Source organism: Lentzea sp. NPDC004782 (assembly GCF_040609115.1).
Lineage (GTDB): Bacteria > Actinomycetota > Actinomycetes > Mycobacteriales > Pseudonocardiaceae > Lentzea.
The window spans coordinates 57672-98616 of sequence record NZ_JBEXJN010000034.1 but is presented as its reverse complement, the minus strand read 5'-3'; the positions used below and the strand labels follow the sequence as shown (position 1 = coordinate 98616).

Genomic DNA, 40945 nt, shown 5'->3' with positions numbered 1-40945 from the left:
ACGGCCGCGATCGAGATGCCCGGCGTCAGAGTGATCTCGTCCTCGGCCGCCTGCAACGCGATCATCACGCCACCCGGCGGCAACGCCTGCATGAGCCGCGCACGTTCACGCACGAGCCTCGCGGCATCCTCCAGGCTGAACACACCCGCGACGTGCGCGGCCGCGATCTCACCGATCGAGTGGCCGGCGACGTGGTCGGGCTTGACGCCGAACGACTCCACGAGGCGGTGGAGGGCGACCTGCAGGGCGAAGATCGCGGGCTGCGCGTTGCCGGTCTGGTTGAGGGCTTCGGCGTCGTCGCCCCACATGACCGCTCGCACGTCCAGGTGCTGAGCGACCTCGTCGAACGCCTCGCGGAACACCGGGAACCGGGCGTACAGCTCGCGCCCCATGCCGAGCCACTGCGAACCCTGCCCGGTGAACAGCATCGCGAGCTGCTTCTCGGTGGCGGTGCCGCGGGCGATCTCGGCGCCGTCGAGGACCACCGCGCGGTGGTCGAACAGGGTGCGCAACGACAGCGAGTACCCGACGTCCTTCGGATCGGCCGACACGTCCGCCAGCTGCGCGATCTGCCCGCTGAGCGCCGCCTCGGACTTCGCGGACACCAGCCACGGAATCGATTCCGACTGGGGGCCCCGGGGGGAGACCGAGGTCCCCACTCCAATCGTCGCACGCGGGTCCGACGATCCCGGGCCGGCAAGATCGACATTGGCGGAGTTGTCCACAGGCGCCGAGTTGTCCACAGATTTCGGCGAGCCCGGTCGCCCGGAGTCAGCGCTCGATACGCTGGAAATCGGGGGGATCCCCGACGGCGCCTCCAAGATCAGGTGTGAGTTGGTGCCGGAGACGCCGAACGACGAGATGCCGACGCGGCGCGGGCGGTCCACCGCGGGCCACGGGGTGTCGGAGGTCAGCAGGGAGACCACGCCGGCCGACCAGTCGACGTGGGAGGACGGCTCGGTGACGTGCAGGGTGCGCGGCAGGACGCCGTGCCGCATCGCCTGCACGGCCTTGATCACCGAGGCGACGCCCGCCGCGGCCTGCGTGTGGCCGATGTTCGACTTGACCGAGCCGATGTAGAGCGGGACCGAGCGGTTCTGGCCGTAGGTCGCGATCAGGGCGGCCGCCTCGATCGGGTCGCCCAGGGTGGTGCCGGTGCCGTGTGCCTCCACCGCGTCGACATCGGCGGGTGACAGGCCCGCGGAGGCCAGGGCCGCGCGGATCACGCGTTGCTGCGAAGGGCCGTTCGGGGCGGTGAGGCCGTTCGAGGCACCGTCCTGGTTCACGGCCGAACCGCGCAGCACGCCCAGCACGTGGTGGCCGTGGGCCACCGCGTCGGAAAGGCGTTCCAGCACCAGCATGCCCGCGCCCTCGGACCAGCCGACACCGTCGGCCGAGTCGGAGAACGCCTTGCAGCGGCCGTCCGCGGCGAGACCGCGCTGCAGGGTGAACTCGACGAAGGCGTGCGGGGTGGCCATGATCGTCACGCCGCCGGCCAGCGCCAGCGAGCATTCGCCGCCGCGCAGGGCCTGCATGGCCAGGTGCATGGCCACCGACGACGAAGAGCAGGCGGTGTCGACGGAGACCGCGGGGCCCTCGAAACCGAACGTGTAGGACAGGCGGCCCGACAGCACGGACGCGATGAGGCCGGTGGAGGCGTGCCCGTCGCCGTCCACCGACACCAGGTCCGCGTAGTCCTGGCCGTTCGTGCCGACGAACACACCCGTGGAGGACCCGCGCAGCGCGGCGGGGTCGAGGCCCGCGCGTTCCAGGGCCTCCCAGGTGAGCTCCAGCATCATGCGCTGCTGCGGGTCCATGCCCAGCGCCTCGCGCGGCGAGATGCCGAAGAAGTCGGCGTCGAACGAGGCCAGGTCGGTCAGGAACCCGCCCTCCTGGGCCAGGGAGGTCGAGCGCAACGACGCGAGATCCCAGCCGCGGTCGGCCGGGAACGGGGAGACCACGTCCCGGCCCGAGGACACGACGTCCCACAGCTGCTCGGGAGTGGTCACCCCGCCGGGGAAGCGGCACGACATGCCCACGATCGCGATGGGCTCGCTGTGCTTGTGCTCCAGCTCGAGGACGCGTTCACGAGCCCGGCGCAACTCGACCGTGACTCGCCTCAGGTAGTCGGCAACCTTGTCCTGCTGCTCTTCCTGCACTGGTCCGTCCTCATTTCGTGCGGGCAAACAACTGCTTCTACGAGAGGTCGAGCAACTCGTCGTCGATGATGTTCAGGAGGTCCTCGACGGAGGCGGTGCGGAGATCGTCGTCCGAAGTGGACATCGGCTTCTTCAAGCGCGCGAGCACCTTCTCCAGGCGCTCGCGGATCGCGTCGTGGTCGGACTCCGCGGTCGTGGCGAGCGACGCCTCGAACCGGGCGAGCTCGGCGAGGACGGAGCCGTCGACCGCGCAGGACAGGCCGGCGAGCAGGTGCTCGGCCACCAGGCGCGGCGTCGGGTAGTCGAAGACGAGCGCCGACGGCACCGGCAGGCCCGTCGCGGCCTTGAGGCGGTCGCGCATCTCCACGGCGGTCAGCGAGTCGAAACCCTGGTCGCGGAACGCCTTCTCCGGGTGGATCGACTCGACGCCCGGGTGGCCCAGCACCGCCGCGGCCTCGGACCGCACCAGGTCCAGCAGCACGCGTGACCGGTCGGCCTCGGACAGGCCCGCGAGCTTCTCCTGCAACGCCACCTCGGCCCCGGCCACGTCCTCGTCGACGGAGAGAGCCGCGACGGCCTCGGGGATCGACGAGAACAACGGCGACGGCCGCGACGCGGTGAAACCGGGCGCGAACCGGGCCCAGTCGGTGTTCGTCACGGTCAGCACCGTCTCGCCGTCCGACACCGCCTGCACCAACGCCGTCAGCGCCAGCTCCGGGTCCATCGGCAGCACACCGTGGCGGCGCAGCTGGTCGTAGGCCTCCGGATCGGTCGCCATGCCCGCCTCGGCCCACGCGCCCCACTGCACGGACGTCGCCACCAGGCCCTGACCGCGGCGGAACTGCGCCAGGCCGTCCAGGTAGGCGTTCGCGGCCGAGTAGGCGGGCTGACCACCACTGCCCCACGCCGCCGCACCCGACGAGAACAGCACGAACGCGTCGAGGTTCCCGGTCAGCTCGTGCAGGTTCCGTGCCGCCACCATCTTGGGGCGCAACAACTCCCCGAGCTGATCGGCCGACAGCGACGACAAGGGCGCGTCACCGGAGTCGATGCCCGCGCAGTGCACCACCGCGGTCAGGTCCGGGAAGCGGCCCAAAAGCTCTTCCAGGGCAGCACGATCGGCGACGTCGCACGCCTCGACCGAGACCTCGGCACCGAAACCTTCCAGCTGTGCCACCAGGTGCTCGACACCAGGCGTCAACGCGCCCCGGCGCGAGGTCAGGACGATGTGGGAGGCACCACGAGCGGCCACGGAACGCGCCACGAACCCGCCCAGCGCACCCGTGCCGCCGGTGATCAGGACCGTGCCCGACGGCGCCCAGTCCTCACCGTGCTCACCGCGCGGCGCGGGCACCAGCCGGCGGGCGAACACCCCGTTGCCGCGCACCGCGATCTGGTCCTCGCCCAGGGAGTTCACCAACGCCGCCTGCAGGCCCTGCGCGATCTGGGTGTCCACACCGCCCGGCAGGTCGATCAACCCACCCCACCGGCGCGGCAGCTCCAGCGCGGCCACCCGGCCCAGGCCCCACAGCGCCGCCTGCACCGGCGACGTCACGATGTCACCGTGACCGGTCGACACGGCACCGCGCGTCACCGTCCACAACGGAGCGTCAATTCCGGCCCGCAGCAGCTCCAGAGTGCCCGCCAGCGCGAACGGCACGTCACCCGAGTCGTCCGCGGCACCGAGCAACGACACCACACCCGTGAACTCGCGCCCGGCCAGCGAGCCGGCCTTGTCCAGCGGCACCGCGACCCCGCCGAGGATCTCCACGACGTCCCGGGTCCAGGTGTCCTGCTCCCCCGGCGGCACCACGACCAGCCACGACCCGGAGAACGCGCCGGACAGCGACAGCCGGTGCCACGACTCCCGGTACCGCCAGGAGTCCACAACGGACTGCGCGCGCTGCCGGGTCCGCCACGACGACAACGCCGGCACGACGGCGGCGGCGATCTCGGGGTCGAGATCCAGCACCGACGCCAGCTCGTCGTTCTCCACCAGCTGCCAGAACGCCGCGTCCAGCGGATCGGCCTTGCCGACCGCGACCTCGGGCTCCGGCCAGAACCGGGAGCGCTGGAACGCGTAGGTGGGCAGGTCGACGCGCACGGCACCGGTGCCCTCGAACAACCGCGACCAGTCGACCGGCACACCGGTGACGTGCAGGCGCGCCAGCGCCGACACCACCGAGGCCTCCTCCGGCCGTTCGCGGCGCAGCACCGGCACGACAGCGGTGTCCAGCGGCACCGCGCCGGTCTCGGTCATCTCCGCCACGAGCGCCGACAGCACGCCGTCCGGGCCGAGCTCCAGGAACGCCGACACGCCCTGACGGCCCAGCGCCCGCACGCCGTCGGAGAACCGCACGGCCTCGCGCACGTGCCGCACCCAGTACTCCGGCGAGGTCAGCTGCTCGCGCACGGCGAGCTGCCCGGTCACGTTCGACACGACCGGGATCTGCGGCTCGGAGAACGACAGGCTCTCGGCGACCGCGCGGAACTCGTCCAGCATCGGGTTCATCAAGGGCGAGTGAAACGCATGGCTCACCGTGAGACGCTTAGTCTTGCGGTCCGGGAGCCGGTTGACGATCACGGCCACCGCGTCGTCGGTGCCCGCGACCACGACCGAACGCGGGCCGTTCACCGCCGCGATGGAAGCGTCAGGCCCCAGCAGCGGCAGCACTTCCTCCTCGGTCGCCTGCACCGCCACCATCGCGCCGCCGGGAGGCAAGGCCTGCATCAGCCGGGACCGCGCGTCCACGAGCCGGCACGCGTCCTCCAAGGAGAAGACCCCGGCGACGTGCGCGGCGACGATCTCGCCGATCGAGTGCCCGCCCACGAAGTCCGGCCGCACCCCGAACGACCGGGCCAGCCGGAACAACGCCACCTCGACCGCGAACAACGCCGGCTGCGTGTAGCGGGTCGCGTTCAGCGCATCGGCGTCGTGACCCCACATCACGTCCCGCAACGAGGGGTCCAGGTGCTCCAGCGCCGCGTCGAACGCCGACGCGAACACCGGAAAACGCTCGTACAGCTCCCGTCCCATGCCGAGCCGCTGCGACCCCTGTCCCGAGAACAGCACCGCCAGCGGCCGCTCCGACGCGACCCCGCGCGCGATCTCGGCCCCGTCGACGACCACCGCGCGGTGCTCCAGCTGCGTCCGCGTCGTCACCAGCGACGCCGCCACGTCGAGCGCGGGCGCCTGCACCGACCGCAACCGCTCCAGCTGCGCGTCCAGGGCCGCAGAAGTCTTCGCCGACACCACCCACGGCACGACCGACAGCACCGTCGACGGTTCTTCCGGCGTCACCTCGACCTCGGGCGCCTCCTCCAGGATCACGTGCGCGTTCGTGCCGGACACACCGAATCCCGACACCGCCGCGCGCCGTTCCCGCGACACCGCGGGCCACGGCTGCTCCGACGTCAGCAGCTCGACCCGCCCGGTCCCCCACTCCACGTGCGAGGACGGCGTCGTCACGTGCAACGTCCGCGGCAGCACGCCGTGGCGCAACGCCATCACCATCTTGATCACGCCCGCGACCCCGGCGGCGGCCTGCGTGTGCCCGAGGTTCGACTTCACCGACCCCAGCCACAGCGGCACGTCCCGGTCCTGGCCGTAGGTCGCGAGCAACGCCTGCGCCTCGATCGGGTCACCCAGCGTGGTGCCGGTGCCGTGCGCCTCCACCACGTCGACGTCCGAAGTGGACAAACCGGCCGACGCAAGCGCTTGCCGGATCACCCGCTGCTGCGACGGGCCGTTCGGCGCGGTCAGCCCGTTCGACGCGCCGTCCTGGTTGATCGCCGAACCGCGCAGCACCGCGAGCACCGTGTGACCGTTGCGGCGGGCGTCGGAAAGCCGCTCCAGCACGACCAGACCGGCGCCTTCCGACCAGCCGGTGCCGTCCGCGGAGTCGGAGAAGGCCTTGCACCGCCCGTCCGCGGAAAGCCCGCCCTGGCGGGAGAACTCCACGAACGTCTGCGGTGTCGACATGATCGTCACACCGCCCGCCAGCGCGATCGACGACTCGCCCGACCGCAGCGACTGCGCGGCCCAGTGCAACGCGACCAGCGACGACGAGCAGGCGGTGTCGACGGTGACGGCCGGGCCCTGCAGTCCCAGGGTGTAGGCGACGCGACCGGACACCACGCTGCCCGCGGTCCCGGTCGTCCAGTACCCCTCGGTGCCGGCCGGCGCGTCCAGCAGCCCGGCGCCGTAGTCGTGGTACATCACGCCCGCGAACACGCCACCGTTGGTGCCGCGCAACGAGACCGGGTCGATGCCCGCCCGTTCGAGAGCCTCCCACGACACCTCCAGCAGCAACCGCTGCTGCGGGTCCATCGCCAGCGCCTCGCGCGGTGAGATCCCGAAGAACTCGGCGTCGAAGTCCGCGGCGTCGTGCAGGAAACCACCCGAGCGCGTGTGCGAGGCACCGTCGAACAGCTTCTCCAGGTCCCAGTTGCGGTCCGCCGGGAACGCCGACACGACGTCCGAGCCCGACATCACCAGCCGCCACAGGTCCTCCGGCGAGGCCACCCCGCCGGGGTACCGGCAGGCCATGCCGATGATCGCGATCGGCTCGTCCGGCAACGGCCGCGCGACCTCGGAGACCACGGCCGCGCGCTCGCCCAGCAGCTCCGCCCGCAGATGCCGGGCCAGCACGACCGGCGTCGGGTAGTCGAACGCGATCGGCGCCGACAGGTGCAGGCCGGTCGCCGCGGTCAGGCGGTTGCGCAGGTCGACGGCGGTCACGGAGGTCAGGCCGAGCTCGCGGAACGTCTTCTTCGACTCGGCCCGCTCGGCACCGGTCAGGCCGAGCACGCCCGCGACCTCGGTGCGCACCAGGTTGAGCAGGAAGATGTCCTGCTCCTCCGCCGACATCGCCACCAGCCGCTGCCGCAACGCGGACAGGTCGCGCTCGTCCGGCGTGGCCAGCCGCGCGGACACGTCGATCAGGCCGCGCAGCAACGCCGGCACCTCGGTCGAGGACGTCTGCTCCCGCAGCGCGGCACTGTTGATCCGCATGATCACGGCCTGCGCCAGGCCCGCCGAGGTCGCCACGTCGAACATCGCGGTGAACTCCTGCGCCGACAGCTCACCCACCCGCGACGCCGTCGTCGGCGCGTCCGTCGAGCCCACCGCGAGGAACGTCGCGGCCAGCTCCCGCTTGCGGCGGTAGCGGGCCAGCGCGTCCAGGAACGAGTTCGCCGCCGCCTGCTCTCCCGATCCGACCAGGCCCAACGCACCCGCGACGGTGCAGAGCATGACGAACGCCGTGACGTCCCCGCTCTTGGTGAGCTGGTGCAGGTTCACCGCGCCGTCCACAACGGACCGGAACACGTCGGCGCGGCGCACGGCCGGCTTCGCCGGGTGCTCGCCCTCGCTGTGGATGACCGCGGTGACCGGTCGCTTCAGCTTGCCCAGCACCTCGGCCAGCGCCGCCCGGTCGGCCACGTCGCACGCCGCCACGGCCACGCGCGCGCCCAGCTCGGACAGCTCGGACTCCAGCCGCGCGGTCGCCTCGTCGGCCCGGCCGCGCGGACTGATCAGCAGCAGGTGCCGTGCGCCGTACGCGGCAACGAGATGCCTGGTCAGCGCGGCACCCATCGTGCCGTCCGCGCCGGTCACGACGACCGTGCGCCTGGGGTCGATGCGCAGCACCTCGTCGCTGTCGACCGACGCCGAAACGCGCTTCAGGCGAGGCATCAACGCGATGCCGGACCGGATCGCGAGCTGCGGCTCGTCGGCGGCGACCGCCAGCGGCAGCACGCCGGTGGAAGAAGGCAGGTCGTCGATGTCGATCAACGTGAACCGGTTCGGGAACTCGACCTGCAACGACCGCAGCAACCCCCACACCGGCGCGTGCACGAGGTCGCGCACGTCCTCGACCCCCGCCGCCACCGCGCCGCGGGTCAGCACGACCAGCCGCGAGTGCGCGAACCAGTCGTCGTTCACCCACGTCCGCAGCACGCCGCCGACCTTGCGCAAAGCCTCCTGCGCCGCCGTGGTCAGCTTGCCGCCGGTGTCCATGTCGTCCGGGCAGCACAACACCGCCACGTCCGGCGGCGGCTCACCCTCCACAACGGACACGTGCAACGCGGCGGCATCGGCGTAGGTGGCGACGTGCACACCGGCCGACGCGAGGGAAGCGGTCAGCCCGAACATGTCCGGGCCGACGACCGCCCAGCGCTTCGCCAGTTCGAGCGAGGTCGTGCGCACGGACGGCATCGGCGCCCAGTCCATGCGCAGCAACGACTCGTGCTGCCCGCCGCTCGCGGCCCGCAACCGGGCCGGGCGGTCGAGCAGCACGTGCCGCGTGATCTTCCCGGACGTCGTGCGCGGGATGTGGTCGATCTCGTACAGCTCCTCGGGCACCTTGAAGTTCGACAACTGCTCGCGGCAGGCGTCGTACAGGCGCACCGGATCCAGGCCCTGCTTGCCGGGCACGACGAACGCGATCGGCACCTCGCCGAGGATGTCGTGCGGCTTGCCGACCACGGCGGCGTCGGCGACGCCGGGAACGCGCAGCAGCACCTCCTCCACCTCGCCGGGGTGGATGTTCTCGCCGCCGCGGATGATCAGCTCCTTCACGCGGCCGGTGATCGTCAGGTACCCGTACAGGTCGCGCCGCGCCAGGTCTCCGGTGCGGTACCAGCCGTTCGGCATCGCCTGCGCCGTGGCCTCCGGCTGGTTGTGGTAGCCCACCATCAGGCTCGGGCCGCGCACCCACACCTCGCCCTCGGCCTCCGCGTCGACGTCGATCCCGGTCTCGGGGTCGACCAGCCGCACCGAGAGTCCCGGCACCGGCAGGCCGCACGAACCCGGAATCCTCGTGCCGTGCGCCCAGTTCACCGCGATCAGGCCGCACGTCTCGGTGCTGCCGTAGCCGTCGAGCAGCGCGACCCCGAACAGCGCCTCGAACTCCACGCGCAACGCCGGCGGGCACGGCGAGCCCGCGGTGAGGCACCGGGTCAGCGCGCTCGACGACACCTGCCGCGTGCGGGCGGCTTCCAGCAGATGGTGGTACATGGCGGGAACACCGCACATGAACGTGTAGTCGTCGCTTGCCAGCGCGGTCAGCACCTCGTCCGCCGCGAACCCGTCCAGAATCCGGGCCGTGGCACCGACCGCCGTGACACCGACGACGCACAGCACGTGTGCGAGGGAGTGGTGCAACGGCAAGGGCCACAGCACCTTGTCGTCGTGGCTCAACCCGATCACCGGGGCGTAACAGGCCGCGACCGACCACAGGCAGGCGCGCTGGGTCGACAGCACGCCCTTCGGTTTGCCGGTGGTGCCGGAGGTGTAGAGCATGAACGCCACGTCGTCGAGGCCCTGGTCGTCCCGCGCGGGAACAGCGGGGTCGCGCGACGTCAGATCCTGGTACGAGACAACAGAACCGCCGCGCGGCAGCGGTTCGTCGCCGCTCACGACGACCTTCAGATAAGGACGGCCGGGCAGCAGCTTGCGGACCTGCTCCAGGTGCGCGGAGTCGGTGATCACGACGCGGGCGCCGCTGTCGTCGAGCACGTAGGCGAGCTCGGCGTCGGCGGAGTGCGGGTTGAACGGCACCGCGACCGCGTTCGCGCGCGTGACACCGAGGTAGCTTTCGATGATGTCGACGCTGTTGCCCAGGAAGATCAGCGCCCGGTCACCCGGCTGCAGCCGCAGACCGGCGAGGTGCCCGCCGAGCCGCCAGGTGCGCCGCTCCAGTTCCGCGTACGTGACCGCGCGCCGCGAGTCCGCGAACGCGACCTTCTCCGGCGCGTTCGCGGCGTGGTATCGCAGCAGGTCGGACAACGGCCGGATCAGTTCGGTTCGAAACATCCCGACGGCGCTCCCTATTTACTGGCGACGTGGCTTGCACCTCGAGCGATGCTAGCCTCGGCCTCACGGGGCCAGTAAGTAGGAAATCCCCTAGCACCCCCCTAGGACCCCCCTATCATCCCGCCCGGAAGTGCTTTCCCCGGCGGAGCCGTTTTGCCGGGCACGCCCAGTGGCTAATCTTTGGTCACCGGCCCGGAAGAAAGCCCGGACAACAAGATCCGAAGAATCACCGGGTTTCACTCCGCCACCTGTTTTACCTACTCCTCGGAGGGGCATTTCAATGACTCAGGCCCAGCAGACGGTGAACCTTCCCAGCTCCGCGTTCATCGGCCTGACCGAAGTCAACGACGCAGCGGCCACCGGAAACGTTCTCGGCGTCATCAACTACACCACCGAGTGCACCGCCCCGCGTGTCGAGAATGGCCTTCTGACCCTCGACCTGCACATGGCCGCCGACGACGGTGAGGCGTTCGCGGAGGTGTGGACGACCGACCGCCCGGTCGAGACCGGCGAGCACCACGGCGTCGTTTACGCCCACGACGGCGAGTACCTGCTCGTCGCCGGCCGCATCGCCCCGACCGGCCGCTACACCGAGGACACCCGCGCCGCCTACGTCGCGGCGCTGGACCTCATGGACACGCTCGGTTACAAGAACTGCTTCCGCATGTGGAACTTCATCAACGACATCAACGCCGACAACGCCGAGGGCCTGGAGATCTACCGGGACTTCTGCAAGGGCCGCGCGGAGGCGTTCGAGCTCTTCTGCTTCGGCGACAAAGAGGTGCCGAGCGCGACCGGAATCGGCTCGCTGGGCGGCGGGATCGCCTTCTACTTCCTCGCCTCCCGCTCCGCCGCGCTCACGTCGGTGGAGAACTCCAAGCAGATGGCCGCCTACCACTACCCGAGGCAGTACGGCCCGCGCCCGCCCAAGTTCGCGCGCGCCACCTACCTCGCCGCCACGCACACCGACCGCAGGTCAGGACAGATCTACGTGGCCGGGACGGCCAGCATCCGCGGGCACGAGACCCTGCACGCCGGCGACATCGCGGCACAGGTGAAGTTGTCACTGGACAACATCGAGCACCTCATTTCCGACGAGAACCTGGCGGACTACGAGATCACGCAGGGCAATTCCCTGCTGGACCTCGACAACATCAAGGTCTACGTCCGGCACCGCTGCGACATCCCGCTCGTGCGCGCGATGTGCGAGGAGCGTTTCTCCCCGAACGCCCGCGTCCAGTACCTGAACGTCGACGTCTGCCGCGCCGATCTCCTCGTGGAGATCGAGGGCATCGTCGCCTGAAACGTCCGGCCGAACCAGAACCAGGAGTGAGCACAATGCCTCAGACGGTGAAGCTGACGGAGTTCACGTACACCCGGACCACCGCCCCGTGGATGACGTTGCCGGCGACGCAGCAACCCCACTGGCACCACCACCCGGAGTACGACCTGATCGAGGCCGAGCTCTCCGGCGCACTCCCCCTGGTCGCGCATTCCGAAATTCGCGAGGCGAAGCGCGCGCTCGGTCTCGCCGCGCTCGGCGAGGCGCGCGTGCTGCAGCTCGGCGACTGCGCGGAGTCCTTTTCCGACGCCGACCCGCTGACAACTTCCCGAAAGGTGCGCAACATCCAGCGCATCGCCGCCCGCATGGCGGAACGCTCGGGTCAGCAGGTGGCACGTTTCGGACGGATGGCGGGCCAGTACGCGAAACCTCGTTCGAGCAACTTCGAAACGGTCGGCGGAGTCGACCTGCCGTCGTTCCGGGGTGAGCTGGTCAATTCGTTCGAAGCCGACACCGCGGCCCGTCGACATGACCCCGAACGAATGCTGATGGCCTACGACGCGTCGTCCGCGGTTATCCGAGAAGTGCGCGCCCATTGGGCGGGAACCGCCGAGGAACTGGACGGTGGCCCGTGGGTCGCTCACGAGGCATTGGTGCTGGATTACGAGAACGCGCTCATCCGCACCGACGAGCGCACCGGAGAGCAGTTCCTCACCTCGACGCACTTCCCGTGGATCGGCGAGCGCACCCGCCAGCTCGACCACGCGCACGTCAGCATGTTCGCCTCGATCGCGAACCCGATCGGCTGCAAGATCGGCCCGACCGCGGACCCGGAGACCGTCGTGCGGCTGTGCCAGCTGCTCGACCCGCACCACACGCCCGGCCGGTTGACGCTGATCGTCCGCATGGGACACGAGGACATCCACGTCGCGCTCGCACCGATCGTGCGCGCCGTGCAGCGCGCCGGCCACCCGGTCGTCTGGGTCTCCGACCCCATGCACGGCAACACGGTGACGACCGGAACTGGGCGAAAGACTCGACTTGTCTCTCATATCATCGAGGAGGCCACGGCGTTCCGGCACATCCTCGAGACCGAGGGCGCACACGCGGCGGGCTTGCACCTGGAAGCGGCCGCGACCGACGTGACGGAGTGCGTCGGTGGCTCCGTGCCCGACGAGAAGGCTCTCTCCGAGCGCTACGAGACCCTTTGCGACCCGCGGCTGAACCCCGACCAGGCGCTCAGGGTGATCGACGCGTTCTTCTGACCCAGACGGGGAAACAGATGACGTCACCGCAGCCGGCCGACCGGGCCGCCGCCGAGACCGCCGCTGATGTCGCGGTCGTCGGTTGCGGCCCGGTCGGCCTCGTTCTGTCCATCCTCCTCGCGCACAAGGGATGGCGGGTCGTCATCCTGGAGAAGTACCGCGGCCAGTACCCGTTCCCGCGCGTGGTCGCGTTCGACGGCGAGACCGCGCGGTCGTTCGCCTCGGCCGGCATCGGCGCCGACCTCATGGAGCTCGGCGAACCGCTGGGGCAGTACATGTTCCAGAACGCCGAGGGCCGCGAGCTGTTCAGCTTCGAGGCCCCCTACGAGCCCGGCCGGGACGGCTGGCCGATCGCGACCGTGATGCACCAGCCCACGTTCGAACGGGCGCTGCGCGACCACGTGGCCACGTTGCCGAACATCACGACCTTGTTCGGGCACAAGGTGGAGGCGATCGAGGACAACGGCTCGTTCGTCTCGATCACCGCTCCCGGACCGGACTTCGAGGGCCCGGTGACCGCGAAGTGGGTCGTCGGCTGCGACGGCGCGAACAGCTTCGTCCGCGACGTCATGGGCACGCGCATGATCGACCTGAACTTCAAGCACGACTGGCTGCTGGTCGACGTCGTCTTCCACGAGAAGCGCGCGTTCCGCCCCAACGACGTGCAGGTGTGCGACCCGGCCAGGCCCACCACGATCGTCGCGTCCGGCCGCGGGCACCGACGGTGGGAGTTCATGCGCCTGCCCGGCGAGTCGATCGAGGAGCTGTCCACCGTGGAGCGCATGTGGGAGCTGCTCAAGCCCTACGACGTCACGCCGGACAACGCCGACCTGACCCGCAACATCGTCTACACCTTCCAGGCCGCCATGGCCGACAAGTGGCGCGACGGACGGCTGTTGCTGGCCGGTGACTCCGCGCACCTGATGCCGCCGTTCGCCGGGCAGGGCATGTGCTCGGGCATCCGGGACGCGGCGAACCTGGCGTGGAAGCTCGACCTCGTGCTCCGCGACGTCGCCTCCGACGAGCTGCTGGACGCCTACCAGGCCGAGCGGGCGTTGCAGGTGCGGCACACGATCGAGATGTCCATCGAGGTCGGCAAGATCGTGTCGGAGCTGGACCCGGTCGCGGCCGCCCGCCGGGACGCGTTCCTGATCGCGATGCGGTCCAAGCCGGAGGGCGTCGACCTCGCGCCGTCCGCGTACGCGCTGGAGGATGGCATCGTCCGGCGGAGCACGGACGGGGTCTCGCTGCCGGACGGAGAGCTGTCGCCGCAGGGCGTGGTGGCGCGCGGGACTGTCCGCGACCGGTTCGACGAGGTCGCCGGGCGGGGGTGGCAGCTGATCACCACGCTCGACCCGTACGAGGCGCTGGGTGAGGACGAGCTCGAGTTCCTCAAGAAGCTCGGCGCGCAGCTGGTGCGCGTGATGCCGGCCGGGATCCCGCCGAAGATCGCCCGAGCGCACGAGGTCGTGGACGTGGAGCGGGTGTACCTGCCGTGGCTGGCCGGGCACCGGAAGGTGGCGGCGCTGGTGCGGCCGGACTACTACGTGTTCGGGTTCGCCAAGGACCGGGCGGACCTGCCGGAGCTGGTGAAGGAGCTCAAGGAGCAGCTGCCGTTGCTCTGACCGCCGAGCTGACGCAGGGGTCCCCCGGCCAGGGGGACCCCTGCTTCTATTCTCGCAGAGAGGTCTGACAGTCCTCGTTCTCGCAGCTCAGGCCGTGCTCGGCAGGTACGAGTGCAGGTCCGCGGGCAGGTCCTTGCGGTACTTCACGTTCAGCTTCCGGTACACCCTGGTGAGGTGCTGCTCGATCGTCGACGGCGTGATGTACAGCTTCGACGCGATCTCCCGGTTCGTGTACCCCACCGCCGCCAGCGCCGCGACCCGTCGTTCGGCGTCGGTCAGCGTGGCGATCGGGTCGACCGGCTTCTCCTCCGCCGGAGCGTCCTCGGCGTCGGCTTTGCCACGCGACGGCAGCAGTTCCTCGCACAGTTCCGCCGCGTCGCACACGTTCGCGACGTGCCACGCCCGGCGGGCCACCGTCCACGCGCGACGGTGCTCCCGCAACGCCTGGTGCGCCTTGGAGAGATCGGCCAGCGCTCGGGCCAGCTCGTACTGGTCGCCGAACTCCTCCAGGACCGCCACGGCGTCCTGGAGCAGCTGCGGCCGGTTGTGCGGCTGGTTCGTGGCGGCCAGCAACCGCAACGCCACCCCGCGCGTGCGCGACGCCTCCGGTCCCAGCCGGGCCAGCTGCTCGTTGATCAGCCGCTTCGCCTCGTCCCGGTTCGCGCCGTGCAGCAGCCAGGCCTCCGCGGCCGAGGTCCGCCACGGCACCAGCCCCGGCTGGTCGACACCCCACGACGTCATCAGCTCGCCGCACGACAGGAAGTCCGCCAGCGCCGCGTAGTGCCGTGAGGTGGCCAGGTAGTGGTGCCCGCGCGCGTACAGGTAGTGCAGGCCGTACCGGGACTGGAACATCGCCTCGGGCACCGGCTGCTCCAGCAACGCCGCCGCTTCCTCGTGCCGTCCCATCTTCGTGGCGGCGTTGATCAGCACGCCCAGCGGCAGGCCCAGCGCCACGCCCCACCCGCCGGCGGGCATGACGTCCAGCGCGTTCTGCGCGTGCTCGAACGAGCTCGTCAGGTCACCGCGCCGCAACGACACCTCGGCGCGCACGCTGGAGAAGAACGCCCGTGCCACCGCGAGGTTCTTGACCCGTGTCTCCTCCAGCAGCCGGTCGCACCACCGCGCCGCCACGTCGAGCCGGTCCGCGTACACCAGTGCCTGCAACGCGAGCATCGCCGACTCCGGGCCCCACGACCCGCTGTCGGACGGCCGCGCGGCCTGCAGCACGTGCTCGGCGTCCGTGGCGGAAGCGTCGTTCGCCCCGTACGTCAGCACGTTCGCCAGGGCGGTGACGGCCTTGAGCATCGGGCCGGAGGTGAGGCTCACCGTGCGGGACTTCGCCGGTTCGGACTGGGGACGCCGCGCGAGCGTCGGGTGCGAGCAGGCCAGCCACAGCTCCATGGCGCGCAGGGCGCTGCTCGGCGTCGTGGCGCGCCGGACCCGTTCCAGCGCCTCGGTGGCCTCGTCGACCTGGCAGTTCCACAGCATCGGCTGCACCAGCGAGGTCACGTCGCGGTCCGACAGCTGCCCGGCGCGCATGGCCGGCACCACCACGCCCAGTCGTCGTCCGGCGGCGGACGGGTTGACCCGCCACTCCACCCGGACGAGCTTCGCCGCGATCGCCGCCCTGCCGTGCACCTCGACGCACGCCCGGTGCGCCAGTTCCAGGTACCGCAACGCCGTGTCGATCTGCTCGTCGCGCAGCGCGTGCTCGGCGGCCTCCTCGAAGACCGGCACCATCCACGGGTTCTCGGAGTGGTCGGCCATCACCAGGTACGGCGCCACCTCTGTCGCGGGCGCGCCTTCGTCGTGCAGCAGCAAAGCCGCGCCCAGGTACATCTCCTTGCGGTCCTGAGTGGACAGGTCGTCCAGGACGGCACCGCGCGCGGCCGGGTCGCGGAACCACCCGTCGTGCAGCAGGCCCGCCTCGTTCATCACGTCCAGAGCGGAGTCGACGGCCTCGGCGTCCACGCGGGCCAAGCGCCCCAACGACTCGCGGCTCGCGTTCTCGCCCGTCACGGCCAGTGCCCGCGCGACCGGCAGCACGTGGTTCTCGCACCGGTGCAGGCAGCTGACCAGCGCTCGCCGGTAGCTGGGCCCGACGACGAGGCCGCCGTCGTCGCGCGGCTTGCACAACCGCTGGTCGTCCAGCAACGACCGCACCAGCAACGGGTTGCCGCCGGTGAGCGCCATCGCGTCCGCGGCGTGCTGCGGCGACTCGAAGATCTCGTCCAGCGCGCTCAACGGCGCCAGCTGCACGTCGCGGCAATGCGGGTGCCGCAACAACTCCGTGTGCAGGGGTGTGTGCGCGGCGCGCGGTGACGCGGTCTCGGTCAGCATCAGCAGCACCTTGACCTGGCCGAGCCGCCGGATCAGGTACAGCAGCCAGTGCAGTGACGACGAGTCGGCGTGCTGCACGTCGTCGATGCCGATCACCAGCGGTGACTCGGCCGTCAGGTCCATCAGCGCGATGCACAACGCGTGCAGCTGCCGGGCCGTGGGACCGTCGGCGGACCGGGCGGCCGCGTCGAGCAGCTCACCCACCTCGGCCGGCGCGTCCAGCGGGTGGAAGATCTGGCCCACCACACCGAAAGGGAGGTCGCGTTCGAACGCCGAACAGGTCGCCTTGACGAAGCTGACGCCGCAGGACTCGCCGAACGCGTGCAGCAGCTCGGTCTTCCCGCTCGCCACCGGACCGGTGAGCAGCGCGACCCTTCCGGATCCTGACAGGGAGTCCGTCAACAGCGTCTCCAGGGTGGCCCACTGGTCGTCGCGCTCGACGAGACCGCGCAGCCGTGCCCTGGTGGTGCTGTTGTCGGACGTCCTGGTCATGATGATGTACCTCTCGCCACGACGAGTCGGCATCGAGGTTCTCAGGCGGACACATCCTCATGAAATCGATACGTGCCGGTTCTAGGTTTTCTCCTGGACCTGGGGTGCGTCGCAACACTAGGGCTTCTTCCGGTGCGACGTCCGGCAGGCTCGCCTTCACCAGGCGTGGAGAAGGGTGAGGTCCATGAGCCAGCGGCCGGTCCTGTTCGTCAGTCTGCCGGAAAGCGGCCTGCTGAACCCCATGCTCGTGCTAGCGGGGGAACTGTCGCGCCGCGGCGTCGAGAACCTGTGGTTCGCCACCGACGACAAGGGCCGCGAGGAGGTCGAGGCGGCCGCGGTCGGCTCACCGATCAGGTTCGCCTCGCTCGGTGAGGTGATCCCGGAGATGTCGTCGGTGACGTGGCCCGACGACATCTACGCGAAGGTGACGCAGCGGTCGAGGTTCAAGGCGCGCAAAGCCGTCATCGAGCAGACGCACCGGCCGCTGCTGCGCATTCCCAAGTACCGCAGGCTCGCCGAGCTCGTCGACGAGATCCGGCCCGCGCTGATGGTCGTCGAGTCGATGTGCATGTTCGGCTACGAGGTCGCGATCACCAAGGGAATCCCGTTCGTGCTCAGCAACCCGTTCGTGCCGTCGAACCTCGTCACGTCCGCGGTCCCGATCGGCCCGTCCTACACGCCCGCGGAGTTCCCGCGCCCCCACACCGGTTTGCCCGCGGACATGTCCTTCACGCAACGGTGGGCCAACAAGCTGTTCGGGTGGCGCACGCTCGCGATGGCTTTCTCGAAGCAGAACAAGGAACGCAACGCGGAGAACGCCCGAGTCGTCGAAGAGCTCGGCATCTCACCCGAGGCGCTCGGTCAGTTCGCGCGGGTCGAGAAGTCCGAGCTGGTGCTGTGCTACTCGATCCCCGAGATGGACTACCCGTTCGACATCCCCGAGAAGATCCGCACGGTCGGCGCGCTCGTGCCGCCGCTGCCCCAGGCCGAACCGGGTGAGCTGGGCCAGTGGCTGGACGCGCAGAAGTCCGTGGTGTACATGGGGTTCGGCACGATCACCCGGCTGACCCGCCCCCAGGTCGAGGCGTTCGTGCAGGTCGCGCACCGGTTGGAGGGCAAGCACTCGGTGCTGTGGAAGCTGCCCCGCGACCAGCAGGAGCACCTGCCTGACACGCTCCCGCCGAACCTGCGCGTCGAGACGTGGGTGCCGTCGCAGCTCGACGTCCTGGCACACCCGAACGTCAAGCTGTTCTTCACGCACGCGGGCGGAAACGCCTACACCGAAAGCATCTACTTCGGCAAGCCGATGGTGTCGCGGCCGCTGTGGGTCGACTGCTACGACCAGGCGGTGCGGGCGGAGAGCTTCGGGGTCGGGCTGACGCTGGACAAGCCGCACACCGTCGATCCGCAGGACGTCGTGGACAAGCTCACCCGCGTCCTGGACGACCCGTCGTTCCGCGAGAACGCCGAGCGTCTCGCCGCGCTGCAGCACGCCGCCGGTGGCCGCAAGACCGCCGCCGACCTGATCCTGTCCCTTCCCGCGCTGTCCGCGAAGTGAGTTGACGATGAGCTACCGCTACCCGGTCTCGATGCCTTCCTTGCGCGGCAACGAGCTCGACTACACGACGAAGGCCGTGACCGACGGCTGGATCTCCTCGCAGGGCCCGTACGTGCCGCAGTTCGAGGAAGCCTTCGCCGCCTACAACAACGTCCGGTACGGCGTCGCCTGCTCGTCCGGTACGACGGCGCTGACGCTCGCGTTGCGCGCCCTGGGCGTCGGGCCCGGCGACGAGGTGATCGTCCCCGAGTTCACGATGATCGCTTCGGCGTGGGCAGTCACCTACACCGGTGCCACGCCCGTGTTCGTCGACTGCGCGGACGACCTGAACATCGACGTCACCAGGATCGAGGAGAAGATCACCCCGCGCACCAAGGTGATCATGCCGGTGCACGTCTACGGCCGGCAGTGCGACATGGAGCCGATCCTCGAACTGGCCTACGAGTACAACCTGCGCGTGGTCGAGGACTCCGCGGAGGCCCACGGCGTCAAGCCGACCGGTGACATCGCGGCGTTCTCGCTGTTCGCCAACAAGATCATCACCTCCGGTGAGGGCGGCATCTGCGTCACGAACGACCCGCACCTGGCCCGGCAGATGGCGCACCTGCGCGGCATGGCGTTCACCCGCGACCACAGCTTCCTGCACAAGAAGCTCGCCTACAACTTCCGCATGACCAACCTGCAGGCGGCGGTCGCGCTCGCGCAGACCGAACGCCTCGACGAGATCATCGCGACGCGTGCGCGGATCGAGAAGCGGTACGACGAAGGCCTTCGGGGCATCGAGGGCATCACGCTCATGCCGCCGCGTGACGTGTTGTGGATGTACGACCTGCGCGCGCAGCGCCGTGGGGAGCTCATGGAGTTCCTCGCCGGGAAGGGGATCGAGACCCGCCTCTTCTTCAAGCCGATGAGCAGGCAGCCCGGCTATCTCGACCCGGTGTGGCCGTCGCTGAACGCGAACCGGTTCGCCGAGGACGGGTTGTACCTCCCCACCCACGCCGAGCTGACCGAAGACGACCAGGACTACATCGTGGGGCAAGTCCGCCAGTTCTACGAGGGATGACATGACCACTGACGCCGCCGCCGACCTAGTCCCGTTCATGATGCGCCGTCCCGGTGCGCCGTTCCCCCCTCCCGAGTACCAGGAGTTCCGCAACCGGCCCGGCCTGGTGAAGGCCGCGCTGCCGTCCGGCGAGACCGTCTGGCTGGTCACGCGGCACGAGGAGGTGCGCGCGGTCCTCACCGACCCGCGGATCAGCTCCAACCCGACGCACGAGGGCTTTCCACGTCCGTCGCGGACGGTGGGCGCGCCGTCCGCGGACGAGGTGCCGGGCTGGTTCGTGTCGCTGGACCCGCCGGACCACAACAGGTTCCGCAAGGCGCTGATCCCCGAGTTCACGGTGCGCCGCATCCGGTCGCTGCGGCCGGCGGTCGAGGAGATCGTCGACCGCGCCATCGACGGGATGCTCGCGAAGGGCAACACCGCCGAGCTCGTCGAGGACTTCTCCCTGACGGTGCCGTCGCTGGTGATCTCCTCCCTGCTGGGTGTGCCCAAAGTGGACAGGGACTTCTTCGAGGAGAAGACGAAGGTCCTCGTGACGCTGACGTCGACCGACGAGGAACGGGACAAGGCGTCGGAGCACCTGCTGCGCTACATCAACCGGCTGATCACCATCAAGTCCAAGCGACCGGGCGACGACCTGATCAGCAGGCTCCTGCAGGGCGGTCTGCTGACGCCCCAGGAGCTGTCCGGTGTCTCGATGCTGCTGCTCATCGCGGGCCACGAGACGACCGCGAACAACATCTCGCTCGGCGTCGTCACGTTGCTGCAGCAGAAGCAGTGGATCGACGACGACCGCGCGATCGAGGAGCTGCTGCGCTACCACTCGGTGGCCGACCTGGTGGCGCTGCGGGTGGCGATCGAGGACGTGGAGATCGGCGGGCAGCTGGTCCGCGCCGGCGAGGGCATCGTGCCGCTCGTGGCCGGGGCGAACCACGACCCGGAGATGTTCGAACGGCCGCACGAGTTCGACCCGTCCCGCTCGGCCACCGGGCACGTGGCGTTCGGGTACGGCGTGCACCAGTGCCTCGGCCAGAACCTGGTGCGGCTGGAGATGGACGTCGCCTACCGCGGGCTGTTCGGGCGGATCCCGGCCCTGGAGGTCGCGGTGCCGCTGGAGGAGCTGCAGTTCAAGTACGACGGAGTCCTCTTCGGACTCCACGCGCTACCTGTGCGCTGGTAACTCTTGGAGGACGGCAATGGCTCGGATCAGTGTGGACACCGGCAGGTGCATCGGCTCGGCTCAGTGCGTGCTGGCCGCGCCGGACGTGTTCGACCAGGACGACGACGGGTTCGTCACGGTGCTCGACGACAACCCGACCGGTGAGGCGGAGACCACCGCGCGCACGGCTCGTGGCATCTGCCCGGCGCAGGCGATCACCGTCCACGACTAACGGCCGCGGCGGGGCTTCGCGCGCTTGGCGGGCTGTTTCTGCCTTTGCCGGGGGCTCCGCCGCTGCTGCTGCTCGGCGGGTTCGGGCTGCGGGCCGCGGCTGCTGTTGACCGTGCGGCCGCGGACGATGCCGATCATGTGCTCGACCAGCTCGGGGTTCTCGTCGCGGATCGGGAACGACAGCGCCACCCGTGACTGCGGGGCACCGGTCAGCGGCACGTACTTGAGGTCCTTGCGGTGGTGCAGCCGGGCCAGCGACTGCGGCACGACCAGCAGCCCCACCCCCGCGGCCACGATCTCGATCGCGTCCGCGGTGGTCCCGGGCCGCTCGACCGGCGCCTGGCCTGGGATCTCGTCCCACTCCAGGGTGTCGTCGAGCGGCTGCCACAGCACGTGCGGCTTCAGGTCCTCAAGGGACAGCTCGCCGGCCGCGGCGAACTCGTGGTCCTTCGGGAACACGACGACCGTGGTCTCGGTGTAGAGCGGGATCGCGTGCAGGTCCTCGCGGTCGCCCGGCAGCCGCAGCAGCGCGGCGTCGGCCTCGCCCTCGCGCACTTTCGCCGCGGCTTCGGCGGTGGTCACCTGCACGAGGGTCAGCTCGGTCCCCGGCAGGCGTTCCTGCCAGACCCGTGCCCATTTGCCCGGCGTCACGCCTGGGACGTACGCGAGCGTGAACGATCCGGTCACGCGCTGAGGCTACCGGACGCAACGGTTACTCTGTGCGCATGAAGTCGCAGCAGACCATGAAGCCCGCCACCGCCGCGAAGAAGCTGGGCGTGTACCTCGAGGCCACGCCCGAGGAGTTCCAGGCGGGGGTCGTGTCGCGCGACGAGCTGGGCGAGCTGCAGGCCAACCCGCCGGAGTGGCTGCGGGAGCTGCGCCGCAACGGCCCGCACCCCAAGCAGCTCATCGCGCAGAAGCTCGGCATCTCGACGTCCGGCCTGGTGCGGGCCGGCATCACCGAGGCGCTGACCACCGAGCAGATCAACGCGATCAAGGACGAGAACCCGGAGTGGCTGGTCCGCGAGCGCGCCACCTACAAGGAGTTCAAGGCCGAGGAAGCGCGCCTCGCGGAGAAGGCGCGCCTCGACGAGCAGTCCTAGCAGCGCTCTTCGGTGTCGGCCGCGTAGACCGTCTCGCCGCGGCCGACCGCGCCGTAGGCCTTGGTGCACTTGTTGACGGTGTGCAGGCCGTCGGACCACACCTCGCGGTCGTTCTTCGGGTCGACGTTGTAGCCCTGCAGGTCACCGATGCCCTTGACCCACAGGCCGGCGCCCGCGTCGAAGCCGCGGTGCGTGCTCGCCCACGACTCCCACACGAACGTGTAGCCGTAGTTCTTGTCGCAGCCGACGAACTGCTTGATCGAGGCGATGGTCTCGCCGGCGCCCTTGAGGATCTTCGTCGCGCCGATCTGCGTGACGCGCGAGCAGCCCGGTGCCGTCTCGGCCGTCGCCGGCGTGCCGCCCAGCAGCGCGATGCCCGCGGCCAGGCCGACCGTGAGCACGATGCTCTTGAACTTCTTCGCCATGCGCAGCACCGTGCCAGCAAGCACTGACACGGTGCTGACAGGTGGCTCCCGTCACCAGGTGAGCGGGAACTTCTCCAAGCCACCGGCCAGGCGGCCGCCGGGGTGGGACTCCAGCTCCGACTCCGGCACGGCGAGCCTGAGGCCGGGCAGGCGTTCGAACAGCGTCGTGAACGCGACGCCGAGGATGATCCGCACGAGCGGGGCGCCGGTGCAGTGCCGCATGCCGTGACCGAACGTGAAGTGGTGGTTGGGCGAGCGGGTGACGTCGAACTTGTGCGGGTCGTCGAACGCGCGCGGGTCGAAGTTGGCGAGGCTGAAGTCCAGCATCACCAGGTCGCCTTCGGAGATCGTGACGCCGCCGATCTCGATGTCCTCGCTGGCGTAGCGGGGCAGGACGGGTGAGCTGATGGTGGCGCGCATGACCTCGTCCACGGCCTGGGCCATGATCGTCGGGTCGGACATGGCCTTGTCGCGCTGGTCGGGGTTGCGCAGGAACAGCAGCACGCCGAAGTCGAGGTGGCTGGCGAGTCCCGCGAGGCCGGTGAACAGCAGCGTGACGACGTGCAGCCCGATCTCGTCGTTCGTCAGTCCGGTCTCGATGAAGCGCGAGATGACGTCGTCGCCGAGGTCGGACCGGCGGCGTTCGCCGATCTCGGCGGCGAAGCCGAAGAGCGGGTCCATGCCGGCCTCGGCGTGCTGCTGGTCCGATGCGCCGACGGTGTCCATCATGTCGAGCAGCTTGCGCCGGTCCTGCACCGGGATGCCGACCATGTCGCACAACGCCTGCTGCGAGTAGTCCATCGAGTAGGCCTGGTGCAGGTCGACCGGCGGTCCGGCGGCGATGATGGCGTCGAGCTTGGCGTTGGCGATGGCCTCGACGCGTTCCTTGCGTTCGATGACGCGGCGTGCGGCGAAGCTCTTGGTGTACAGGACGCGTTTCTTCTCGTGACGTTCTTTCTCGACCTCGATGTCGTCGCTGGTCACGAGCATGTCGAGCATGGGGTTGCGCAGGAACCGCGGCGCGGTGGCCGGGTCCTTGTGGCTGCGGCCGAGTTTGTTGTTCTGCAGCAGCGACTTCACCTCGGCGTGGCGGGTGACGAGCCAGCCCTCGTCGCCCGCGGGCGTCCGGATGCGGCACACCGGCGCCTGCTCCTGCAACCGCAGCCGGAGTTCGCTGAACGTCAGGATCGACGGCAGTTCGACCCCGATCAGGGGCAGTTCCTGCGATGTGGTCATCGGACGCCTTCCAGTTTCTCGATACGGGTGCTGAGCCAGTCCTCCATCACCTCGGCGACGACGCCGGCGTCCTCCTTGACCATCGCCATGTGGTCGGTGGCGACGACGCGGATCTCGTCGGCGGGGACGTCGACGTCCTGGTCGGTGGTGACGAGGTCGGTGCCCTTGACTTCGTTCGCGCAGCGGATGAGCAGCTTCGGGACCGTCGTGTGCAGGCCGGTGTCGATGATGAGCGGGAACCAGTGGGCCATCGCGGACAGGCGGGTGCTGTTCATGTTCACCGCGGGCGAGTCCATGGTGTTGAAGTAGTTCGTCGTGACGGCGTCGAAGTCCATGCCCTCGCTGGAGTTGTAGTTCATGCTCAGGGTGTCGAGCATGATCACCGCTTCCGGCGTGATGCCCCAGGTCTCCTCCAGCACCGCCGCGGCGAAGTAGGCGAGCGTGCCGCCGGAGGAGTGTCCCACCAGGACGAACGGGTCGCCGTCGGTGCCGTTGAGGATGCTCTCGGCGACGAACCGGGCGGCGGCCTCGGTGGTGCGCGGGAGGGCCTCGCCTTCACCGAAACCGATGAGCGGCAACGCGGACACGTGCCGCTTGCCGCGCAGGTGGGCGGCGAGCCGTGCGTACATGTGCACGCCCGCGGTGGCGCCGGGGGCGCTGACGCAGACGAGCTTCGGCAGCTTCGGTCCGTCGGCGAGCGTGACGGGGACGGGGAGGTCCTCCAGTTCGGCGGGGCTGTCGAACATCGGGCGGAGGTTCGCGACGGCCTTGAGCATCCGCAGGCCCTCGACGACCTTGCCGGTGGTGACGCTCTGCATGAACAGGCCGAACACCGTGTCCTGGGCGTTGACGACCGTGCCGTTGCTCGTGGCCGGTCCGGCGATGGTGCCGAGCTCGCCGTCGACCCTGGCGGCCAGCGCGGCGGGGGTGCCGCTGTCGAACACGGCGCTGCCGGGGAGTTTCAGGTTGAGCATGTCGTTGAGCTGGTTGCGCAGCTCGACGGCGATGAGCGAGTCGAAGCCCAGTTCCAGGAAGTTCTTCTCCGGGTCCACTTTGGACGCGTCGTTGTGGCCGAGCAGGGCCGCGCAGGTGCCGACGACGAGCTCACGCACCTTGTCCGCACGCTCGTCGGGGTCGGTGTTGCGCAGCCGGTCCAGCACGGTCACGGCGGCGAGCTGGCTCTGCTGCGGGAGGTTCTGCTCGTCGACGATGTCGCGCAGCAGCGGCGCGACGCGTTGCTGGTTGCGGTTGACGTGCATCGGGACCACGGCGGGCTTGCGCTCGGCGAGGGCGGCGTCGAACAGCGCGAGACCCTGTTCGGCGGCCAGTGGCGGCATGCCGGAGCGTTGGATGCGGTCCATGGCGGCGTCGCTGAGGCCCGCGGTCATGCCGCCGTCCTGCGCCCACGGGCCCCAGGCGAGGCTGATGGTGTTGGGGCGGTTCTTCGCGAGGGCGTCGAGGTAGGCGTTGGCGGCGGCGTAGTTGCCCTGGCCGGCCGCGCCCAGGACGCCTGCGACGGAGCTGTAGAGGACGAGCAGCTTGAGGTCGTGCTGGGCGAGCAGGTGCGCGGCGTCGACCTTCGGCGTGAGGACGCTGGTGAGGCGGTCGGGGGTGAGGGCGTCGACGAGGGCGTCGTCCAGCACGCCGGCCGTGTGGATCACGGTGGTGAGCGGGCGGTCCGCGGCGGCGAACAGGGTCTGGACGTCGTTCGGGTTCGCGATGTCGGCGGCCGCGATGGTGACGGTGGCGCCCTTGTTCTCCAGCTCCCGCTTGAGGTTCTGCGCGCCGGGTGCCTCCTCGCCGCGGCGGCTGGCGAGCAGCAGGTGCCTGACGCCGTGCCGGGTGACGAGGTGTTTGGCGAGCTCGGCGCCGAGGCCGCCGGTACCGCCGGTGATGAGGACGGTCTCGTCCTCGGCCCACTCGTGCCTGGCCTCGGGGTTCTCGGGGAGTTCCTTCAGCCGGGCGACCTTGACCCTGCCCTCGCGGACGATCACCTGCGGCTCGTCGCCGTTGACGAGCTCGGTGAGCAGGGCGCCGGAGACGTCGAGGCCGTCGCTGTCGACGAGCAGGAACCGGCCGGGGTTCTCCGCCTGCGCGGTGCGGACGAGGCCCCACACCGCCGCCGCGGCGAGGTCTTCGCCCGATGCGGCGCCGCGGCTGACGAAGACGACGCGGGAGTTCTCGAACTGCAGCGCCTCCTGCAGGATGTTCAGGGCGCGCTGGGTGCTGGCGTGCACGCTTTCCGGGGTGTTCTCGCCGGTGACGGCCACGACGAACACGTCGGGCGTGGTGGGCTGGGCGGCCTCGGTGAGGGTTTCGCCGTAGCCGCTGACGGACTGGCCCGCCGCGTACAGGACGTGGGCGAGGTCGAACTCGTCGCCGCCGATGATGGCCCAGCGCGCGCCCGTGATCGCCTTCGCGTCCACAGTGGACTTGACCCAGTCGACCTCGTAGAGCGCCGGGCGGCTGGCGTTCGGCTGGGTGCCCGGTGCCATGGTGCTCCGCGGCCAGAAGCGCTCGGTGTCGAACGGGTAGGTGGGCAGGCCGATCTTGTTGCCGTTCCCGGGCCAGCTGATCTTGCTGCCGGTGGTGTAGAGCTTGGCCAGTGCGGTGATGAACGCGGTGACCTCGTCCTTGTCCTTGCGCATCGTCGGGATGGCGTGGTCGACGAGTGCGGCGAGGACGGCGCTCGGCCCGATCTCGACGAACGTGGCGTCACCGATGTCGTTGATGTTGTCGGTGAACCTGACGGTGTCCCGGACGTGGCCGACCCAGTAGTCGGATTGTTGAACAATCCCACGAGTGAACAGCGGGATCGTCGGATCGTTGAACGAAATGCCCGCGATGGCGCTGCGGAAGTCGTCGAGCATCGGTTCCATCAGCGGTGAGTGGAACGCGTGGCTGACCGGCAGCTGCTTGGTCTTCCTATCGTTGAATCGTTCAACAATCCTACGTGCCTCTTGTTCAACACCGGCGATGACAACGGAGTCCTCGGCGTTGATCGCGGCCAGGGAGACGCCGCTGGTCAGATGCGGGACGATCTCGTCCTCGGTGGCCTGGATCGCGATCATCACGCCGCCCGGCGGCAGGTCCTGCATGAGGCGGGCACGTTCGGTGACGAGCCTGGCGGCGTCCTCGAGCGTGAGCACCCCGGCGACGTGCGCGGCGGCGATCTCGCCGATGGAGTGGCCGGCGACCTTGTCCGCCTTGAAGCCGTAGCTCTCCAGCAGCCGGTACAGCGCGACCTCGAACGCGAACAGCGCGGGCTGGGTCCACCCGGTCTGGTCGAGCTTCTCCTCGTCCTCCCACATGACCTGCTTGAGCCCGCTCGGCAGGTGTTCGAGAGCGGAGTCGAGGGCTTCCCGGAAGACCGGGAACGCCTCGTACAGCTCCTTGCCCATGCCGGCCCGCTGCGCGCCCTGCCCGGAGAACAGCGCGGCGACCGGCTTGCGCGCCACGGTTCCGGTGGCGATGACGTCGCCGTCGAGAACGACCGCGCGGTGGTCGAACGTCGTCGGCCGGGTGGTGAGCAACGAGTACGCGACGTCCCGCGGCTCGCCCTGGACGGCCTTGAGCTGCTCGATGCGGGCTTTCAGGGCATTCGGCGACTTCGCCGACACCACGAACGGGTGCCTGCCCGCGAGGTCCTGCCCCGCTCCTGCTGTATCGATCCCGGTTGGGCCCCCTCCGGGGGAGACCGAGGTCCCCACTCCAATCGTCTCAGAGGGGTCCGACAGTTCCGGGCTGGTCGTGTCGTAAGTGGACCGTTCAGGCGCCTCGGGTGCTTCCTGGATGATGACGTGGGCGTTGGTGCCGCTCACCCCGAAGGAGGAAACGCCGGCGCGGCGGGGTTTGCCGGTGCGCGGCCACGGCGTGGTCTCGGTGAGGAGGCTGACGTTGCCCGCGGACCAGTCGACGTGCGACGACGGCGACGTGACGTGCAAGGTCGGCGGGAGGGTGTCGTGGCGCAGCGCCTCGACGATCTTGATGACGCCCGCGACGCCCGCCGCGGCCTGGGTGTGGCCGATGTTGGACTTGATCGCGCCGAGGTGCAGCGGGGTCGCGCGGTCCTGGCCGTAGGTGGCGAGCAGCGCCTCGGCCTCGATCGGATCTCCCAGCACGGTGCCGGTCCCGTGCGCCTCGACGGCGTCCACATCGGACGCGGACAGGCCCGCGGAGGCGAGCGCGGCCTTGATCACCTCACGCTGGGCGGGGCCGTTGGGGGCGGACAGGCCGTTGGAGGCGCCGTCCTGGTTGATCGCGCTGCCGGCGACGACGGCGAGCACCGGGTGGCCGTTGCGCCGGGCGTCAGAGAGCTTCTCGACGAGCAGCACGCCGATGCCCTCGGACCAGCCGGTACCGTCCGCGTCGTCCGAGAACGCCTTGCAACGGCCCGAAGTCGCGAGTCCACCCTGTCGGGTGAATCCGGCGAAGTTGGAGGAAGTCGCCATGACGGTGACGCCACCGGCCAGGGCGAGCGAACACTCGCCGTTGCGCAGCGCCTGCGAGGCCAGATGCAGTGCGACGAGAGAAGAAGAGCACGCGGTGTCGACCGTGACGGCCGGGCCCTCGAAGCCGAACGTGTAGGAGATGCGTCCGGAGATGACGCTGGCCGCGGTGCCCATACCGGCGTGGCCCTCGACATCCTCCTGGGAGGCGATCAGGACGTGGCCGTAGTCCTGGCCGTTGGTGCCCACAAACACACCGGTGCGGGAGCCGCGCAACGTCGTCGGGTCGATGCCCGCGCGTTCGACGGCTTCCCAGGCGGTCTGCAGCAGGAGCCGTTGCTGGGGGTCCATGGCGAGGGCTTCACGGGGCGAGATGCCGAAGAAGCCGGGGTCGAAGTCGGCGGCGTCGTAGAGGAACCCGCCCTGCAGCGTGGCGCTGGTGCCGCCGGCCAGCGTGCCGAGGTCCCAGCCGCGGTCGGTCGGGAACCCGGTGATGGCGTCGCGGCCTTCGGCCACCAGCTGCCAGAGGTCCTCGGAGGAACGGACGTCGCCGGGAAAGCGGCAGGCGATGCCGACGATCGCGACCGGCTCGTGCCTGCCGGCCTCGACCTCCTCCAGCCGCCGGCGGGTCTGGGCGAGATCAGCGGTGACCCACTTCAGGTACTCAACGAGCTTCTCTTCGTTCGGCATCGCCGGAAACCTCTCCGTCGTCCAGGTGGGGTCAGCGCTCGGTGCGTCGGCCGAGTTCGTTGTCGATGAAGGCGAACACGTCGTCGACGCTCGCCGAGTTGATGCGGTCGCTCACGGCTTCTTCGGTCTTGGCACCGCCGTACTGGGCAAGCAGGTTGCGCAGGCGGGCGGCGACCCCGTCCCGGGCCAGGTCGTCCGGGGAGCTGGCGGCCAGCGCGGCCTCCAGCCGGTCGAGCTCGCCGGTCACCGACGGACCGGCGTCGCCGCCGAGCAGCTCGCCCGCGAGGTAGGAGGCCAGCTCGCCGGGGGTCGGGTAGTCGAAGACCAGACCGGCGGGGAGCTTCAGGCCCGTGGCGGAGGCGAGGCTGTTGCGCAGCTCCACGGCGGTCAGCGAGTCGAAGCCGAGGTCGCGGAACTGCTTGTCGTGGTCGATGGCCGCGGGCGAGGAGTGCCCGAGGACGCCGGCCGCGTGACCGCGCACGAGGTCGACCAGGTACTTGGCGCGTTCCTCCGCGGGCAACGCGGTCAGCGTCGCCGTGATGTCCACAGTGGACGCTCCACCGCTGCCCGCCGTGCGCTTTCCGCCTCGGACGAGGCCGCGCAGGACCGCCGCGACCGGGCCGTTGGCGCGGCCGGTGGTGATGCGGGCCGGGACGAGCACCGCGTCGTCACGGGAGGTGGCGTCGTCGAACAACGCCATGCCCTGCCGGACGGACAACGGCGGCATGCCGGTGCGGCCGATGCGGTCCATCGCACCGTCCTGCAGATGTGCCGTCATACCACCGGTTTGCGCCCACGGACCCCACGCCAGCGACGTCGCGACCAGGCCTTGCGCGCGCCGGTGTTCGGCCAGTGCGTCGAGGAACGCGTTGGCCGCGGCGTAGTTGCCCTGACCGGCGCTGCCGAGCACGCCCGACACCGACGAGTAGAGCACGAACGCCTGGAGCTTCTGCTTCTTCGTGGCCTCGTGGAGGTTCCAGGCGCCGTCGACCTTGGGCCTGAGGACCTTCTCCAGCCGTTCCGGTGTGAGGGAGCCGATGGTGCCGTCGTCGAGCACGCCGGCCGTGTGGATGACGGCGGTGAGCTTGACGCCCTTCACAACCTTCTTGACGGCCTTGAGGTCGGCGGTGTCGCAGGCGGCGATCGTGACGTCCGCGCCGTGGGCGGTCAGTTCCGCTTGCAGCGCGACGGCATCCGGTGCGTCGCCGCCGCGCCGCGAGACCAGCAGCAGGCGTTTGACGCCTCGTTCGGCGACGAGGTGCCTGGCCAGTTCCGCGCCCAGGCCGCCGGTGCCGCCGGTGATGAGGACGGTGCCGTCCGGGTCCCATTCGGCTGTTTCGACGGTGTCGGTGACGCGAGCGAGGCGAGCCACCTCGACCTGCCCGTCGCGGACGCGGGCCTGGGTCTCCCCCGCGTCGATCAGGCCGGTGGGCAGCGGGGCGCTGCCGTCGGTGTCGACGAGCAGGAACCGTCCGGGGTTCTCCGACTGGGCCGTGCGGACGAGGCCCTGGACGGTCGCGCTCGCCAGGCCGCTCGTCACGAACGCCAGCCGTTCTTCGCTCTGCTGCACCAGTTCCAGTGCCCTGGCGGCGAGCGCGTGCGCCTCCTCGACGCTGTCGCCGCTGAACCGGGCCTCGCGCACGTCCTGCGCCGGCTGGGTTTCCGGTGCGGGCACCCAGTCCAGGCGGAACAGCGAGTCCTGATGTTGTTGTGCGGCAAGCGGTGCGCCGAAAACGATGTTGCGCGCCGAGACGACCGGTGCGCCGCTCTGGTCGACCGCGGCGAACCCGCCGTCGCTGAGCTTGACCCGCAGCGTGTCGGCGCCGACCGCGTGCAGGCTCACGCCGTGCCACTGCAGCGGCACCTGGTTTTCCTCGGTGATCCTGGTGGCGCAGTCGAGCAGCGCCGGGTGCACGCCGTAGAACTGGGCGTCCGGCGTGCCTTCCGGCAGCGTGACCTCCGCGTAGACGGCGTCGCCCTCCTGCCAGATCCGCTCGCCGATCGCGGTCGCGCCCTTCGGCGGCCACTCGCTGACCGTGAAGCCGGCCCGGTACTCGCCCTCGCTCAGCACGCCCGAGGCGACCCGGGTGAACGGCTGCTCGTCGTTCGGTCGCGTGTAGACGGTGAGGCTGCGCTTTCCGTTGTCCGGTGCGCCGATCCACACCTGCAGCACGCCGGGCGTGAGCGGTGCGGTGATCGTGAGCTCGTCGACCGTGCCGTAGCCGACCTGGTCCGCGGCCCGGAACGCGATCTCCGCGAACGCCGTCTCCGGGAACGCGACCGCGAGCCGGTTCGTGAACACCACCGCGTCCTCCTGCGCGACGGCCATGGCGGCGCCGAGCAGCGGGTGGTCGGCGGGCCCGAGGCCCAGTCCGGACGCGTCCGCGGCCTTCGCCATCGGCGTCGGCCAGTAGTGGTCGTGGTCGAACGCGTAGGTCGGGAGGTCGACGCGCCGGGCTCCGGTCCCCTCGAACGCGGCCGCCCAGTCGACGTTGGTTCCCTGGACGTGGAGCCTCGCGAGCGCGGTGAGCCAGGCCGTCGTCTCGTCGCGGTCCTTGCGCAGCGCCGGAACCGCGCCGTCGACCAGCGCGGACAGCACTCCGTCCGGCCCGATCTCCAGGAACGCGTTGACGCCCGCGGCTTCGAGCGCCGCGACGCCGTCCGCGAACCGCACGGCCTCCCGGACGTGCCGCACCCAGTACCCGGGCTCGGCGAGCTCGGGGCCCGCGACGCGGCCGGTCACGTTGGACACCAGGGGGATGCGGGGCGCGGCGAACTCCAGCGCCGTCACGGCGGCGCGGAAGTCCTCCAGCATCGGCTCCATCAACGGCGAGTGAAACGCATGGCTGACCGGCAAACGCTTAGTCTTGCGGCCCTGCTCGGCGAACCCGTCGGCGATCTGTCGAACCGCCTCCTCCTCGCCCGCCAGCACCAGCGACCTCGGGCCGTTGATCGCCGCGATGGACACCTGGCCGGTGATCGCGACCTCTTCTTCTGCCGCTTCGACCGCGATCATCGCGCCGCCCGCGGGAAGTGCCTGCATGAGCGCGGCACGCGCGTTCACCAGCTTGGCCGCGTCCTCCAGGCTCAGCACGCCGGCGACGTGGGCGGCCGCGATCTCGCCGACCGAGTGGCCGCCGACGTAGTCCGGTTCGACGCCGAACGCCTCGGCGAGCCGGAACAGCGCGACCTCGACCGCGAACAACGCGCGCTGCGTGTTGCCGGTCTGGTTGAGCGCCTGCTCGTCCTCACCCCACATGACATCGCGCACGTCGACGTGCTCCAGGACCGCGTCGAGCGCCTTGCGGAAGACCGGGAACCGCTCGTACAGCTCCCGTCCCATGCCCAGCCGCTGGGAGCCTTGCCCGGAGAACAGCACGGCGAGCTTGCGCCTGGTGGCCTGCCCCTGCGCGACCTCGGTGCCGTCCAGCAGCACCGCCCGGTGCTCGAACCGCGAGCGCTTGAGCAGCGAGAACCCGACGTCGAACGGGTCTGCGCCGACCGCGCGGATCCGCTCGACCTGAGCGCGCAGCGAAGCAGGGGACTTCGCCGAGACAACGAGCGGGGCCCCCTTGGGGGGACGCGAGGTCCCCACTCCAATCATCTCAGGCTGGTCTGACAATTCCGGAGCGGTCGGCGCGGCCTCCAGGATGACGTGCGCGTTCGTGCCGCTGATGCCGAACGACGAGACGCCCGCCCTGCGCGCGCGGTCCACCGACGGCCACGGGGTGTTCTCCGTGAGCAGCGAGACCGAGCCGGCCGTCCAGTCGACGTGCGACGACGGCTTGGTCACGTTGATCGTGCGCGGCAGTACCCCGTGCCGCAGCGCCATCACCATCTTGATCACACCGGCCGCACCGGCGGCGGCCTGCGTGTGGCCGATGTTCGACTTGATCGAGCCGAGCAGCAACGGCTCCGAGCGGTCCTGGCCGTAGGTGGCCAGCAACGCCTGCGCCTCGATCGGGTCGCCCAGCGTGGTGCCGGTGCCGTGCGCCTCGACGGCGTCGACGTCGGCGAACTTCAGGCCGGCCGAGGCCAGCGCCTGCCGGATCACCCGCTGCTGTGAGGGACCGTTGGGCGCGGTCAGGCCGTTGGACGCACCGTCCTGGTTGACCGCAGAACCACGCACGACAGCAAGAACGTCGTGGCCAGCAGCGACAGCATCAGACAGACGCTCCACCACGAGCACACCGATGCCCTCGGACCATGCGGTGCCATCGGCCGTGTCGGAGAACGGTTTGCAACGGCCGTCACGCGCCAGGCCGTCCTGCAGCGAGAACTCCATGAACGCGCCCGGCGCGGACATCACCTGCACACCACCGGCCAGCGCCAGCGAGCACTCGCCGTTGCGCAGCGCCTGAACCGCCAGGTGCAGCGCGACCAGGGCGGACGAGCACGCCGTGTCGATCGTCATCGACGGCCCCTCCAGCCCGAGCGCGTACGACAACCGGCCGGCGATCACGCTCGGCGAGGTGCCGGTGCCGGAGTAGCCCTCCAGCGCCTGCTCCGAGGCGAGCATCAGGTGCGCGTAGTCCTGCCCGGACGCGCCGACGTAGACACCGGTCCGCGACCCGCGCAGCGTCAGCGGGTCGATGCCGGTGCGTTCCAGTGCCTCCCACGACGTCTCCAGCACGAGCCGCTGGTGCGGGTCCATCGACACGGCCTCGCGCGGCGAGATCCCGAAGAACGCCGGGTCGAACGACGCGATGCCCTCGATGAACCCGCCCTGCCCGGTGACGGACTGCCCGGCGCCGTCACCGACGAGGTCGGGGTCCCAGCCGCGGTCGGACGGGAACCCGGTGATCGCGTCCCGCCCGCCGAGCACCAGTTCCCACAGCTCCTCCGGCGACGACACGCCACCGGGGAACCGGCAGGCGATGCCGACGATCGCGATGGCCTCGTCCGACACCTTCACCGAGTCCTCGACCTCGGTCGATCCGCCGAACAGTTCCGCGATCAGGTGTTCCGCCAACGCCTGCGGGGTCGGGTAGTCGAACACCAGCGTCGCGGGCAGCGTCAGCCCGGTCGCCGTGCCGAGCCGGTTGCGCAGCTCGACCGACGTCAGCGAGTCGAAGCCCAGCTGCCGGAACTCGCGGTCGGCGTCGATCGCGTCGGCCGACGAGTGCCCGAGCACGGCGGCGGCCTCTCCCCGCACCAGGTCGACCAGCGTCCTGATGCGTTCGGCCGGGCGAACGTCCTGCAAGCCCTGCAGCGCAGCGGTTCCCTGCGCCCGTGCCGCGGTCCGGCGCCCGCCGCGCAGCAGGTTGCGCAGCAACGGCGGCACCATCGTGGTGCTGGCTCCGGTGATGATCCGCGCGGGCACGACAAGCGGCTCGTCGACGCCGATGGCCGCGTCGAACAGCGCCAGGCCGTGTTCCAGCGAGATCGGTGGCATCGACGACTTCTCCAGCCGCTCCAGCGCGGCCGCGTCCATCGTCTTGGTCATGCCGACCTCGGACGTCCAGGCGCCCCAGGCCAGCGACACCGCGGGCAAACCGCGGGAACGCCGGTGCTGCGCCAGTGCGTCGAGGAACGCGTTGCCGGCCGCGTAGTTGCCCTGCCCGGCGGTGCCGAGCACGCCGGACACCGACGAGTACAGGACGAAGTGCGCCTGCGGCAACAAGGTGTGCAGGTTCCAGGCGGCGTCCACCTTGGGCCGCAACACCTTCTCCAGCCGTTCCGGTGTCATCGAGGCGATCACACCGTCGTCCAGCACACCGGCCGTGTGCACGACCGCGGTCACGTCGTGTCCCTTGAGGACCTGACCGAGCGCGTCACGATCGGCCACGTCGCAGGCCGCGATGGTGACGTCCGCGTCGAGCTGCGCCAGCTCCGCCGCGCCCGGCGAGCCGGGGCCACGACGGCTGAGCAGCAACAGCTTCCGGGCGCCCTGGGCGACGAGGTGGCGCGCCAGTTCCGCGCCCAGACCACCGGTACCACCGGTGATCAGCACCGTGCCGTCCGGATCCCATCCCTCCGGCACGGTGATCACGATCTTGCCGATGTGCTTGGCACGGCTCATGAACCGGAACGCGTCGCGCGCCCGCCGCACGTCCCACGCGGCGATCGGCAGCGGCTTCAGGACGCCGCGCTCGAACAGTTCCACGAGCGCGACGAGCATGCGCTGGATGTGGTCGGGGTGCGCCTCGCCGAGGTCGAACGGCCGGTAGAAGATGCCCGGCACGTCCTCCCGCAGGTCGGTCTTGCCCATCTCCAGGAAGCGCCCGCCCTCACCGAGCAGCCGCAACGAGGCGTCGATGAACTCACCGGTCAACGCGTTGAGCACGACATCCACCCGCGGGAACTTGCCTTCGAAGCCGGTGTCGCGGGAGTTGCCGATGTGGTCGTCGTCGAGGCCGAGGCCGCGCAGCACGTCCCACTTGCCCTCACTGGCGGTCGCGAACACCTCGGCGCCGAGGTGCCGGGCGACCTGGATCGCCGCCATGCCGACACCACCGGCACCGGCGTGGACGAGGACCTTCTCCCCCGGCCGCACGTGGCCGAGCTCGATCAAGGCGTAGTAGGCGGTGAGGAAGACCAGCGGCACCGAGGCGCCCTGCTCGAACGTCCAGCCGTCCGGAAGCCGGGTGAGATAAGGCTCTTCGACGATGCCGACCGGTCCCATGCCGCCGAAGAGCATGCCGAACACCGGGTCGCCGACGTTCAGCTCGGTGCACTCCGGCCCGAGCTCGGTCACGACGCCCGCGGCTTCCGCGCCGAACGAGCCGGCCTCACCCGGATACATGCCGAGCGCGTTCAGCACGTCGCGGAAGTTCAGGCCCGCCGCCCTGATCGCGACCCGGACCTGCCTGCCCTGCAGCGGTTCCGGCTGCCACGGCGCCAGCACGAGGTTGTCGAGGCTGCCCTTCGCGGTGGTGTCGAGCCGCCACGGCGTCGCGGTGGGCGGCACCAGCGTCGGCCCGGTCTGCAGGCGGGCCAGCCGTCCGGCGTGGACGGTGCCGTCGCGCACGATCAGCTGCTGCTCTTCGGTGACGAGCATGCCGGGCGTCAGCGAGCTGTTCTCGTCGAGGTCGACGAGCAGGAACCGGCCGGGGTTCTCGGCCTGCGCGGACCTCACCAGACCCCACGCGGCCGCCGCGCCGAGGTCGGTGATCGGTTCGTCGCCGATCGCCGCCGCACCGCGCGTCACGAACACCACGCGCTCTTCGGCGTTCTGCAGGATCTCCAGTACGCGCCTGGTCGTCTCGTGCGCCGCCGCCGCGTCGGGTCCGCCTTCGAGTTCCACGACCCGTGCGTCGATCTCGGTCGCCTCACCGACCTGCACAGGCACCCAGTCGACGCGGAACAGCGACTCCGCCACGGGGTTCGCCGGCGTGTTGGTCGATGGCGTCCTCACGACCAGCGACTTCACCGACAGCACCGGCGCGCCCTCGACGTCGACTGCCGTGACCTCGACGGCGTCGCCGCCGGTGTGCTTCAGCCGGACGCGCAGCCGCGACGGCCCGATGGCGTGCAGGGACACGCCGTTCCACTCGAACGGCAGGCCTTGCCCGGCCCCGTCGACGAACGTGATGGCGTGCAGCGCGGAGTCGAGCAGCGCGGGGTGCACGCCGAACGTGGCCGCGTCGTCCACGCTGTCCGGCAGCGCGACCTCGACCAGCACCTCGTCGCCGTGCCGCCACGCCTGGCGCAGACCCTGGAAGATCGGCCCGTAGGACAGTCCGCCTTCCGCGAGCGTCTCGTAGAACCCTTCCAGGTCAAGGGCTTCCGCACCCGCGGGCGGCCATTCGGCGGTGTCGAGCTCGGCCTGGTGCGGCCCTTCGGCGAGGGTGCCGCCGGCGTGCTCGATCCAGTCGTCGGAATCCGGCCGCTGCGAGTGGATGCTGACGGGCCTGCGGCCGTGGCCGTCCGGCGCGCCGACCCGCACCTGCACGGCCACGGAGTCCCGTTCGGGCAGCACCAGCGGCACGACGATCGTGAGCCCGTCGACGCGGTCGCAGCCGGCCATGTCGCCGGCGCGGATCGCGAAGTCGAGGAACCCGGTGCCGGGGAACAGCACCGAGCCGCCGACGACGTGGTCCGCGATCCACGGGTGCGTGGCGAGGCTGAGACGTCCGCTGAGCACCAGCTCGTCCGTCCCCGCGACGGCGATGGCCGCGCCGAGCAACGGATGCCCGCCCGGCCTCAGCCCGTACGCCGCGGGGTCTCCCGCGCGCCCGCCGACGGTCGCCTTCGGCCAGAACCGCTCGTGGTCGAACGGATAGGTCGGCAACGTGACGAGCCGGCCGCCCCTGATCCACGGAGTCCAGTCAACATTGATTCCGTCAACATGTACTTGACCCAGTGCGGTGGCCAGCGCGGCTTCTTCGCTCCTGTTCTTCCGCAACGCCGGGATCGCGCCGTCCACCAGTGCGGACAGCACCCCGTCCGGGCCGACCTCGAGGAACTTGGTGGCCGGGATCTTCGCGACGTTGTCGGTGAACCGCACCGCGTCCCGCACGTGGCGAACCCAGTACTCCGGGTCCGTGACGTCCCCGGTCGCGCTGATCGGAATCTTCGGCCGACTGAACCGGATGCCCTCGATCGCCCGCCGGAAGTCGTCGAGCATCGGCTCCATCAACGGCGAGTGGAACGCGTGGCTGACCTTGAGCCGCTTGGTCTTCTCGTAACGGCTCGCGATGGCCTCGACTTCCGCCTCGTCGCCCGCGATCACCACGCTCGTCGGCCCGTTGACCGCCGCGATCGACACCTTGCTCGTGAGGTGCTTGCTCACCTCTTCTTCGGTCGCCTGCACGGCCACCATGGCGCCCGTTTGCGGAAGAGCCTGCATCAGACTGGCGCGCGCACTCACGAGCTTCGCCGCGTCCTCCAGGCTGAGCACGCCCGCAACGTGCGCCGCCGCGATCTCACCGATCGAGTGACCCGCGAGGTGGGCGGGCTTGATGCCGAACGCCTGCAGCAGCCGGTACAGCGCCGTCTGGAACGCGAACAACGCGGGTTGCGTGTACCCGGTCTGGTTGAGCTTCTCCTCGTCGTCTCCCCAGACAACGCTCCTCAGCTCGGGGCCGAGGTGCGCGAGCACGTCGTCGAACGCGTCCGCGAACTCCGGGAACCGCTGGTACAGCTCGCGTCCCATGCCCAGCCGCTGCGACCCCTGCCCGGAGAACAGCACGGCCAGCGTGTGCTCCCCCGCCACCCCGCCGGCAACCTCTGCTCCGTCGAACAGCACGGCCCGGTGCTCGAACAACGCCCGCGACTTCACCAGCGAGTACGCGACGTCGACCGGCGCCGCCTCCACCGCGCGAACCCGCTCGACCTGTGCCCGCAACGCCGCCCAGGACTTCGCCGACACCACCCACGGCACCCCGCCGCCCTGAATCGATCCCGCCTGGGGGCCCCAGGGGGAGACCGAGGTCCCCACTCCAATCGTCGCACGCGGGTCCGACGATCCCGGGCCGGCAAGATCGACATTGGCGGAGTTGTCCACAGGCGCCGAGTTGTCCACAGATTTCGGCGAGCCCGGTCGCCCGGAGTCAACGCTCGATACGCTGGAAATCGGGGGGATCCCCGACGGCGCCTCCAAGATCACGTGAGCGTTCGTGCCGCTGATGCCGAACGAGGAGACGCCCGCGCGCCACGGCCGGTCGACAGCGGGCCACGGGGTGTTCGAGGTCAACAGCGAGACGGCGCCCGCGGACCAGTCGACGTGCGACGAAGGCTCGGTGACGTGCAGCGTCCGCGGCAGCAGGCCGTGCTGGAACGCCAGCACCATCTTGATCACGCCGGCCACACCCGCGGCGGCCTGGGTGTGACCGAGGTTCGACTTCACCGAACCCAGCCACAACGGGTCGACGCGGTCCTGCCCGTACACGGTCAGCAGCGCCTGCGCCTCGATCGGGTCGCCCAGCACGGTGCCGGTGCCGTGCGCCTCGACAGCGTCCACATCGGACGGGGAAAGCCCACCGGACGCAAGCGCCTGCCTGATGACCCGTTGCTGTGACGGGCCGTTCGGGGCGGTGAGCCCGTTGGAGGCGCCGTCCTGGTTGAACGCCGAGCCGCGCACGACCGCCAGCACCGGGTGTCCGGCGGCGACGGCGTCGGAAAGCCGTTCCACCACGAGGATGCCGACGCCTTCGGACCAGCCGGTGCCGTCGGCGGACTCCGAGAACGCCTTGCACAGGCCGTCCGGCGCGAGCCCTCCCTGCCGGGAGAAGCCGGAGAACGACGTCGGCGTCGCCATCACCGTCACACCACCGGCCAGCGCCAGCGAGCACTCGCCGCCGCGCAGCGCCTGCGCGGCGAGGTGCAGCGCGACCAGGGCGGACGAGCACGCCGTGTCGATCGTGACCGCCGGGCCCTCCAGGCCCAGCGTGTAGGAGATGCGGCCGGAGATCACCGACGCCGCGAGTCCGGTGCCCGCGTGGCCTTCCAGGTCTTCGTTGGAGGCCATGACGACGTGCTGGTAGTCCTGCCCGTTCGTGCCGACGAAGACGCCGGTCCGTGAGCCGCGCAAGGACGACGGGTCGACGCCGGCTCGTTCGACGGCCTCCCAGGAGGTTTCGAGCAGCAGCCTCTGCTGGGGGTCCATCGCCAGCGCTTCCCGCGGCGAGATGCCGAAGAACGCGGGGTCGAAGTCGGCGACGCCGGTCAGGAAGCCGCCGCGCAACGTCGAGCTCTGCAGCGAGGCGAGGTCCCAGCCGCGGTCGGCCGGGAAGTCCGACATCGCGTCCTCGCCCGCGACCAGCAGCCGCCACAGGTCTTCGGGCGAGTCGATGCCGTTCGGGAAGTGGCACGCCATGCCGATGATCGCGATGTCGTCGGTGGTCTGCACGACCGAAACGTCGTCGACGCCGCCGCCTTCGCCGAGCAGTTGGGCGAGCAGGTGCTCGGCCAGCACGCGCGGCGACGGGTAGTCGAACACCAGGCCGGCGGGCAGTGCGAGGCCGGTGATCTCGGTGAGCTGGTTGCGCAGCTCCACCGCCGTGAGTGAGTCGAACCCGATGTCGCGGAACGCCTTGTCGCTCACCACCGCTTCCTTGCCGGCGTGGCCGAGCACCTGGGCCGCGCGCGTCCGGACCAGCTCCAGAACGGGCTCGATCCGTTCCGCCGCAGCCAGTTCACGCAGGCTGCGGCGCAGTTCCGCGCCGGCCGACTCGCTGTCGCGGCGCGCGGCCGCCAAGTCCTCCAGCACGTCGCGGGCACCGGGCAGCTCGGCCAGCACGGGCGACGGACGCAGGCTCAGCAACGCGCGGAGCAGCTGCGGGTGGTGGACGTCCGCGATCACGGCGGTAGGGGCGGATTCCGCCACGACACCGCGCATCGCGGCGATCGCGAGTTCGGGATCCAAAGTGGACGCGCCAACGGACTTGATGGTCCGCGTGACGCGTTCTTCGCCCGCCATGCCGTCGCCGGTCCACGCGCCCCACGCGATCGACGTCGCGGCCAGGCCTTGCTCACGGCGCTGCGCGGCGATGGCGTCGAGGACGGCGTTGGCGGCGGCGTAGTTGGCCTGGCCGGGGTTGCCGATCGCGCCCGCGACCGACGAGAACAGGACGAACGCGTCGAGGTCCAGCTCGCGCGTCAGCTCGTCGAGCAGGAACGCCGACGTGACCTTCGCCTGGAAGACGTCCGTGAACCGCTCCGGCGTGAGCCCGTCGAGCACACCGTCGTCCAGCACGCCGGCAGCGTGCACAACGGCCTTGACGTCGGAGGTCAGCACCGCGGCCAGCTCGTCGCGGTTCGCGACATCGCATTTGACGACCTCGACGCCCAGTTCGGCGGCGATCTCCGCCGCACCGGGCGCGTCCATGCCGCGCCTGCTCAGCAGCACGACCTTCTCCGCACCACGCGCAACGAGATCGCGCGCGACGTGCTTGCCGAGCGCGCCGGTGCCACCGGTGATCACGACGGTGCCGGTCGGCTGCCACTCCTGAGACGCCCGTGGCGCCACGAGGATCCGCCGCCCGAACACCCCGGACGCCCTGACCGCGACCTGGTCCTCGTCGCCGCCGAGCACCGCCGCGAACCGGTGCGCCGCGCGGTCGTCGAGCTCGGCGGGCAGGTCGACCAGGCCGCCCCAGCGGTTCGGGTGC

The 40945-nt window shown here is 70.4% G+C and carries 16 protein-coding genes (1 of these 16 running past the window's edge); 8 read left to right on the top strand and 8 right to left on the bottom strand.

The window, feature by feature from the left end; translation table 11 throughout:
• Positions 1–2159, bottom strand: a 2159-nt coding sequence (locus ABZV40_RS28710) for a type I polyketide synthase (protein ID WP_355448074.1), incomplete at its 3' end; no start/stop codon positions are given.
• A 37-nt stretch (positions 2160–2196) separates the two neighbouring features.
• Positions 2197–9975, bottom strand: a complete 7779-nt coding sequence (locus tag ABZV40_RS28705; protein WP_355448071.1) for a type I polyketide synthase — start codon at positions 9973–9975, stop codon at positions 2197–2199.
• 280 nt (positions 9976–10255) lie between these two features.
• Here ABZV40_RS28705 and ABZV40_RS28700 point away from each other — a divergent pair, with 280 nt between their 5' ends.
• Genes ABZV40_RS28700 through ABZV40_RS28690 form a run of 3 tightly spaced genes read left to right on the top strand, consistent with a single transcriptional unit; the run spans position 10256 to position 14147 of the window.
• Positions 10256–11278, top strand: coding sequence for an FkbO/Hyg5 family chorismatase (locus ABZV40_RS28700; protein WP_355448068.1), 1023 nt, complete (start codon positions 10256–10258; stop codon positions 11276–11278).
• A gap of 35 nt (positions 11279–11313) precedes the next feature.
• Positions 11314–12522 (top strand): 3-deoxy-7-phosphoheptulonate synthase, encoded by a 1209-nt coding sequence (locus ABZV40_RS28695; RefSeq protein WP_355448065.1) that lies wholly within the window; start codon positions 11314–11316, stop codon positions 12520–12522.
• Between the two features lie 17 nt (positions 12523–12539).
• Complete coding sequence (locus tag ABZV40_RS28690) at positions 12540–14147, top strand: bifunctional 3-(3-hydroxy-phenyl)propionate/3-hydroxycinnamic acid hydroxylase (protein ID WP_355448062.1); 1608 nt, start codon at positions 12540–12542, stop codon at positions 14145–14147.
• A gap of 87 nt (positions 14148–14234) precedes the next feature.
• Here the strand turns inward: ABZV40_RS28690 and ABZV40_RS28685 are convergent, their stop codons facing one another.
• Positions 14235–16979: an AAA family ATPase gene (locus ABZV40_RS28685; protein WP_355448059.1), complete on the bottom strand. Its 2745-nt coding sequence runs from the start codon at positions 16977–16979 to the stop codon at positions 14235–14237.
• A 184-nt stretch (positions 16980–17163) separates the two neighbouring features.
• Between ABZV40_RS28685 and ABZV40_RS28680 the strand changes: the two genes are divergently transcribed.
• From ABZV40_RS28680 to ABZV40_RS28665, 4 genes are read left to right on the top strand one after another with little or no spacing between them, the layout of a single operon-like run.
• Positions 17164–18537 (top strand): glycosyltransferase, encoded by a 1374-nt coding sequence (locus ABZV40_RS28680; RefSeq protein ID WP_355448056.1) that lies wholly within the window; start codon positions 17164–17166, stop codon positions 18535–18537.
• Positions 18538–18544: 7 nt separating this feature from the next.
• Positions 18545–19600, top strand: coding sequence for a DegT/DnrJ/EryC1/StrS family aminotransferase (locus tag ABZV40_RS28675; protein ID WP_355448053.1), 1056 nt, complete (start codon positions 18545–18547; stop codon positions 19598–19600).
• Between the two features lies 1 nt (position 19601).
• Complete coding sequence (locus tag ABZV40_RS28670) at positions 19602–20780, top strand: cytochrome P450 (RefSeq protein WP_355448050.1); 1179 nt, start codon at positions 19602–19604, stop codon at positions 20778–20780.
• A gap of 16 nt (positions 20781–20796) precedes the next feature.
• A complete protein-coding gene (locus ABZV40_RS28665) occupies positions 20797–20991 on the top strand; it encodes a ferredoxin (protein WP_355448047.1) in 195 nt (64 codons plus the stop codon).
• On the opposite strand, the gene ABZV40_RS28660 is transcribed toward ABZV40_RS28665, so the two are convergent.
• On the bottom strand, positions 20988–21677 hold the full coding sequence (locus ABZV40_RS28660; protein WP_355448044.1) for a LysR family transcriptional regulator substrate-binding protein: 690 nt from the start codon (positions 21675–21677) through the stop codon (positions 20988–20990). The genes ABZV40_RS28665 and ABZV40_RS28660 overlap by 4 nt on opposite strands.
• Positions 21678–21715: 38 nt before the next feature.
• Here ABZV40_RS28660 and ABZV40_RS28655 point away from each other — a divergent pair, with 38 nt between their 5' ends.
• Entirely contained in the window at positions 21716–22093 is a 378-nt protein-coding gene (locus ABZV40_RS28655) for a DUF5997 family protein (protein ID WP_355448041.1), read from the top strand.
• Here ABZV40_RS28655 and ABZV40_RS28650 read toward each other — a convergent pair.
• The 4 genes in view from ABZV40_RS28650 to ABZV40_RS28635 are tightly spaced (at most 51 nt apart) and all read right to left on the bottom strand, a layout consistent with a single transcriptional unit that may run on beyond the window.
• Positions 22090–22518, bottom strand: coding sequence for a hypothetical protein (locus ABZV40_RS28650; RefSeq protein WP_355448038.1), 429 nt, complete (start codon positions 22516–22518; stop codon positions 22090–22092). The two genes, ABZV40_RS28655 and ABZV40_RS28650, sit on opposite strands and share 4 nt — an antisense overlap.
• A gap of 51 nt (positions 22519–22569) precedes the next feature.
• Complete coding sequence (locus ABZV40_RS28645; RefSeq protein WP_355448035.1) at positions 22570–23754, bottom strand: cytochrome P450; 1185 nt, start codon at positions 23752–23754, stop codon at positions 22570–22572.
• Positions 23751–28892: a type I polyketide synthase gene (locus tag ABZV40_RS28640; protein WP_355448032.1), complete on the bottom strand. Its 5142-nt coding sequence runs from the start codon at positions 28890–28892 to the stop codon at positions 23751–23753. Before ABZV40_RS28640 ends, ABZV40_RS28645 begins: the two co-directional genes overlap by 4 nt.
• Before the next feature lie 31 nt (positions 28893–28923).
• A protein-coding gene (locus ABZV40_RS28635) for a type I polyketide synthase (RefSeq protein ID WP_355448029.1) crosses the window boundary here: on the bottom strand, positions 28924–40945 show its 3' portion. It continues 8042 nt past the right edge of the window; the window shows 12022 of its 20064 coding nt (coding positions 8043–20064); the start codon falls outside the window, past its right edge — the gene reads right to left on this strand; it ends in the stop codon at positions 28924–28926.

Bases quoted from the DNA above. Each gene is read 5' to 3' on its own strand.
- ABZV40_RS28705 (WP_355448071.1), bottom strand. From the start codon at position 9,975: ATGTTTCGAACCGAACTGATCCGGCCGTTGTCCGACCTGCTGCGATAC.
- ABZV40_RS28700 (WP_355448068.1), top strand. From the start codon at position 10,256: ATGACTCAGGCCCAGCAGACGGTGAACCTTCCCAGCTCCGCGTTCATC.
- ABZV40_RS28695 (WP_355448065.1), top strand. From the start codon at position 11,314: ATGCCTCAGACGGTGAAGCTGACGGAGTTCACGTACACCCGGACCACC.
- ABZV40_RS28690 (WP_355448062.1), top strand. From the start codon at position 12,540: ATGACGTCACCGCAGCCGGCCGACCGGGCCGCCGCCGAGACCGCCGCT.
- ABZV40_RS28685 (WP_355448059.1), bottom strand. From the start codon at position 16,979: ATGACCAGGACGTCCGACAACAGCACCACCAGGGCACGGCTGCGCGGT.
- ABZV40_RS28680 (WP_355448056.1), top strand. From the start codon at position 17,164: ATGAGCCAGCGGCCGGTCCTGTTCGTCAGTCTGCCGGAAAGCGGCCTG.
- ABZV40_RS28675 (WP_355448053.1), top strand. From the start codon at position 18,545: ATGAGCTACCGCTACCCGGTCTCGATGCCTTCCTTGCGCGGCAACGAG.
- ABZV40_RS28670 (WP_355448050.1), top strand. From the start codon at position 19,602: ATGACCACTGACGCCGCCGCCGACCTAGTCCCGTTCATGATGCGCCGT.
- ABZV40_RS28665 (WP_355448047.1), top strand. From the start codon at position 20,797: ATGGCTCGGATCAGTGTGGACACCGGCAGGTGCATCGGCTCGGCTCAG.
- ABZV40_RS28655 (WP_355448041.1), top strand. From the start codon at position 21,716: ATGAAGTCGCAGCAGACCATGAAGCCCGCCACCGCCGCGAAGAAGCTG.
- ABZV40_RS28650 (WP_355448038.1), bottom strand. From the start codon at position 22,518: ATGGCGAAGAAGTTCAAGAGCATCGTGCTCACGGTCGGCCTGGCCGCG.
- ABZV40_RS28645 (WP_355448035.1), bottom strand. From the start codon at position 23,754: ATGACCACATCGCAGGAACTGCCCCTGATCGGGGTCGAACTGCCGTCG.
- ABZV40_RS28640 (WP_355448032.1), bottom strand. From the start codon at position 28,892: ATGCCGAACGAAGAGAAGCTCGTTGAGTACCTGAAGTGGGTCACCGCT.